This window comes from Streptomyces varsoviensis (genome assembly GCF_000718635.1).
Classification (GTDB): Bacteria; Actinomycetota; Actinomycetes; order Streptomycetales; family Streptomycetaceae; genus Streptomyces; species Streptomyces varsoviensis.
In genome coordinates this window covers 1-57,671 of the sequence record NZ_JOBF01000004.1, presented here as the reverse complement: position 1 = coordinate 57,671, position 57,671 = coordinate 1, and the positions used below count along the sequence as shown (strand labels likewise).

At 69.3% G+C, this 57,671-nt stretch carries 46 protein-coding genes, 1 tRNA gene and 2 pseudogenes (1 of these 49 running past the window's edge); 27 read left to right on the top strand and 22 right to left on the bottom strand.

All coding sequences use genetic code 11. The features are described 5' to 3' along the window. Positions 1–931, bottom strand: the 5' portion of a protein-coding gene (locus IF55_RS09040; RefSeq protein ID WP_078643958.1) for a serine hydrolase domain-containing protein. It extends 539 nt beyond the left edge of the window; the window shows 931 of its 1,470 coding nt (coding positions 1–931); its start codon is at positions 929–931; its stop codon lies off the left edge, out of view. A gap of 278 nt (positions 932–1,209) precedes the next feature. Here IF55_RS09040 and IF55_RS09035 point away from each other — a divergent pair, with 278 nt between their 5' ends. Continuing rightward, the gene (locus tag IF55_RS09035) at positions 1,210–1,893 is read left to right on the top strand and encodes a dienelactone hydrolase family protein (protein WP_048831785.1); all 684 of its coding nucleotides are present in this window, start codon (positions 1,210–1,212) and stop codon (positions 1,891–1,893) included. A gap of 97 nt (positions 1,894–1,990) precedes the next feature. Here the strand turns inward: IF55_RS09035 and IF55_RS09030 are convergent, their stop codons facing one another. Both IF55_RS09030 and IF55_RS09025 read right to left on the bottom strand, forming a co-directional pair. Beyond that, positions 1,991–3,046, bottom strand: coding sequence for an AraC family transcriptional regulator (locus IF55_RS09030; protein WP_030882247.1), 1,056 nt, complete (start codon positions 3,044–3,046; stop codon positions 1,991–1,993). A gap of 149 nt (positions 3,047–3,195) precedes the next feature. Next, positions 3,196–4,395: an FAD-dependent monooxygenase gene (locus IF55_RS09025; protein ID WP_030882244.1), complete on the bottom strand. Its 1,200-nt coding sequence runs from the start codon at positions 4,393–4,395 to the stop codon at positions 3,196–3,198. Positions 4,396–4,714: 319 nt separating this feature from the next. Between IF55_RS09025 and IF55_RS09020 the strand changes: the two genes are divergently transcribed. After that, a complete protein-coding gene (locus IF55_RS09020) occupies positions 4,715–5,092 on the top strand; it encodes a nuclear transport factor 2 family protein (RefSeq protein WP_245661120.1) in 378 nt (125 codons plus the stop codon). After that, positions 5,089–5,991 (top strand): proline iminopeptidase-family hydrolase, encoded by a 903-nt coding sequence (locus IF55_RS09015; RefSeq protein WP_048831784.1) that lies wholly within the window; start codon positions 5,089–5,091, stop codon positions 5,989–5,991. Before IF55_RS09020 ends, IF55_RS09015 begins: the two co-directional genes overlap by 4 nt. Before the next feature lie 36 nt (positions 5,992–6,027). On the opposite strand, the gene IF55_RS09010 is transcribed toward IF55_RS09015, so the two are convergent. Further along, positions 6,028–6,585, bottom strand: coding sequence for a sugar O-acetyltransferase (locus IF55_RS09010; protein ID WP_030882236.1), 558 nt, complete (start codon positions 6,583–6,585; stop codon positions 6,028–6,030). Between the two features lie 190 nt (positions 6,586–6,775). Further along, a complete protein-coding gene (gene dnaB, locus IF55_RS09005; protein ID WP_245661131.1) occupies positions 6,776–9,289 on the bottom strand; it encodes a replicative DNA helicase in 2,514 nt (837 codons plus the stop codon). A gap of 670 nt (positions 9,290–9,959) precedes the next feature. On the opposite strand from dnaB, the gene IF55_RS09000 reads away from it, so the two are divergent. Then, complete coding sequence (locus IF55_RS09000) at positions 9,960–11,297, top strand: MATE family efflux transporter (RefSeq protein WP_030882229.1); 1,338 nt, start codon at positions 9,960–9,962, stop codon at positions 11,295–11,297. 326 nt (positions 11,298–11,623) lie between these two features. On the opposite strand, the gene rplI is transcribed toward IF55_RS09000, so the two are convergent. The 4 genes from rplI to rpsF all read right to left on the bottom strand — a co-directional run bounded on the left by rplI (position 11,624) and on the right by rpsF (position 13,357). Then, entirely contained in the window at positions 11,624–12,070 is a 447-nt protein-coding gene (gene rplI, locus IF55_RS08995) for a 50S ribosomal protein L9 (protein ID WP_030882227.1), read from the bottom strand. Between the two features lie 18 nt (positions 12,071–12,088). Then, entirely contained in the window at positions 12,089–12,325 is a 237-nt protein-coding gene (gene rpsR / locus IF55_RS08990) for a 30S ribosomal protein S18 (RefSeq protein ID WP_004950692.1), read from the bottom strand. Positions 12,326–12,367: 42 nt separating this feature from the next. Further along, the gene (locus IF55_RS08985) at positions 12,368–12,958 is read right to left on the bottom strand and encodes a single-stranded DNA-binding protein (RefSeq protein ID WP_030882223.1); all 591 of its coding nucleotides are present in this window, start codon (positions 12,956–12,958) and stop codon (positions 12,368–12,370) included. 108 nt (positions 12,959–13,066) lie between these two features. Further along, positions 13,067–13,357 carry a 30S ribosomal protein S6 gene (gene rpsF, locus IF55_RS08980; protein ID WP_003978891.1) on the bottom strand — a complete coding sequence of 97 codons (291 nt, stop codon included), beginning with the start codon at positions 13,355–13,357 and terminating at the stop codon, positions 13,067–13,069. Positions 13,358–13,663: 306 nt separating this feature from the next. Here rpsF and IF55_RS08975 point away from each other — a divergent pair, with 306 nt between their 5' ends. The 3 genes from IF55_RS08975 (at position 13,664) to IF55_RS08965 (ending at position 16,635) form a co-directional block, all read left to right on the top strand. Then, a complete protein-coding gene (locus tag IF55_RS08975) occupies positions 13,664–13,993 on the top strand; it encodes a hypothetical protein (RefSeq protein WP_030882220.1) in 330 nt (109 codons plus the stop codon). Between the two features lie 383 nt (positions 13,994–14,376). Beyond that, the gene (locus IF55_RS08970) at positions 14,377–15,495 is read left to right on the top strand and encodes a lipid II:glycine glycyltransferase FemX (protein WP_030882218.1); all 1,119 of its coding nucleotides are present in this window, start codon (positions 14,377–14,379) and stop codon (positions 15,493–15,495) included. A 108-nt stretch (positions 15,496–15,603) separates the two neighbouring features. Then, a complete protein-coding gene (locus tag IF55_RS08965; protein WP_030882214.1) occupies positions 15,604–16,635 on the top strand; it encodes an alanine racemase in 1,032 nt (343 codons plus the stop codon). A gap of 163 nt (positions 16,636–16,798) precedes the next feature. Here the strand turns inward: IF55_RS08965 and IF55_RS08960 are convergent, their stop codons facing one another. Both IF55_RS08960 and IF55_RS08955 read right to left on the bottom strand, forming a co-directional pair. Then, complete coding sequence (locus tag IF55_RS08960; protein WP_030882212.1) at positions 16,799–18,313, bottom strand: glycosyltransferase family 87 protein; 1,515 nt, start codon at positions 18,311–18,313, stop codon at positions 16,799–16,801. A 111-nt stretch (positions 18,314–18,424) separates the two neighbouring features. Continuing rightward, positions 18,425–21,109 carry a transglycosylase domain-containing protein gene (locus IF55_RS08955; protein ID WP_030882209.1) on the bottom strand — a complete coding sequence of 895 codons (2,685 nt, stop codon included), beginning with the start codon at positions 21,107–21,109 and terminating at the stop codon, positions 18,425–18,427. 357 nt (positions 21,110–21,466) lie between these two features. Here IF55_RS08955 and IF55_RS08950 point away from each other — a divergent pair, with 357 nt between their 5' ends. From IF55_RS08950 to IF55_RS08940, 3 genes are all read left to right on the top strand, one after another. Then, on the top strand, positions 21,467–22,141 hold the full coding sequence (locus tag IF55_RS08950) for a PadR family transcriptional regulator (RefSeq protein WP_030882207.1): 675 nt from the start codon (positions 21,467–21,469) through the stop codon (positions 22,139–22,141). Positions 22,142–22,190: 49 nt separating this feature from the next. Beyond that, complete coding sequence (locus tag IF55_RS08945; protein ID WP_030882204.1) at positions 22,191–23,273, top strand: inositol-3-phosphate synthase; 1,083 nt, start codon at positions 22,191–22,193, stop codon at positions 23,271–23,273. 99 nt (positions 23,274–23,372) lie between these two features. After that, positions 23,373–24,641 carry an MFS transporter gene (locus IF55_RS08940; protein WP_030882200.1) on the top strand — a complete coding sequence of 423 codons (1,269 nt, stop codon included), beginning with the start codon at positions 23,373–23,375 and terminating at the stop codon, positions 24,639–24,641. A 99-nt stretch (positions 24,642–24,740) separates the two neighbouring features. Here IF55_RS08940 and IF55_RS08935 read toward each other — a convergent pair whose 3' ends face one another. Beyond that, on the bottom strand, positions 24,741–26,216 hold the full coding sequence (locus IF55_RS08935) for a CCA tRNA nucleotidyltransferase (protein ID WP_030882197.1): 1,476 nt from the start codon (positions 26,214–26,216) through the stop codon (positions 24,741–24,743). Between the two features lie 170 nt (positions 26,217–26,386). Between IF55_RS08935 and IF55_RS08930 the strand changes: the two genes are divergently transcribed. From IF55_RS08930 to trxA, 7 genes are all read left to right on the top strand, one after another. After that, positions 26,387–28,690, top strand: coding sequence for a DUF6049 family protein (locus IF55_RS08930; protein ID WP_030882195.1), 2,304 nt, complete (start codon positions 26,387–26,389; stop codon positions 28,688–28,690). A 42-nt stretch (positions 28,691–28,732) separates the two neighbouring features. After that, the gene (gene murJ / locus IF55_RS08925) at positions 28,733–31,105 is read left to right on the top strand and encodes a murein biosynthesis integral membrane protein MurJ (protein WP_030882193.1); all 2,373 of its coding nucleotides are present in this window, start codon (positions 28,733–28,735) and stop codon (positions 31,103–31,105) included. Between the two features lie 109 nt (positions 31,106–31,214). Next, positions 31,215–32,936, top strand: a complete 1,722-nt coding sequence (locus IF55_RS08920; RefSeq protein WP_030882190.1) for a protein kinase family protein — start codon at positions 31,215–31,217, stop codon at positions 32,934–32,936. Between the two features lie 36 nt (positions 32,937–32,972). Further along, entirely contained in the window at positions 32,973–33,662 is a 690-nt protein-coding gene (gene sigM, locus IF55_RS08915) for an RNA polymerase sigma factor SigM (RefSeq protein WP_030882188.1), read from the top strand. Continuing rightward, on the top strand, positions 33,659–34,609 hold the full coding sequence (locus tag IF55_RS08910) for an anti-sigma factor (RefSeq protein WP_030882185.1): 951 nt from the start codon (positions 33,659–33,661) through the stop codon (positions 34,607–34,609). The genes sigM and IF55_RS08910 overlap by 4 nt, the downstream gene beginning before the upstream one ends. 114 nt (positions 34,610–34,723) lie before the next feature. Next, complete coding sequence (trxB, locus tag IF55_RS08905; RefSeq protein ID WP_030882183.1) at positions 34,724–35,692, top strand: thioredoxin-disulfide reductase; 969 nt, start codon at positions 34,724–34,726, stop codon at positions 35,690–35,692. Between the two features lie 49 nt (positions 35,693–35,741). Continuing rightward, positions 35,742–36,071 (top strand): thioredoxin, encoded by a 330-nt coding sequence (gene trxA, locus IF55_RS08900; protein WP_030882180.1) that lies wholly within the window; start codon positions 35,742–35,744, stop codon positions 36,069–36,071. Positions 36,072–36,153: 82 nt separating this feature from the next. Here the strand turns inward: trxA and IF55_RS08895 are convergent, their stop codons facing one another. The 9 genes and pseudogenes from IF55_RS08895 to rpmH form a co-directional block, all read right to left on the bottom strand. Then, on the bottom strand, positions 36,154–36,771 hold the full coding sequence (locus tag IF55_RS08895; protein ID WP_030882178.1) for a GNAT family N-acetyltransferase: 618 nt from the start codon (positions 36,769–36,771) through the stop codon (positions 36,154–36,156). A 305-nt stretch (positions 36,772–37,076) separates the two neighbouring features. Beyond that, entirely contained in the window at positions 37,077–38,177 is a 1,101-nt protein-coding gene (locus tag IF55_RS08890; protein WP_078643952.1) for a ParB/RepB/Spo0J family partition protein, read from the bottom strand. Continuing rightward, positions 38,170–39,288 (bottom strand): ParA family protein, encoded by a 1,119-nt coding sequence (locus IF55_RS08885; RefSeq protein WP_078643949.1) that lies wholly within the window; start codon positions 39,286–39,288, stop codon positions 38,170–38,172. The genes IF55_RS08890 and IF55_RS08885 overlap by 8 nt, the downstream gene beginning before the upstream one ends. A gap of 253 nt (positions 39,289–39,541) precedes the next feature. Next, positions 39,542–40,258, bottom strand: coding sequence for a 16S rRNA (guanine(527)-N(7))-methyltransferase RsmG (rsmG, locus tag IF55_RS08880; RefSeq protein WP_030882172.1), 717 nt, complete (start codon positions 40,256–40,258; stop codon positions 39,542–39,544). Positions 40,259–40,379: 121 nt separating this feature from the next. Then, complete coding sequence (locus IF55_RS08875) at positions 40,380–40,901, bottom strand: Jag family protein (protein WP_030882171.1); 522 nt, start codon at positions 40,899–40,901, stop codon at positions 40,380–40,382. A 12-nt stretch (positions 40,902–40,913) separates the two neighbouring features. Continuing rightward, positions 40,914–42,071 (bottom strand): membrane protein insertase YidC, encoded by a 1,158-nt coding sequence (gene yidC / locus IF55_RS08870; RefSeq protein WP_030882170.1) that lies wholly within the window; start codon positions 42,069–42,071, stop codon positions 40,914–40,916. 3 nt (positions 42,072–42,074) lie between these two features. Then, complete coding sequence (yidD, locus tag IF55_RS08865) at positions 42,075–42,389, bottom strand: membrane protein insertion efficiency factor YidD (protein ID WP_030882169.1); 315 nt, start codon at positions 42,387–42,389, stop codon at positions 42,075–42,077. Positions 42,390–42,451: 62 nt separating this feature from the next. Beyond that, a pseudogene (gene rnpA / locus IF55_RS36920) lies at positions 42,452–42,820 on the bottom strand (ribonuclease P protein component); the annotation flags it as partial. A gap of 18 nt (positions 42,821–42,838) precedes the next feature. Then, positions 42,839–42,976: a 50S ribosomal protein L34 gene (rpmH, locus tag IF55_RS08860; RefSeq protein ID WP_003949374.1), complete on the bottom strand. Its 138-nt coding sequence runs from the start codon at positions 42,974–42,976 to the stop codon at positions 42,839–42,841. Between the two features lie 423 nt (positions 42,977–43,399). On the opposite strand from rpmH, the gene dnaA reads away from it, so the two are divergent. The 10 genes from dnaA (at position 43,400) to IF55_RS39990 (ending at position 57,310) form a co-directional block, all read left to right on the top strand. Further along, entirely contained in the window at positions 43,400–45,379 is a 1,980-nt protein-coding gene (gene dnaA / locus IF55_RS08855; protein ID WP_030882167.1) for a chromosomal replication initiator protein DnaA, read from the top strand. A 1,100-nt stretch (positions 45,380–46,479) separates the two neighbouring features. Next, positions 46,480–47,610: a DNA polymerase III subunit beta gene (gene dnaN, locus IF55_RS08850; RefSeq protein ID WP_030882166.1), complete on the top strand. Its 1,131-nt coding sequence runs from the start codon at positions 46,480–46,482 to the stop codon at positions 47,608–47,610. A 190-nt stretch (positions 47,611–47,800) separates the two neighbouring features. Beyond that, positions 47,801–48,679 carry a phosphogluconate dehydrogenase (NAD(+)-dependent, decarboxylating) gene (gnd, locus tag IF55_RS08845; protein WP_030882162.1) on the top strand — a complete coding sequence of 293 codons (879 nt, stop codon included), beginning with the start codon at positions 47,801–47,803 and terminating at the stop codon, positions 48,677–48,679. Positions 48,680–48,726: 47 nt separating this feature from the next. Next, positions 48,727–49,887 carry a DNA replication/repair protein RecF gene (gene recF / locus IF55_RS08840; protein ID WP_030882159.1) on the top strand — a complete coding sequence of 387 codons (1,161 nt, stop codon included), beginning with the start codon at positions 48,727–48,729 and terminating at the stop codon, positions 49,885–49,887. Next, complete coding sequence (locus IF55_RS08835; RefSeq protein ID WP_245661118.1) at positions 49,884–50,495, top strand: DciA family protein; 612 nt, start codon at positions 49,884–49,886, stop codon at positions 50,493–50,495. The genes recF and IF55_RS08835 overlap by 4 nt, the downstream gene beginning before the upstream one ends. Before the next feature lie 287 nt (positions 50,496–50,782). Continuing rightward, the gene (gene gyrB, locus IF55_RS08830) at positions 50,783–52,828 is read left to right on the top strand and encodes a DNA topoisomerase (ATP-hydrolyzing) subunit B (protein WP_030882151.1); all 2,046 of its coding nucleotides are present in this window, start codon (positions 50,783–50,785) and stop codon (positions 52,826–52,828) included. 72 nt (positions 52,829–52,900) lie between these two features. Next, complete coding sequence (gyrA, locus tag IF55_RS08825) at positions 52,901–55,522, top strand: DNA gyrase subunit A (RefSeq protein ID WP_030882147.1); 2,622 nt, start codon at positions 52,901–52,903, stop codon at positions 55,520–55,522. Between the two features lie 123 nt (positions 55,523–55,645). Beyond that, on the top strand, positions 55,646–56,248 hold the full coding sequence (locus IF55_RS08820; protein WP_030882144.1) for a DUF3566 domain-containing protein: 603 nt from the start codon (positions 55,646–55,648) through the stop codon (positions 56,246–56,248). 127 nt (positions 56,249–56,375) lie between these two features. Continuing rightward, a tRNA-Ile gene (locus IF55_RS08815) sits at positions 56,376–56,449 on the top strand. A gap of 726 nt (positions 56,450–57,175) precedes the next feature. Next, positions 57,176–57,310 (top strand): DLW-39 family protein, encoded by a 135-nt coding sequence (locus IF55_RS39990; RefSeq protein WP_003958712.1) that lies wholly within the window; start codon positions 57,176–57,178, stop codon positions 57,308–57,310. A gap of 153 nt (positions 57,311–57,463) precedes the next feature. Here the strand turns inward: IF55_RS39990 and IF55_RS39985 are convergent. Beyond that, positions 57,464–57,671 (bottom strand): annotated as a pseudogene (locus tag IF55_RS39985) (serine/threonine protein kinase); the annotation flags it as partial.

Here is a 57,671-nt window from a genome sequence, read left to right as displayed (position 1 = left end):
GCGTGAGCTGCACGCCGAGCCCGTAACCGCCCTGCCAGTTCTCGTCGCGCGGGCCGGACGCGGGCTCGCGCATGCGGGCCAGCGTGTCCGCGCTCAGCACCCGCTCGTCACCGCGCAGCAGGAACGCGGCGAACCGGCCGAGGTCCCCCGCAGTGGACCACAACTGCCCCGCCGGCCCCATGAGCCCCGTGTCGACGGCGGGTTCCGGCTGCAACACGTCGGCCCACGGGTGGACCGCCCAGCCCTGTGCGTGCGGCGCCTCGGGCAGCGGGCTCGTACGGGCCATGCCCAGCGGTTCCAGCACCTCGCGCCGCAGCACCTCATGCCATGGCGTACCGCCCCGCAACCGCTCGACGAGCGCGCCCAGCAGCGCGAAACCGGGGTTGGAGTAGTGGTGGCGCCGGCCCGCCGGGTGGGGCTGCGCCCCCTCCCCGAACACATCCGTCAGCTCGGGCCGCAGCGCGCCGTCCGTACGCTCCCACCACGGCCCGCGCGCCTCGGCGCTCAGCCCCGCCGTGTGCGCGAGGAGTTGCGTTACGGTCGCGTCCCCCGCCTCCGGCGGAGCACCGGCCAGGTCCAGGTGCGCGCGCAGCGGATCACCGAGGTCCAACAGCCCCTCGTCGCACAGCCGCATCACCAGGACGGCGATGAACGTCTTGGTGATCGAACCGATCCGGTACTGCGTATCGGCGTCAGGAGCCCACCCGTCGACTGCCCCCCACCCCCCTGACCACACGGTCTTCCCCTCCCGGACCACCGCCCCCACCAGCGAGGGGGAGCGGCCCTCGGCCTGGGCGACGGCGACGCGGTGCAGGAGGGCCCGGCGCGTGGTCGGCAGCAACTGGTCGAAATATGCGACTACGTCATCTTCTGCGTCTACTACGTCTAGTACGTCTTCTGCGTCTTCTGCGGCTTCGAAGGGTGTGGTCATGCCCGCACCCTAGGTCTTGGTGATACCTGGATCTTCTGGTCCCCAGGTCTTCTGGTTTCCGTTCCGCCGACGGCGAAGACTCGACCGATCGGGCCCGACGGTCAATACAGTCCGACTGTATGACGAGGCACCAGGCAGTCACTCCGCCCGCGCCGCCCGCGCCGACCGCCCCGACCGCCCCGACCGCCCCGACCGCCCCGACCGCCCCGACCACATCAACCACATCAACCACGACGATCACCACACGCACCGTCGAATACCCGGCCGACGGCCTGACGATGGTCGGCCACCTCGCGCTCCCCGCCGGTTCGGGCCGCCGCCCCGCGGTCCTGATCGGCCCCGAGGGCCCCGGCCTGAACGACTTCCAGCGCCGCCGCGCCGACGCCCTCGCCGAACTCGGCTACGTGGCGCTGGCCTTCGACATCAACGGCGGACGCTGGTTCACCGACCCCGACGAGATGCTGGCGCGCATCACCCCGCTGCTCGCCGACCTCGACCGGATGCGCGGCATCGGGCACGCGGCCCTCGATGTGCTGCTCGCCGAACCGCGGACCCACCCCGACCGCATCGCCGGCATCGGCTACGGCACCGGGGGCGCGATCCTGCTGGAACTCGGCCGCGACGGCGTCGACCTGCGCGCCATCGGCACGGTCAACGCGCTGACCACGGGCCGGCCCGGCGAGGCGGCGAACATCCGCTGCCCCGTGTGGGCCGGCGTCGGCTCGGAGGACCCGATCATGCCGCCCCGGCAGCGGGACGCCTTCGCCGCCGAGATGCAGGCCGCAGGCGTCGACTGGCGCATCGTCGTCTACGGCGGCGCCCTGCACGCCTTCCACCACCCGCCGGTCCACGAGACCCAGACCCTCCTCCCCGGCGTCGGCCACCACCCGCTGCACGCGCGACGCGCCTGGGACGACATCGTCGGCCTGCTCGCCGAGTGCGTGCCCGTAACGGAGGAGTGACCGGCCGGGGGTCCGTAGGAGAGTCGGCCGGGATTCCAACCGAGCAGCCAACCGGGGAACCGCCCCGGAAGCGAGCGGCCAATGAGGGCGCCGCTCCCTACCGACGGCCCGCCGTCTCCGATGGCAGTTCCGCGAACCTGTCGCGGTACGCGGCGGCGAAGCGTCCGAGGTGGGAGACGCCCCACCGGTAGGCGACCGCGCCGACGGGGTCTTCGGTGGCGAGGATGTCCTCGCGAATGCGGTCGAGCCGCAGGTTACGGACGTAGGCCATGGGCGAGAGGCCGAGCCGGCGGCGGAACGCGGAGCTGAGGGTCCGCGGGCTGCACCCGGCGGCCTCCGCGATGACGACGGGGCTGACGGGCTCGGCGAGGTTGGCCTCGATGAAGGCGAGGGCCGCCCGCAAGGAGCGCGGGTGGCGGCCGGACGGCGGCGGGCCGTCGTCCAGCAATTCGCCGGTGTGGGAGTGCGGCTGGGCCAGGAGCAGGGCGGCGACGAGGCAGCGGAGCTGGCCGCGCCGCAGCTCCGCACGTTGGAACAGGGGGTCGGTCGAGTCCAGTTGCTCAAGGAGGGAACGGACCAGCAGCCGCACCGCCCGCCCCTTGGACTGATCCAGGTCGAGGGCGAAGTCGAAGCGCACGGGGCCCGCCGGCGGGCGCCCGGTCAGGGCCGCGAATTCCTCGTCCACCAGGGCGGCGTCGATCCGCAGCCCCAGAAACCGCGTCCGCCCACTCCGTGTGGGCCGCAGTTCCTGGGTGTCCCCGGGGTTGGCGATCCCCGCTGTCGCGTCGTCGAGGGTCGCCCGTAATCCGCCGCAGGTCGCCGATATAGCGCCGGAGAGGCCGATGTTGACGAAGTACGAACCGCGGCCGGGGCCGCAGCCGGGGCCGGAGCCGCAGTCGGGGCCGTGGTCACTTCCGCAGTCGTGGCCGCTTCCGCGGCGCTCGGTCGAGGCGACGCGTACGGGGAGGGGCGAGGCGAAGTAGCCCACGGCGAAGCCGGGCGCGGCGACCCCGCGCAGTTCGTGGTCGTCGGCGCGCAGTTCGCCCAGCGGCGACGTGGCGACCGAGCCCCCGAACAGCCGGGACGCGGCGTTGAGCAGGTCGGCGGGGTTCCGGGAACTGGTGATGAGGTGGTTGCGCAGCGGCGTCGGCACGATGGTGGGCCCCTCCCTGATGAGGACCGTCCATTGTCCAACCCATATCGGACCGACTCACATCGGCCCCACCCCACCCCCAACCCACACCGGCTCACCCCACCCTCACCAGCCCACCCAAGTCACACACCGGCTCGGCCATGAGCCACTCACACCGGCTCGGCCATGAGCCGGTGGCAGGATTCGCTCAGCGGGTACGCCTCATCGTGGCGCCCGTCACGGTGCAGGCCGGCGATCGCGGCAGAGGTCTCGACCAGTGCGCCGCACCGCTGCGCGCGCCGCTCGACGAACGCGCGGAGCGCCGCGCCGACCGACGCGTGCCGCCCCGGCTCCAGTTCCCGTGCCAGTACGAGCCCGTCCTCGACAGCCAGGGCGGCGCCGCTCGACATCTGCGGCGCGGGGGCGTGCGCGGCGTCGCCGATGAGCACGGCTCCGCCCCGGTTCCAGGCGCCTTCCAGGAACGCCGTCAGCACCGGACGGCGCACGACCGATTCCGAGGTGGAGATCAGGGAGCGGATCTCCGCCCCCCGGCCCGGGAAGTCCGCGAGCAGTCGCCGCAGGCGCGGGGCGAGTTCGGCGTCGGGGAGGACATCGCGCTCCGCCGTGTTCTCCGTGAAGAACACGTAAGCCCGCCGATCCGAGAGGGGGATGATTCCGGCGGTGCCGGTCTTTCCGGCGAACTGATTGATGCCGGTGGCCCAGTGCGGGCGGGGCACCAGGGCCCGCCAGACCATCTGCCCGTGGAAGTCGAGCGAGGTCTCCAGGCCCAGCAGGTCCCGTACGGACGAGCGGATGCCGTCCGCGCCCACCAGCAGCGCTACGTCCCGCACCGCCCCGTCCGACAGCCGCACACGAACCGACTGTTCTTCCCGTTCAGCCTCTTCCGCCTCCTGTTCCATCTGTTGCTTCTGCTCCACCTGTTCTGCCTGTTCCGCCTGTTCCACCGCGGAGACGGTGACGCCGTGGCGGATCGTGACGCCGCGCCGCTCGGCCGCCGCGTACAGGAGGCGGTGCAGTACGGGCCGCGCGATCCCGGCCATCGCCGGCCGCCCCGTACCGAGCAGGCGCGGCATCCGTACCTCGTCCGCCCGCTCGCCGTCCACGCCCACGTGCGTGATCGTGGTGATGCCGTAGCCCTCGGCCAGGCACGCGTCCGCGAGGCCCAGTTCGTCCAGCGCGCGCAGGGCCGGGCCGGTCAGACACAGCCCCCATCCGGACGTCACCCCCGGCGGCCCGATCTCGACGATCTCCACTCGCCACCCGTCGTCCGCCAGAGCGGTGGCCGTCGCCAGGCCCGCCACACCCGCCCCCACGATCACAGCCGTCCGCGCGCCTCGATAGCCGTCCATGTACGCCTCCAGAGCACCGATTTCCCCGTACGCCCCGAACGCTAGGCCGCGCCGGCACTCGACCTCATCCGAATCGGGCAGCGACCATCCACTACCGGCAGACGCCCGCGCCCAAGGGGGAGGGAGGAAGCCCACAAATAAATCCCACACGAGCAAATAATTGCCCCCCGAGTCAGCACCACACCCCACCTGACCTGCGTTTTCGCAAATTTCCCCCATCCCAACTGCCTGAAGCGGGAAAGCAAGTCAAGACTTATCTTCACGCCCCTTGTTCCCTATGTTGGGACCACCGAAGCAGCCACCTTCTGGGAAAAGTGACGTGAGTAAGAACATCGGCAGTAAGAACATCGGCGAGCTGGCGGTTCAGTGCCTGAGGCATCTGGAAGCTTGCGACTTCGAATCAATGCGGGCCATGTGCACGGAATCGGCGACCGTATGGCACAACGACGGCAAGGGGAATCAGACGATCGACGAGAAGATCGCACAGCTCAAGCCCCTCGCCGATACGGTCGGATCGCTGCGTTTCGACATCACTCGCCAATTCCAGGGCGAGCACGAGGTACTTCAGCAGCAGGTGCTGCGCCTGACCATGCCGGACGGCTCACGGAGCGAGGTCCATGCCGCGATGTACTTCCGGTTCGACGGAGATCTCATCGACCGCATGGAGGAGTACGCCTACGAAATGGGGCCGGCATGACGGAAGGCAACATGACGGAAGGCAGGATTTCCGTACCCGGGGGCGAGGTCTGGTACCGCAGAACCGGCGGTGGCGGCACGCCGTTGCTGCTCGTACACGGCGGGCCGGGCTACCCGAGTGATCTGCTCTTCGACGCGTTCGCGCCGCTCGCCCAGGAGCGCGAGGTCATCTGGTACGACCAGCTCGGGGTGGGACGTTCCGACCCGATAGACGACGTCTCCCTGCTGACGGTCGACCGCTTCCTCGACGAGCTCGGCACGGTCTGCGCGGCGCTCCGCCTGGACCGCCCGCATGTCTACGGCCACTCCTGGGGCGCGATGCTCGGCCTTCAGTACGCCGCGGAGCGGAACCCGGACTGGACCAGCCTGATCTGCGCCAACGGCCTGGCCAGCGTCCCCAGGTTCGAGCGGGAGGTCCGGGACCTCATGGCGGGGCTGCCGGGCGACGTACTCGACCGCACCTACGGCCGGGAGCTGCGAGGGGAGACGGACGACCCCGACTACTGGGCGGCTCAAGAGGAATACATGCGGGCGTGCGTCCTCCGCACCTCTTCGGTGGCCCTGGACCCGGAACTCATGAGCCTGACGACATTCCGCACCATGATCGGGCACGCCGACTACCACGTGAGCGGCACCCTCAAGGACTGGGACATCTTCGACATCCTCGACCGTATTCGCGTACCCACACTCGTTCTCGGCGGCGAGTTCGACGAATGCGTCCCCACCCACCTCGCCGACATCGCCGAGAGAATCCCGGACTCCGAACACATAACCCAGCCCGGCGCGGCCCACATGGGCTATCTGGAAAAGGAACCCCTCCGCACCGCATACATATCCCTCATCCAGAACTACATATCCCGCACGGAATCCCGCCCGAAAGCCCCCCAAACCACCACCTGACCAACGGCTACGGACCCCCCGGCGCGTACTCCAAATTCAGCCATTCCACCGCTTGCGTGGGAAGCCGGCCGGCCCGGTCACCAAGGTGTCGGGGGGCACGTCTTTCGTGACGACGGTTCCGGCGCCGACCACGGCACCGCGTCCGATGGTGACGCCGGGAAGCACGGTGACCGCCGCACCGATCCATGCGTGGGCCTCGACCGTGATGGGCGCCATCGTGATGAATTCGCTCCGCCGGCCGGCTTCCAGCGGGTGATCGGTGGCGATGAGGTTGGTCTTCGGCCCGATCATGACGCCGTCGCCGAGACGGATGGCCCCCTGGCCCGCGTGGTCCATAAAGGTGCAGCCCTGATTGACGAAGACATCCTCGCCGAAGTCGATGCCGAGCCCATGGTGGGTGTAGAAGGGCGGATAAACGGTGACGGAGCCGGGCACCGGCTTGCCGATGATCTCCGACAGCAGCGCACCGCGCGCGGCCTTGTCGTCATACGGCAGCGCGTTGAGCCGTGACGTGAGCGCGTTCACGTACTCAATGCGCTCGGCCACCCGCGCGAACTCCGCCGTACGGACATAGAGACGGTCTTGATCAGGCATGAGTATTCCTCGAAAGGGGGCGCTCGGACCGGGGGCATCAAGTGGCATGCATCGCGAACAACACGCGACCACCCACGAGTCGACCGCAGTCATCAAAGCCACCCGCCCGACCTGGAATCAAACAACGATCAAGAAGGTCAGACTCAACGCCCGGTTGTCCCCCCAACCCGAACAGCACGCCCGCCCCCGCTCACGTCTGTGCCATGTCCACAAACCGCGAGTAGTGGCCCTGGAAGGCGACCGTGATGGTGGCCGTGGGGCCGTTTCGGTGCTTGGCGACGATGAGGTCGGCTTCGCCGGCGCGGGGGGACTCCTTCTCGTACGCGTCCTCGCGGTGCAGCAGGATGACCATGTCGGCGTCCTGCTCGATGGAGCCGGATTCGCGGAGGTCGGAGACCATCGGCTTCTTGTCGGTGCGCTGCTCGGGGCCGCGGTTGAGCTGGGAGAGGGCGATGACGGGGAGCTCCAGCTCCTTGGCGAGGAGCTTGAGGTTTCGGGACATGTCCGAGACCTCCTGCTGGCGGCTCTCGGCGCGCTTCGAGCCGCCGGACTGCATGAGCTGGAGGTAGTCGATGACGACGAGCTTGAGTTCGTTGCGCTGCTTGAGGCGGCGGCACTTGGCGCGGATCTCCATCATCGACAGGTTCGGGGAGTCGTCGATGTAGAGGGGGGCGGCGGAGACGTCCGGCATGCGGCGGGCGAGGCGCGTCCAGTCCTCGTCCGTCATGGAGCCGGAGCGCATGTGGTGCAGGGCCACGCGCGCCTCGGCGGAGAGGAGGCGCATCGCGATCTCGTTGCGCCCCATTTCCAGGGAGAAGATCACGCTGGGCAGGTTGGACTTGATGGAACAGGCCCGCGCGAAGTCCAGGGCAAGCGTCGAGTTGTGCGTAGGCACCATCGACCGGGTCGCCAGGTACATGTGGTCCGTGTTGTCCACCTGAACACAGCGCACGGGAACGCTCGGGACCTCGCGAACCTCGGCGATGTACCGCTGCGTCACCCGGGGGGTCGCGGGCCGCCGTCGCTCCGCGTGCGCCCGCCGCTTCCGCTCCAGCCCGAAGACCTCGTCGGTGGGCGTGAAGGTGATGATGTGGGCGACGGAGGTTTCCGCGGAACGGCCCTTGACGGTCTTGGCCTGCCGCCCGTACCGGTACCCGAGGCCGGCCAACAGTTCGCAGAACCCGTCCGCCAGGGCCTTGTTGACGACCGCGAACTGCACGGATCCGGTCGGGTTGACCGTGCCGTCCGTATCCAGCAGCCCGGCGAGCAGCGCCTTCCGCTGGCCGATGGAGCCACGCAGATACTCCTCGGGGATGTGCTTGTCGCCCAGCACTCCAAGGGCCCGCAACGTGGTGAGCAGGCTGCCGTGCGCCCCTCGGCACCGGAGGCACCGGGGCGTGGCGCCGGAGGAGGAACACTCCACGCCGCAATCCGCGCACGTCGTGGGGGCGACTGGAGCGGAGACGAATCGGGCCTTGCCACCGCATGACTGGCCACAACTCCGTACGTGGGGGAGCTTGGGCAGGAACATCCGGCCACAGACCACGCAGGATCGCTGCTGGGGTTCCGGCTCCTCCTCGACGACGAAGCCAAGCGCGTAGGTGATCCCGGCGCCGCCCACCTGTCGTATCGTGAGCCCGTCTTCCATGACGCGATGCACGATCTCCGGGTCCGCGGTGGTGATCCGCGCGGCGTCGCTGTGACCGTCGCCGAGCCAGGCGCCGAATGTGTAGGGCGGCACCGGAAGCTCCCGGGGGGGCAGTTCCAGTGCGGCTGTGTTCCGCACGGAGTGGTTCAGTCGCCGTTCGGTGCCGCAATGGACCGTTTCGGCGATCTCCTTGGTCGTCCTGACGGCGGCGAAGACCGTCTGCCGCTCCGCGCCGTGCTCCTGAGCGGATCTACGGGAAGCACGCGTATCGGTGAGCCACTGGTGATCGGCGTCGGCGACCACCGTGGTGCCGTCGTCGAAGACGATCTCGTAGCAGGGGCGGCCGACCATGATGTCGGTCGCGGCGACCACCCGCGTCGGCCTGCCGTCGGAGCCGAGCAGAAGGTCCCCCACCGCGACGTCGCCCATGCTCGTCCACCCGGTCGGGGTGGGCAGGGAGGTGTCCAGCGCGAGCGCCTTGCCCATGGCGGGGCGGGCCGCGATGACGATCATCTGGCCGGGGTGCAGGCCGTTCGTGAGGGCGTCCAGGTCCGTGAAGCCGGTGGGGACGCCCGTCATCTCGCCGCTGCGGGAGCCGATGGCCTCGATCTCGTCGAGCGCGCCCTCCATGATGTCGCCGAGCGGGAGGTAGTCCTCGCTGGTGCGCTGCTCGGTGACGGCGTAGATCTCGGCCTGGGCGCTGTTGACGATGTCGTCGACGTCGCCGTCGGCCGCGTATCCCATCTGCGTGATACGGGTGCCGGCCTCGACCAGGCGGCGGAGGACCGCCCGCTCGTGGACGATCTCCGCGTAGTACGCGGCGTTGGCGGCCGTCGGGACGGACTGCACGAGGGTGTGCAGATACGCGGCGCCGCCGACCTTGGTGATCTCGCCGCGCTTGGTGAGCTCCGCGCCGATCGTGATGGGGTCGGCCGGCTCGCCCTTCGCGTAGAGGTCGAGGATCGCCTGGTAGACGGTCTCGTGCGCGGGGCGGTAGAAGTCGTGGCCCTTGAGGACCTCGACGACCTCGGCGATCGCGTCCTTGGAGAGCAGCATGCCGCCGAGGACGGACTGCTCGGCGTCGAGGTCCTGCGGCGGTACGCGCTCGAAGCCGCCGCCCGACCAGGAGGAGCCCTCGTCGCCGCGGTCGTGCTGTTCGCCGCGGCCCTTGCCCTCGCCGCGCCGGGGCCGGGAGACCGGGAGCCGGTCACTGGGACCGGCGTCCGTCCAGGGGTCGTCCATGGGCGGCTCAGGCATAGGCATGCTCACCCCGCCACCTCCTCCCGTCCGCGACGCGGACCTCGCCATGCCCTTCCTTCTTACGGCACGGCTCTGACAAATAGGACACCCGACTCCGGTTACGGCGCGTCGAGTTCACGAGTCGCGAGCGCCGGAACATGCGGCGGGCGCCGGACCACGGTAGGCCCGTGACGACCGTGCGCCAATCTTGTTATCCACAGACCATGTGGATGACGGCCGTCATCCTGTGGAGAAGTCCCCGATACCTGTGCACGAGATGGGGGAAATCTCTGTGGACAAACACACAATCGCTTCAATCTAACCCCTCTGACCTGCGAGTTCTCCACCCACTCCCTGTTGAGAAGAAAAACTTCCCCACCCGGCCCAAGATCACGACAAACGGCGCACCGGACCGCGCCCGACGTCGCTCGCCGTAAGGACTCCAATCACCTTGCAGCACTTACCTGTGGAAGATTAGATTGGGCCCATGCCCCAGGCCCCCACGCGCGAGCAGCGCAGCGTCCGCCGCCACGACCGCGAGATCATCGCGCTCGCCGTGCCCGCCTTCGGCGCACTCGTCGCGGAGCCCCTCTTCGTCATGGTCGACAGCGCCGTCATCGGCCACCTCGGCACCCCCCAACTCGCCGGCCTCGGCGTCGCCGCCGCCCTCCTCACCACCGCCGTCTCGATCTTCGTCTTCCTCGCCTACGCCACCACCGCGGCCGTCGCCCGCCGCGTCGGCGCGGGCGATCTGCCGGCCGCCATCCGCCAGGGCATGGACGGCATCTGGCTCGCCCTCCTCCTCGGCGCCGCCGTCATCGCCATCGTGCTGCCCACCGCCCCCGCCCTCGTCGACCTCTTCGGCGCCTCGCCCACCGCTGCCCCCTACGCCGTCACCTACTTGCGCATCAGCGCCCTCGGCATCCCCGCCATGCTCATCGTCCTCGCCGCCACCGGCGTACTCCGCGGCCTCCAGGACACCCGCACCCCGCTCTATGTGGCCGTCGGCGGCTTCGCGGCCAACGCCGCCCTCAACGCCACCCTCGTCTACGGCGCCGGGCTCGGCATCGCCGGCTCCGCCTGGGGCACCGTCATCGCCCAGTGCGCCATGGCCGCCGTCTACCTCGCCGTCGTCATCCGCGGCGCCCGCCGGCACGGCGCCTCCCTGCGCCCCGACGCCGCCGGCATACGGGCGTGCGCCCAGGCTGGCGCGCCCCTCCTGGTCCGTACGCTCTCCCTGCGCGCCGTCCTGATGATCGCGACCGGCGTCGCCGCCCGGCTCGGCGACGCCGACATCGCCGCCCACCAGATCGTGCTCACCCTGTGGAGCCTGCTCGCCTTCGCGCTGGACGCCATCGCCATCGCCGGCCAGGCCATCATCGGCCGCTACCTCGGCGCCGACGACCCCGACGGCGCCCGCGCCGCCTGCCGCCGCATGGTGCAGTGGGGCGTCGCCGCCGGAGTGGTGCTCGGCGTGCTCGTGGTGGCCGCGCGCCCCCTGTTCATCCCGCTGTTCACCACCGACCCCGCCGTCCACGGCGCACTGCTCCCCGCGCTCCTCGTGGTCGCGCTGACCCAGCCCGTGGCAGGCGTCGTCTTCGTCCTCGACGGCGTCCTCATGGGCGCCGGCGACGGCCCGTACCTCGCCTGGGCGATGCTGGTCGTCCTCGCCGTCTTCGCGCCCGCCGCCCTGCTCGTCCCCACCCTCGGCGGCGGCCTGACCGCCCTGTGGTGGGCCATGGCCCTGATGATGGCCGTCCGCATGGCCACCCTGTGGCTGCGCACCCGCTCCGGCCGCTGGCTCGTCACCGGCGCCGCCCGCTGACGGCCCGGACTCCAGGGCCGGTACGCGCGCCAATACGGGTACGGACGTCCGTACGGGCACGCGCACGGTACGGGCAGGGGCGCGGGCCACGCTCCGTACGCCCCACCACGCCATGCCGCCACCCCCGCTCACGCCCGTACGGACGGACGCAGGCCCCACCGCGCCCGTACCACCCCGCCCGCCCCCCGCCCCAAGGAACGCCAAAGGGCCGCACCCCGCGGGGTGTGGCCCTTCAGTAGCGCTTCAGCGGAGCCGAACGCCATGAAGCAGACGCGAGCGCCATGAGTCAGGCGCGAACGCCATCAATCAAGCGCGAACGCCGTGCATCAGGCGGCGACGACCTCGACGGCCACCTTGGCGGCGACCTCGGCGTGCAGTCGCACGGACACCTGGTGCGAGCCCAGGGTCTTGATCGGCGAGCCCAGCTCGATGCGGCGCTTGTCGACGTCCGGACCGCCGGCGGACTTGATCGCCGTGGCGATGTCGGCCGGGGTGACGGAGCCGAACAGGCGGCCGGCGTCACCCGAACGGGTGGCCAGACGCACGTTCACGCCTTCAAGCTGCGCCTTGACCTCGTTGGCCTGCTCGATCGTCGCGATCTCACGGATCTTGCGACCGCGGCGGATCTGCGCGACGTCCTGCTCGCCACCCTTGGTCCAGCGGATCGCGAAACCGCGCGGGACCAGGTAGTTGCGGGCGTAGCCGTCCTTGACGTCGACGACGTCGCCGGCGGCGCCGAGGCCGGAGACCTCGTGGGTGAGGATGATCTTCATTGGTCGGTCACCCTTCCCTTATCGCGCGGACGAGGTGTAGGGCAGCAGCGCCATCTCACGGCTGTTCTTCACGGCCGTGGCGACGTCACGCTGGTGCTGAGTGCAGTTGCCGGTCACGCGACGGGCACGGATCTTGCCGCGGTCGGAAATGAACTTCCGCAGCATGTTCGTGTCCTTGTAGTCCACGTAAGCGGTCTTGTCCTTGCAGAACGCGCAGACCTTCTTCTTAGGCTTGCGCGGAGGCGGCTTCGCCATTGTCTCTCTCCTGTGTGATCAAGAAGTTTTCTGCCGCCGCCCTCAGAAGGGCGGCTCATCCGAGTAGCCGCCGCCGGAGCCGCCGGTGTTGCCGGAGCCGCCGCCCCAGCCGCCACCGCCGCCCTGCTGGCCGCCGGCCGGAGCACTGGTGGCCCAGGGGTCGTCGGCGGGAGCCCCGCCGCCCTGCTGCTGGCCGCCGCCGGGGCCGCCGCCCCAGCCGCCGCCCTGCTGGCCGCCACCGCCGCCGTAACCGCCCTGGCCGCCACGGCCGGTGGTCTTGGTGACCTTGGCCGTCGCGTTCTTCAGGCTCGGGCCGACCTCTTCGACGTCGAGCTCGTAGACCGTGCGCTTGACGCCCTCACGGTCCTCGTAGGACCGCTGCTTCAGCCGCCCCTGCACGACGACACGCATGCCGCGCTGGAGCGACTCGGCGACGTTCTCCGCCGCCTGCCGCCACACCGAGCACGTGAGGAAGAGGCTCTCGCCGTCCTTCCACTCGTTGGTCTGGCGGTCGAAGGTGCGGGGAGTGGACGCGACACGGAACTTCGCGACCGCCGCACCGGACGGGGTGAAGCGCAGCTCGGGGTCGTCGACGAGATTGCCGACGACCGTGATGACGGTCTCGCCTGCCATGGGTGAACCTCTCGGCGGGTGTGCTGCTGGCTGCTTGCTGCTCGTGGTGATGCAGCCCGATTACCGCTGAACTCAGGTGTCCCGGGGGTTCCGGGGCCCCTGGGGAATTCAGTGGGTCTCGGGACGGAGGACCTTGGTCCGGAGAACCGACTCGTTCAGGTTCATCTGGCGGTCGAGTTCCTTGACGACCGCAGGCTCGGCCTGGAGGTCGATGACCGAGTAGATGCCCTCGGGCTTCTTGTTGATCTCGTACGAGAGACGACGACGGCCCCAGGTGTCGACCTTCTCGACCTTTCCGTTGCCCTCGCGGACGACGGAGAGGAAGTTCTCGATCAGGGGAGAGACAGCGCGCTCCTCCAGATCGGGGTCGAGGATGACCATCACCTCGTAGTGACGCATGTGGAACCCACCTCCTTTGGACTCAGCGGCCACGGTCGTTCCGTGGCAGGAGGGTCGTGATGCGTGAGCAACGGTATCGGCACCCACTGACAACGCCGAAAAACGCTGGGAGGGGGCGGGCCGTGCGGCCGGCCTGCCGAGGGGAACCCGGAAGGCCATGACATGACCGGTCCGACACCGGTGCAGACCGACCAGCGTACCCGTACCCCGCCTTCCGGTTGAAATCCGGCCGCGGAGGCACGCACTCTGGACACATCGGGTGTGACCGGCGCTACAGTGCGCCGCTTTGCCTACAGGAGGTTCCTCATGGCACAGGCAGCACGGCAGAACCACGGCCCCCTCGCCCTCATCAGCACCGCCATCAACAGCGACGGCAAGGCGCATCCCGTCGAGAACGGCCTCGCCGCCGTGACCCTGGTGCTCGGCGCGATCGCCGCCATCACCTCGGCCTTCCACAGCCTCCACCTGGTCAGCTCCTGGACGGGCCTGGTCGGCATCCTCACCGGCGCATGGGGCCAGTTCATCTCGGCCACCACGGGAGAACGGTTCCTGCTGATCATCGGGCTCGGCGCGGCGGCTGTGGGATTCTTCATCGGCATGGCGCACGGCGGGCTCTTCGGCGGCGTGGTCGGCTGACCCCGGCCCGGCACACCCCCGCGGCCGCGCCCGTACGGGCTCCCGGGCCGCGCCCGTACGAGCGGCCGGTACGGGCCGCAGGCCAGGTCCCGTACGCGCGGCCGGTACGAGCGGCATGCACGGGTTCCCAGGTCAGGCCGTACGGGCAACCGCTACGGAGCAGCCGGTACGAGCCTCCAGGTCAGGCCCGCACGGGCAGCCCGGTACGGGCCCGGCGGCCCCGGCCCGTACCGGTAACGGCCGACGGCCCCGGCAGCCCGTACCACCGTGAGCCGGGCCACCACCCGCATACGCCCAAACGGGGCGCTCCCCGGTCGCAGTAGGCTTCGGCGCGAGAGCCGGAGCCCCGCCCCTGGGGACAAACCTGCCGAGGAGCGCCCCGCATGAGCCTGACCCTGAGGACCATCAGCCGAGAACAGCATCTGGCGTACATCCAGAGTCTGCCCTCGGCCAGCCACATGCAGGTTCCGGCATGGGCGGACGTCAAGGCGGAGTGGCGCTCGGAGAGCCTGGGCTGGTTCGACAAGACGGGCGAGCTGGTCGGCGTCGGCCTCGTCCTCTACCGCCAGTTGCCCAAGATCAAGCGCTATCTGGCCTACCTCCCCGAGGGCCCGGTCATCAACTGGTACTCGCCGCACCTGGAGGACTGGCTGCGCCCGATGCTGGCGCATCTCAAGGGGAAGGGCGCCTTCTCGGTGAAGATGGGCCCGCCCGTCATCATCCGGCGCTGGAACGCCACCGCCATCAAGGCCGGCATCGCCGACCCCGATGTCAAGCGGCTGCGCGACATCGAGGCCAGCTTCATCGAGCCGCGCGCCTTCGAGGTCGCCGACAAGCTGCGCCGCATGGGCTGGCAGCAGGGCGAGGACGGCGGCGCGGGCTTCGGCGACGTCCAGCCGCGCTACGTCTACCAGGTGCCGTTGGAGGGCCGCTCCCTCGAAGACGTGCACAAGGGCTTCAACCAGCTCTGGCGCCGCAACATCAAGAAGGCCGAGAAGGCCGGCGTCGAGGTCGTCCAGGGCGGCTACGACGACCTGGCCACCTGGCAGCACCTCTACGAGATCACCGCCGAGCGCGACCACTTCCGGCCGCGCCCCATCGGCTACTTCCAGCGCATGTGGTCCGCCCTGAACACCGAGGACCCCAACCGGATGCGGCTGTACTTCGCCGTGCACGAGGGGGAGGCCGTCGCCGCCGCGACGATGCTGATCGTCGGCGGCCACGTCTGGTACTCCTACGGCGCGTCCGCCAACCACAAGCGCGAGGTCCGGCCGTCGAACGCGATGCAGTGGCGGATGCTGCGCGACGCGTACGCGCTGGGCGCCAGCGTGTACGACCTGCGCGGCATCAGCGACTCGCTGGACGAGACGGACCATCTCTTCGGCCTGATCCAGTTCAAGGTCGGCACGGGCGGGCAGGCTGCCGAATACCTCGGCGAGTGGGACTTCCCGCTCAACAAGCTGCTGCACAAGGCGCTGGACATGTACATGTCGCGGCGCTGACCGTTCTCACCCGTACACCCTGTACACCCGTACGCCCCCGTGCGGACCGCATACGTCCGTACGACCTCACACTCCACCGCAGGCACAGGAAAGGTTCCGGGACCGGCCATGGCGCTCACGCTCTACGTCGACACCGCGCGTTGGCGGGCACACCAGCAGACCGTTCTCCAGCAGTTCCCGGGCATCGTCCCGGTCTGCAAGGGCAACGGCTACGGCTTCGGCCACGAGCGGCTGGCCGACGAGGCCGCGGCGTTCGGCTCCGACATCCTGGCCGTCGGCACGACCTACGAGGCCGCCCGGATCAAGGACTTCTTCAGCGGCGACCTGCTGGTGCTCACCCCCTTCCGGCTCGGCGAGGAGCCCGTGCCGCTGCCGGACCGCGCCATCCGCTCCGTCTCCTCGGTCGAGGGCGTACGCGGCCTGGTCGGCGCCCGCGTCGTCATCGAGGTCATGAGCAGCATGAAGCGCCACGGCATCGGCGAGGAGGACCTGCCCAAGCTGCACGCCGCCATCGAGGACGTACGGCTGGAGGGGTTCGCGATCCACCTGCCGCTGGACCGTACGGACGGCTCCGACGCCGTCGAAGAGGTCATCGGCTGGATGAACCGGCTGCACAACGCCCGGCTGCCGCTGCACACGATGTTCGTCAGCCACCTCAAGGCCGACGAGCTCGCCCGGCTCCAGCAGCAGTTCCCGCAGACCCGCTTCCGGGCCCGGATCGGCACCCGGCTGTGGCTCGGCGACCACGAGGCCACCCAGTACCGCGGCGCGGTCCTCGATGTCACGCACGTCGCCAAGGGCGAACGTTTCGGCTACCGCCAGCAGAAGGCCGCCGCCGACGGCTACCTGGTCGTCGTGGCAGGCGGCACGTCGCACGGCGTCGGCCTGGAGGCCCCTAAGGCGATGCACGGCATGATGCCGCGCGCCAAGGGGGTCGCGCGGGCCGGCCTCGCGACCATGAACCGCAACCTCTCGCCCTTCGTCTGGGCGGGCAAGCAGCGCTGGTTCGCGGAGCCGCCGCACATGCAGGTGTCCATCCTCTTCGTCCCCGGCGACGTCGCGGCCCCCCAGGTCGGCGACGAGCTCGTGGCCCATCTGCGGCACACCACGACCCAGTTCGACCGCCTCGTCGACCGCTGACCTGCCGATCGCCGACCGCACTGCCGAAGGGCCCGAAGCCGCAGCCTCTGCTTCCGAGAGGCGGCTCCGGGCCCTCGCTCTTTGTGTCTCGCTCTGTGTCTCACCCTGCGCGCCACCGCCGCCCCCGCCCCTCGCCCCCCGGTCAACCTTCGACGGGCGACCGTCACTCGATCGGTGAGACCTGCCCGGAATCGGCCCGTCCGGCGCCCCAGCGCACGTAGGGGCCCTCGAAACGCGCGACATCGTGCGTACGGGCCGCGCCGCCGAGGACGAACACGTCGGGGGCCCGGTCCAGAACGCCACCCGACGGGTCGTCCGACCCGTCCTGCCGCACCACGTCCCGTTCCGGCAGCAGCACATCGCGGACCACCACCGCGCACAGGTACGCCGTCCCCAGCAGGTGCAGCACCACGGCCAGTTGGTACCCCTCCATCGGCAGCCCCTGGTGCTTGTCGCCGCCGCTCGTGTACGCGAGGTACATCCAGATCGCCAGGTAGTAGATGACCTCGCAGCCCTGCCAGATCAGGAAGTCCCGCCACTTCGGGCGGGCCAGGGCGGCGAGCGGAATCAGCCACAGCACGTACTGCGGCGAGTAGACCTTGTTGGTGAGCACGAACAGCGCCACCACCAGGAACGCGAGCTGGGCCAGCCGCGGCCGGCGCGGCGCGTACAGGCCGAGCGCCGCTATCGCGAGGCAGCCGATGATCATCAGCAGCGCCGTGTACGTGTTGGCGTTCTCCAGCGTGTCGCCGGTGCGCTGGGAGATGAGCAGCCAGATCGACCCGAAGTCGATGGGCCGGTCCTGGCTGAAGGTGTAGAACCGCGCCCAGCCCTCGCGGATGTGGAAGCCCGACGCGTCGTGCGTGAGCATCACCGGCAGGTTCACGACCAGCCAGGCGACCGCCGCGCCGGCCGCCGTCCGGCCGAAGGCCCGCCAGCGGCCCGCCCGCCAGCACAGGATGAACAGCGGGCCGAGCAGCAGCAGCGGGTAGAGCTTCGCGGCGGTCGCCAGGCCGATGAGAACGCCGGCGGCGAGCGTACGGCCGCGGGACCACTGGAGCATCGCGGCCGCGAGCAGGGCCACGGCGAACAGGTCCCAGTTGATGGTGGCGGTCAGCGCGAGGGCCGGCGAGAGGGCCACCAGGAGGGCGTCCCAGGGGCGTCGGCGGTGCGTACGGGCCACGCAGGTGACGACGACGGCCGCGCAGACCATCAGCAGGCCCGCGTTGACGAGCCAGTAGAGCTGTTCCCGCTGCTGGATCGTGCCGCCGCCCGGCGTCAGCCAGGAGGCGATCTCCATGAACAGCCCCGTCAGGACCGGGTACTCCAGATACCGCATGCCGCCGGAGACCGAGTCGGGGATGCGGTCGAAGTAGGGGACGACGCCCATGTCGAAGCCGCGCCCGCTGAAGAGGTGCGGGATGTCGGAGTAGCAGGCGTGCGTGTACTGCGCGGTGGCGCCGAAGAACCAGCCGGAGTCGTAGCAGGGCAGCTTCTGCACCATGCCGAGCGCGAACATCCCGATCGCCAGCGCGATGATGATCCGCGCCGCGGTCCACCAGCCCCCGCCGAACACCGCGCGCCGGCCGGCCGGACCACCGATGACCTCGCTGCCCGCGGCGGCCACCTCGTCCTCGGCGGTGGGGCGTACGGGCTGGTCCTCTCGCGCGCTCGTCATGCGGGCCATCCTGCCGTACGGGCCTGTGGACAGCGGTGAGGGCCGCCACGCGCGGTGCGTGACGGCCCTCATCGGTCATGGCCGGCGGAGCGGCGGCCCGGGGTCCCGCGGCTAGTCGAAGATGCTGCCCGGTTTGGACGGCGACATCGTCGCGGTGGGATGGCCGCCGGGTCCGGACGTGTCTCCGGGCCCGTTCCCGTCGCCGTTTCCGTCCCCGTTGCCCTTGCACGGCAAGTCCAGCGGGCCGCAGGTATGGGTCGGCGTCGGGGAGTGGGTGGGCGTGTGGGTCGGCGTCGTCGGCGTGCTCGGCGTCGGCGAGTGGGTGGGCGTATGGGTCGGCGTCGGCTTCGTCGTCGGGGTGGACGACGGGGTCGGGCTGGCGCCATCACCGAAGATCTTCTTGCCGATCGGCTGCGGCTTGTCGAAGTCCTCGACGGGCTTGCCCTTCAGCGCCTTGTTCATGTAGTCGGCCCAGATCTCCGCCGGGTACGACGCGCCGTGGATGGTCTTCTGGCCGCCCACGCCGCGCATGGACAGGAACTCCTGGTTCTTCGCGTTGGGGTCGACGCGGAACATGCCGATGGCCGTGGAGAGCTGCGGGGTGTAGCCCGCGAACCAGGCCGAGCGGTTCTCGTCGGTCGTACCGGTCTTGCCCGCCGCCGGCCGGCCGTCGAGCTTCGCCGAGGTGCCGGTGCCGTGCTCGACGACGTTGCGCAGCACATCGGTGACGTTGTTCGCGATGTTCGCGTCGAACGCCTGCGTCGTCTCCTCCTCGTGCTTGTACACGGCCGTGCCGTCCTTCTCGACCTTCTCGACCGAGTACGGCTCGGCCTGCTTGCCCTTGGCCGCGAAGGTGCCGTACGCGCCGGCGAGCCGGATCGCGCTCGGCGCCGACGTGCCGAGGGAGAAGGTGGGGGAGAGCGAGGCGAGCTGGCCCTTGGAGAGCCCCGCCTTGATCGCCTCCTGGCGGACGACGTCGGTGCCGACGTCCATGCCGAGCTGGATGTAGGGCGTGTTCACCGAGAACTGCATCGCGGTCCGGAGGCTGATGGGCCCCCTGTTCTCACCGCCGTCGTTCTTCTGGCGCCACTCCGACCCGTCCTTGTCGTGCCAGATCTGCCCGTTGAAGTCGCGCAGCGTCACCTCGTTGTCGCCGTCGTAGACGCTCTCCGGCGAGACGGGGGTGCGCTCGTCGTCGCCCTGGTCGGCGGATCGGCCCGGATTGCGCTTGCCGTGCTCCATGGCCGCCGCCAGCACGAACGGCTTGAACGTCGAACCGACCTGGACGCCGGTGTCGTCGGCGTTGTTGGTGTAGTGCTTCAGCGCGTCCTCACCGCCGTAGATCGCGATGATCTTGCCCGTGCCCGGCTCCACGGACGCCCCGCCGAACTGCACGTGCTCGTCGACCTTGCGTTCCTTGGGCTTGATGTTCGCCTTGCGTACGTCCTCGACGGACTTCGCCAGCGTATCCACCTTGTCCCGCTGGAAGGTGGTGTGGATCTGGTAACCGCCCTTGTCCAACTGGGCCTTGGTGATCTTGCCCTTGCTGTGCGCGACGATGTAGGCGTCGGCGAGGTCCGTGAGATAGCCGATCTGCCCGGCCCGGTTCGTCGCCGGCTTGGGCCGCTGCGGCTTCGGGAAGCCCTTCGCCAGCCACTTCTGGCGCTCCTCGGGCTTCATCCGCTTGGTCTCGACCTCGCGCCTGAGCGCGAACTGCCAGCGTTCGACGGCCCGCTTGGTGTTCTTCTCGGGCGTCGCCGCCGGCCCCTGGCCGCCCCACGGGTCGTACAGGTTCGGGCCGTTCAGCGTCGCCGCGAGGTACGCGCTCTCGGTCGGCGTCAGGTCCGAGCAGTCCTTGTTGTAGTACGCGCGCGCCGCGGCCTGGATGCCGTACGCGCCGCGCCCGTAATAGGCGGTGTTCAGATACCCGGCGAGGATGTCGTCCTTGCTCGTCCGCAGCCCCACCTTGATGGAGATCAGCAGCTCGGTGGCCTTGCGCTGGAGCGTCTGCTCCTGGTTCAGGTAGGTGTTCTTCACGAACTGCTGGGTGATGGTCGATCCGCTCTGCGTCTCGCCGCCCTGGGCCATCTTCAGGACCGCGCGCGCGATGCCCATCGGGTCGACGCCCGAGTCGCTCTCGAACGAGGCGTTCTCCGCGGCGATCACGGCGTTCTGCATGGACTGGGGGATCTGCGAGAGCGGCACGATCTGCCGGTTCAGCTCACCGCCGCCCGCGACCACCATCGTCTTGCCGTCGGCCCAGTAGTAGACGTTCTTCTGGACCTTCGACGCGGCCTGCGCCGTCGGGATGTCCACCATCAGCAGCGCTATGCCCACCGCGCCCACCATGAGGCCCATGAACCCCAGGCAGGAGGCGGTGACCAGCTTCCAGGACGGCACCCAGCGCCGGAACCCGTACTTGCCCGCCCGCGGGTAGTCGATGAAGCGCTTCTTCACGGGCCCGCTGTCGCCACCGCGGCCGCGGCCCCGCCCGCCGCCGGCCGCGCCGCCGCCCCGACGGCCGCCGCCACGGCCCGAACCGCCGCCCACGGACTCCGAACCCGAGCGTCTGCGGCCGCCGCGCTGGGCCGCGCGCCGGGCGGCGGCCCGGCCGCCGTATGCGGGAGCGTCGCCGCTCGATGCGCCGGCCGACGCGTTGCTCGCTGTGGCGTCGGAGCCGGTGGAACTGTTGCGTGGTGGTGCGGCGCGGCGGCCGGACGACTGTCCGCCCCCACGCCGGGCCGCGGCTCGGCCGCCGCCTTGCGGCTGCGGCGGCTTGCGACGGTGCTCGCTCATGGAACGACTACTCCTCGGGCAGGCGTGATCGCCTGAAAGCGGCAGGTGGCTTCCGGTCCCCCAGATATGCGGGCCGGCCCCCTTGAGCGGCCGGGCGCACTGCATCCAGCACGATGACGCCCCACGGCGTCACTTGGTTCCCGGTGATTTGCATGGCGCACAGACTACGCACGGCCAAAACCCTCCCACTGCGGATCTTCAATCCAATTCCGGCGGCGGGTCCCCGGCGAATCCGGGATGTGACCGCGTTCACCGTGCTCCCCCTTGTCGCACGAGCACGGCCGTTCTATCGTCTGGATGTATCGAGTCGATACATCAGCTCGGCATAAAGGACTCAGCGGACCAGGGAGGCGACGGATGAGCAGACGCTCCGGCATCCTTGAGTTCGCCGTCCTCGGCCTGCTCCGCGAGTCCCCTATGCACGGCTATGAACTGCGGAAGCGCCTCAACACCTCGCTCGGGGTGTTCCGCGCGTTCAGCTACGGCAGCCTCTACCCGTGCCTCAAGACCCTGGTCGCCAACGGATGGTTGATCGAGGAGCCCGGCAGCGCCCTGGAGGACGCCCTCGCGGCATCCCTCGCCGGGCGACGGGCCAAGATCGTCTATCGGCTGACGGCCCAAGGCAAAGAGCACTTCGAGGAGTTGCTCGGACAGTCCGGCCCGGACGCGTGGGAGGACGAGCACTTCGCCGCCCGCTTCGCCTTCTTCGGGCAGACCTCCCGGGACGTCAGGATGCGGGTGCTGGAAGGCCGCCGCAGCCGCCTGGAGGAACGCCTGGAGAAGATGCGCGCCTCTTTGGCCCGCGGCCGCGAGCGGTTGGACGGCTACACCCTCGAACTCCAGCGCCACGGCGTGGAGTCGGTGGAGCGCGAGGTCCGCTGGCTGAACGAATTGATCGAGAGCGAGCGGGCCGGGCGCGACCAGCGCTCCGGCTCCGGCCGCTCCGAGCAGGGCACATCAGGAGATCCGGGCGGCCTGCCCCGGCATCGGGGTGGTTCCCGGCCGGACCCGTCCGACGACACCGCCAAGTAGGCCCAGCACACCGCTGGGCTTCGTCGAGTACTAACAGGGAGCAACCGGAATGGGTTCGGTTCGCGTAGCCATCGTCGGCGTGGGAAACTGCGCCGCCTCGCTGGTCCAGGGCGTCGAGTACTACAAGGCCGCCGACCCGAAGAGCCGCGTGCCGGGTCTGATGCACGTGCAGTTCGGCGACTACCACGTCTCGGACATCGAGTTCGTCGCCGCCTTCGACGTCGACGCCAAGAAGGTCGGCCTCGACCTCGCGGACGCCATCGGCGCCAGCGAGAACAACACCATCAAGATCTGCGACGTGCCGCCCGCCGGCGTCACCGTCCAGCGCGGCCACACCCTCGACGGGCTGGGCAAGTACTACCGCCAGACCATCGAGGAGTCCGAGGCGGCCCCGGTCGACGTCGTCCAGGTCCTCAAGGACCAGCAGGTCGACGTCCTCGTCTGCTACCTGCCCGTCGGCTCCGAGGACGCCGCGAAGTACTACGCCCAGTGCGCCATCGACGCCAAGGTCGCCTTCGTCAACGCCCTCCCGGTCTTCATCGCCGGCACCAAGGAGTGGGCGGACAAGTTCACCGAGGCGGGCGTCGCCATCGTCGGCGACGACATCAAGTCGCAGGTCGGCGCCACGATCACGCACCGCGTGATGGCCAAGCTCTTCGAGGACCGGGGCGTCATCCTGGACCGCACGATGCAGTTGAACGTCGGCGGCAACATGGACTTCAAGAACATGCTGGAGCGTGAGCGCCTGGAGTCCAAGAAGATCTCCAAGACGCAGGCCGTCACCTCGCAGATCCGCGACCGCGAGCTGGGCGAGGACAACGTCCACATCGGCCCCTCGGACTACGTGGCCTGGCTGGACGACCGCAAGTGGGCGTACGTCCGCCTGGAGGGCCGCGCGTTCGGCGACGTCCCGCTGAACCTGGAGTACAAGCTGGAGGTCTGGGACTCCCCGAACTCGGCCGGTGTCATCATCGACGCCCTGCGCGCCGCGAAGATCGCCAAGGACCGCGGCATCGGCGGCCCCATCCTCTCCGCGTCCTCGTACTTCATGAAGTCGCCGCCGGTTCAGTACTTCGACGACGAGGCCCACGCCAACGTCGAGAAGTTCATCAACGGCGAGGTCGACCGCTGAACCGGTCCCTGATCGCCGATCGCCGGTCGGCCGTCGCCTGATCCGCTGGTCCCCGGGCAATGCGCCCGGGGACCAGCGCATTGTGTGAGGCTGTGCACCATGCCCGTTGTGCGTGACCTGCGCGTACTGCTTCAACTACGCGACTTCCGCCGCCTGCTGGCGATACGCCTGCTCTCCCAGTCCGCCGACGGCGTCTACCAAGTAGCGCTCGCCACCTACGTCGTCTTCTCCCCGGAGAAACAGACCTCGCCCGCGGCCATCGCCTCCGCCATGGCCGTTCTGCTGCTGCCGTACTCGCTGCTGGGGCCCTTCGCCGGCGTCCTCCTGGACCGCTGGCGCCGCCGCCAGGTACTGCTCTACGGCAACCTCCTGCGCACCGTCCTCGCGGTCGGCACGGCCGTGCTCATCGTCGCCTCGGTGCCCGACTGGCTCTTCTACGCCTCCGCGCTGTCGGTCACCGCCGTCAACCGCTTCGTCCTCGCCGGGCTCTCGGCCGCCCTGCCGCGCGTCGTCGACAGCCGGGAGCGGCTGGTGATGGCCAACTCCCTCTCCCCGACCGCCGGCACGCTCGCGGCGACGGCGGGCGGCGGCCTCTCCTTCATCGTCCGGCTCGCGGTTCCCGAGGGCGCCTCGTCCGACGCCGTGGTCGTCCTTCTCGGTGCCGCGATCTACCTCTGCGCGGGGCTCACCGCGCTCCGCATGCCGGCCGACCTCCTCGGCCCCGAACCCGCCGAACTCCAGACCCGCATCCGCACCGCCCTGTCGGAGACCTTGGCGGGCCTCGCGGCGGGGCTGCGCCACCTCGTGGAGCGCCGTGTCGCCGCCCGCGCGCTGGTGTCCATGACCCTCATGCGGTTCTGCTACGGAGCCCTGACCGTCATGGTCCTGATGCTGTGCCGGTATGCGTGGGCGAAGAGCGAGGCGGACGGGCTGGCCCTGCTCGGCCTCGCCGTGGGCGTCTCCGGCGCCGGTTTCTTCGCGGCGGCGGTATTCACTCCGTGGGCGGCGAGCCGCCTCGGCCGGTTGGGCTGGATGGCCGTATGCGCCGCCTCCGCGGCCGTACTCGAACCGGCGCTCGGCCTCACCTTCGAGCCCGTGCCGATACTGATCGCCGCCTTCGTCCTCGGCCTCGTCACCCAGGGGGCGAAGATCGCCACCGACACCGTGGTCCAGTCCTCGGTGGACGACGCCTACCGCGGGCGGATCTTCTCCCTCTACGACGTCCTCTTCAACATCGCCTTCGTGGGAGCCGCTGCCGTAGCCGCCCTGATGCTGCCGCCGGACGGCCGGTCGGCCACTCTGGTCGTCACCGTCGCCGCGATCTACGCGGCGACCGCCCTCGCCGTGGCGGCGTCCCGGCGACAGTGAGGCCCGGTGGTTTCCTCCCGTTTCATGTTTCACGTGAAACGAGACCACCGGGCCTCGGGGTCCGAGCCTTGTTTCACGTGAAACAAGGCGTTGCGGCGTTCAGCTCTGCGTCGCCCACCATTCCCTCAGCGCCGCGACCGCCGCATCGTGCTCCATCGGCCCGTTCTCCAGGCGCAGCTCCAGCAGGTGCTTATACGCCCGGCCGATCTGCGGGCCAGGGCCCACTCCGAGGATCTCCATGATCTCGTTGCCGTCCAGGTCCGGCCGGATCGCGTCCAGCTCCTCCTGCTCCTGGAGCTTCGCGATGCGCTCCTCCAGCCCGTCGTACGCGCGCCACAGGGCATTGGCCTTCCGCTTGTTGCGCGTCGTGCAGTCGGACCGCGTCAGCTTGTGCAGCCGGCTCAGCATCGGCCCCGCGTCCCGTACGTACCTGCGCACCGCCGAGTCGGTCCACTCGCCCGTGCCATAGCCGTGGAAGCGCAGGTGCAGCTCCACCAGCTTCGTCACGTCCCGAATCAGGTCGTTGGAGTACTTGAGCTTCGTCATCCGCGACTTGGTCATCTTCGCCCCGACCACCTCGTGGTGGTGAAAAGAGACCCGGCCGTCCTTCTCGAAGCGCCGCGTCTTCGGCTTGCCGATATCGTGCAGCAGCGCGGCGAGCCGCAGCACGAGGTCCGGCCCGTCCTCCTCCAGGTCGATGGCCTGCTCCAGCACCGTCAGAGAATGCTCGTAGACGTCCTTGTGCCGGTGGTGCTCATCGCTCTCCAGCCGCAGCGCCGGCAGCTCGGGGATGACGCGGTCGGCGAGACCCGTGTCCACGAGCAGCTTGAGCCCCTTGCGCGGCTTGGGGGAGAGCAGCAGCTTGTTCAGCTCGTCCCGGACCCGCTCCGCGGAGACGATGTCGATCCGGTCGGCCATCGCCGTCATCGCCTCGACGACCTCGGGCGCCACCTCGAAGTCGAGCTGCGCGGCGAACCTCGCCGCACGCATCATGCGCAGCGGATCGTCGGAGAAGGACTCCTGCGGCGTGCCCGGCGTCCGGAGCACGCGCGCGGCGAGGTCCTCCAGGCCGTTGTGCGGGTCGATGAACTCCTTCTGCGGGAGGGCGACCGCCATCGCGTTCACGGTGAAGTCCCGGCGGACGAGGTCCTCGTCGATGGATTCGCCGTAGGAGACCTCGGGCTTGCGGGACGTACGGTCGTAGGCTTCCGACCGGTACGTCGTGATCTCGATCTGGAAGACCTGATTGTCGCTTCCGCCCCGCTTGTTGCAGCCGACCGTGCCGAAGGCGATCCCGACCTCCCACACGGAGTCCGCCCAGGGCCGGACGATTTTCAGCACCTCGTCGGGCCGCGCGTCCGTCGTGAAGTCCAGATCGTTGCCGAGCCGGCCGAGCAGCGCGTCCCGCACCGATCCGCCGACCAGGGCAAGGGTGAACCCGGCCTCCTGGAAACGTCGGGCAAGATCATCGGCTACGGGCGACACCCGCAAGAGCTCACTCACGGCACGGCGCTGCACCTGGCTGAGCTCATTGGTCGACTGCGGGTAGTGGCTGTCATTGTTGGCGTTCGGCACAACAGAAGAGGGTACGTGGCCGCACGGCCCGGAGCTTCCTCATAAATAGGGCACCAGCCAGCGTAACGATCTTGCGGAGCGGTCCGCAGCACTTCGGCCCCGCAGGGCTCGTTACCATTCGTGGACGCACATCCGACGACCACTGACGACGACTAGGGACGGGCGAGCGCGTGGCCGATGCGGCAGAGTTCCAAGGAACTACTTCCATCCCTGCCCATCAACGGCTCCGACGAACCGCGGCACTGCTCACCGGAATTCTCCTGTTCGTAGCCCTGCTGCAACTCCCCTCCGCCCCCGCCGCCCACGCCGCCGCCATCGGCTCCCGCACCGTCTCCGTCTCGATCGACTCCCTGACCCCCACCACGCCGACGAAGAGCGACACCCTCACCGTCTCCGGCACCGTCACCAACGACGGAAAATCCACGGTCTCCGGCGGCCGCGTCGCCCTCCGCGTCGGGCCCCAGATCAGCGGCCGCAGCGCCATCGACGATGTCGCCAAGCGCACCGGCTTCTCCTTCGGCGCCGACGGCGCCGAGGTCGACGGCAAATACACCAAGAAGATCGAGAAGCTGCCCGCCGGCATCAGCCGCGACTTCAGCATCAAAATCCCGGTGAAGGACCTGAACCTCGGCTCGGACGGCATCTACCAGCTCGGGGTGGCCCTCACCGGTCACAGCTCCACCCAGGCCGAGCAGGTGCTCGGCATACAGCGGACGCTCCTGCCCTGGCAGCCGTCGGCCGTCGACGGCAAGAAGACCAAGCTCACCGTCATGTGGCCGCTCATCTCCACGACCCACCTCACCGCCCGCACGGCATCCGACCCCCAGCAGACGCCGGTCTTCCGCAACGACGATCTCGCGGCCGAGATCGCCCCGGGCGGGCGGCTGCAGCAGCTCGTAGCCCTCGGCAAGAACCTCCCCGTCACCTGGGTCATCGACCCGGACCTGCTCGCCTCCGTCGAGGCCATGACGAAGAACTACTCCGTCGAGCAGCCCGACGGGACGACCGCACCGGGCAAGAGCCAGGCGGTCGCCAAGCAGTGGCTCCACGACCTCCAGGACGCGATCCCCGGGGACCAGGTGATGGCGCTGCCCTTCGCCGACCCCGACCTCGCCTCGCTCGCCCACCGCGGCAAGGACGTCACCGGTTCGCTCAGCCACCTCCAGGCGGCCACCGAACTCGCCGCGACCACCGTCGACACGATCATCGGCGTGAAGCCGCGCACCGACTTCGCCTGGCCCGTGGACGGCGCGATCGACTCCTCCATCGTGGACGTCGCCACCTCCGCCGGCGCCCGCAACGTCATCACCCGCAGCGACAGCCTCCGCGACAGCGACCTCCCCTACGCCCCGACCGCCGCCCGGAAGATCGGCAGCGGCAACACGGCGATCGTCTCCGACGCCCGGCTCTCGACCGCCTTCCAAGGCGACATGGCGAAGGCCGGAAACTCCACGCTCGCCGTGCAGCAGTTCCTCGCCCAGACCCTCATGGTCACCATGCAGGAGCCGCAGAACCAGCGCAGCGTCGTCGTCGCACCCCAGCGCACCCCCACCGCCAGCCAAGCCCAGGCGATGGCCGCGGCCCTCGGCGCACTGTCCGACAACCGCTGGACGCAGCCGGTGGACCTGGGCGACGCCGCGAAGGCCAAGCCCGACCCGGACGCCAACCAGCGCATCCCAGGAGGCGGCTCGTACAGCGGCTCGCTGCGCAAGCAGGAACTGCCGAACAGCGCCTTCCAGGACATAAAGAAGACCCAGAGCACCCTGGACGGCTTCAAGGTCATCCTGACCGCCAAGGACCGCGTGGTCACCCCGTTCGGCAACGCGATCATGCGGGAGATGTCCACCTCGTGGCGGGGCGATCACCGGGCCGCGGAGAACTTCCGGGACTCGTCGGAGCAGTACCTGAACAATCTGAGGGGGCAGGTCCACCTCATCCAGAAATCGGACGCCACCCTCTCCGGACGCAGCGCCACGGTCCCGGTCACCGTGAAGAACGGCCTGCTCCAGGGCATCGACGGGCTGCGGCTCGTCCTCACCTCCCAGCAGCCGAACCGCCTCGACGTAGGCGACCCGAAGCCCATCGCGGTCGAGGGCGGGCACAGCCAGTCCGTAAAATTCGAGACCCGCGCCAACGCGAACGGTCCCGTTAAGGTGACAGCACAGCTCCTCACCGAAGACGGAGAGCCGTACGGCGGCCCGATGTACTTCACCGTGCAGGTCACCTCCATCACCCCGATGGTGCTGCTGGTCATCGCCGTGGGCGTGCTCCTCCTCGTACTGGCAGGCCTCCGCATCTACCTCAAGCGCAAGAAGCGGGGCGCCGCCCGCGACACGGCGGACGGGGACCAGCACGACGGCGGCGAGGACAACGGCGCGGACAGCGACGATCCCGAGCAGCCGGGTGACCCGGCGCCGGACACCGGATCACAAAGCACTGACCCATCCGGATCAGGTGAGAAAGTGGACCGTTGACGAGCAGTAGGGCCGGTCGGCCGACGATGAGGTGGGGTAGCGATGAACGCGCCGTACGACGGTGACCGCGGCCGAGGGCACGGCGGCGATCCGGAACAGCAGTACCCGCCGACGCCCTCGCCTGCCCCGGACCCCTACCTCCAGGACGCCTACACCGCGAACCCGTACCCCGCGCAGGACCCCGCCGCGCAGGACCCGGTGACCGAGGCGCTCTACGACCGCGCCGCGCACCCCCCGCCGCCGCCCGGCCCCTACCAGCACCAGCAGCCGCTCTACCAGCAGCCGGCCGACCCCCAGTACGCCCCCGACCCGAACCTGTGGGCGCCCGCCCCGCCGCCCCAGCCCGAGACCCCCTCCCGTCACCTCCCCTACGGCGACGACGCCACCACGCAGTTCGTCGGCGTCAACGACCCCGCCGGCCCGCCCGGGAACGAGCAGCACCAGCCGGACGCCTTCGCCCACCTCTTCCGCGACCAGCAGCCGTACGAACCCCGCGAACCGCAGTACCGGCAGCCTCACCAGCCCGCGTACCAGTACCCCCAGGAACAGCCCCAGGACCCGCGGCACCAGAACCCGGCGCACTACGACCCGCGGCACCAGCCCCCTCCCGGGACCCCGCCGCCGGGTCCGGCGCCGGACCCGGCCATGGACGCCGCGCCGACACCGGTGCCGCAGCAGGTCCCCCAGATCCCGGAGACCGCGGAGACCCAGCAGATCCAGCAGGTGCCGCGGACCCAGCAGGCCCCGCAGACCCCCGCCAAGGCTTCCTCCGGCGGCGGCAAGGTCGGCAGCATCATGAAGTCCAGCGCCGTCATGGCCGCCGGCACCCTCGTCTCCCGGCTGACCGGCTTCGTCCGCCAATTGGTGATCACCGCGGCGCTCGGCGCAGCCCTCCTCGGCGACACCTACGCCATCGCCATGACCCTGCCGACGATGATCTACATCCTCACCATCGGCGGCGGCCTCAACTCCGTCTTCGTCCCGCAGCTCGTACGCGCCATGAAGGAGGACGACGACGGCGGCGAGGCCTACGCCAACCGCCTCCTGACCCTCGTCATGGTCATCCTCGGCGCCCTCGTCGTCATCTGCGTCTTCGCGGCGCCGCTCCTGATCCGCGTCATGTCAGTGAAGATCGCCGACGACCCGGCGGCCAACGGCGTCGCGGTCACCTTCGCCCGCTACTGCCTGCCCACCATCTTCTTCATGGGCGTCCACGTCGTCATGGGCCAGATCCTCAACGCCCGCGGCCGATTCGGCGCCATGATGTGGACCCCCGTCCTCAACAACATCGTCGTGATCTTCACCTTCGGGATGTTCATCTGGGTGTACGGCACCCACAGCACCTCCCACCTGACCGAATCGACGATCACGCCGGAGGGCCTGCGCCTCCTCGGCATCGGCACGCTCCTCGGACTCACCGTCCAGTCCCTGGCGATGCTCCCCTACCTGCGCGACGCCGGATTCAAGTTCCGCCCGCGCTTCGACTGGCGCGGCCACGGCCTCGGCAAGGCCGCCAAGCTCGCCAAGTGGACGTTCCTCTTCGTCCTCGCCAACCAGGCCGGACTCCTCGTCGTCACCCAGCTCGCCACCTGGGCCGGCGACGACGCCGCGAAGGCGGGCTTCCCCGGCACCGGCATCCTCGGCTACAACAACGCCCTGCTCATCTGGCAGATGCCGCAGGCCATCATCACCGTCTCCGTCATGGCGGCCCTGCTGCCCCGCATCTCGCGCTCCGCACACGACGGAGACCCCGGCGCCGTCCGCGACGACATCTCCCAGGGCCTGCGCACCTCCGCCGTCGCCATCGTGCCGATCGCCTTCGGCTTCCTCGCCCTCGGCGTCCCGATGTGCACCCTGATGTTCTCCTCGTCCGGCACGGACGGCGCACGGTCCATGGGCTTCATCCTCATGGCCTTCGGCCTGGGCCTCATCCCGTTCTCCGTGCAGTACGTCGTCCTCCGCGGCTTCTACGCCTACGAAGACACCCGCACCCCCTTCTACAACACGGTGATCGTCGCCTCGTCCAACGCCCTCGCCTCGGCCCTCTGCTTCCTCGTCCTCCCCTCCCGCTGGGCCGTCGTCGGCATGGCCGCCTCCTACGGCCTGGCCTACGCCATCGGCGTCGGGGTGGCCTGGAACCGTCTGCGCAACCGGTTGGGCGGAGACCTGGACGGCGCCCACGTCATCCGTACGTACGCACGCCTGGCCGGCGCCAGCATTCCCGCCGCCCTCCTCGCCGGCGGCGTCGGATACGGAATCACCCAGACCGTGGGAAGCGGCGCCCTCGGATCCCTCGTAGCCTTGCTGGGCGGCGGAATCGTCCTCATCGCCGTCTTCTACGTCGCCGCGAAGCGAATGCGCATCGAAGAACTGACCGCGATGGTCGGCATGGTCCGCGGCCGGTTGGGCCGATGACCCGAACACAACCCTCACCCACTACCGCGTGTCGTGCTTAGCACCGGACTGTGGGCACAATTGTCCTGGCTGTGGAGAGCGTGCAACGGATGGGGAGGCAGGAACGACGGTGGCTGAACGGAGCACGGCTGCCGTCGACGTGACCGCCAACAGCGGCGAAAAGTCGCTGACCGCCAAGGCGGAGAAGGTCACGGCCGACGGGGCGAAGGCCGAGAACAAGGCCGACGCGCACAAAGACACAGAGCGCGCAGAGAACAAGAACGCCGCGCCCGAAGCACAATCCCCCGAGCTGCACAGCGGCCATAAACTCGCCAGACGCTACCGCCTCGAAGAGTGCGTCACCCGTCTGGACGGATTCAGTAGCTGGCGTGCGGTCGACGAGAAACTGCGCCGAGCCGTCGGCGTCCACCTGCTGCCCGCGGACCACCCGAGAGCACGCCCGGTCCTCGCCGCCGCCCGCTCGGCCGCACTCCTCGGCGACCCGCGCTTCGTCCAGGTCCTCGACGCCGTCGAGGAGAACGACCTCGTCTACGTCGTCCACGAATGGCTGCCGGACGCCACCGAGCTCACCGCCATCCTGGCCGCCCGGCCGCTGGAACCGCACGACGCCTACCAGCTCGTCAGCCAGGTCTCCCAGGCCATGACCGCCGCTCACCGCGAGGGCCTGGCGCACCTGCGCCTGAACCCCGGCTCCGTACTGCGCACGGAGACCGGCCAGTACCGCATCCGCGGCCTCGCGGTCATGGCCGCCCTGCGCGGCATCACCTCCGAGAACCCCCAGCGCACGGACACCGAAGCGATCGGCGCGCTCCTCTACGCCGCTCTCACCCAGCGCTGGCCCTACGAGAACGACGCCCACGGCCTCTCCGGGCTCCCCAAGGGCGTCGGCCTCATCGCCCCCGACCAGGTCCGCGCGGGCATCCACCGCGGCCTGTCCGATCTCACGATGCGCGCCCTCGTCAACGACGGCGCCACCGCCTCGCGCCAGGAACAGCCCTGCACCACCCCGGAGGAGCTCGCCAAGGCGGTCGCCGCGATGCCCCGCATCCGGCCGCCGGAGCCCAGCTTCGCCACCCCTCCGTCGTACCAGCGGACCACCTACCAGCAGGGCGCGTACGGCCAGCCGCCCCGAGCCGGCCGGCCCGCCGCACCCCCCACCCCGCCACCGCCACCACCTCTCCAAAGCCGCACCGGCAAGGCCCTCAAGTGGAGCGTCTCCGCGCTGCTCATCGCGGCACTGGGCCTGGGGAGCTGGCAGCTCGCCGACACGCTCCTCAAGGATGAGCACGACAAGGACAACCCACCCAGCTCTCAGTCGGGACACAGCAACACCGACAAGAAGCCCGTGATCAAACCGCTGCCCATCAGCGGCGCCACGGAGTTCTCCCCGTTGGACGGTCCCACGGGCAAGAACCCGCAGAACGCCGTTGACGGAGACCCGGGCACAGCCTGGATCACGGGGCAGTTCTTCGGGTGGGCGGAGTTCGGCAATCGGTCGAATCGCAAGGATGGCAGCGGCATCGTCGTGGACCTCGGGAGCGTAAAGAACGTCTCCGACGTGCACGTCGACATGTACCGTCCGGGCCAGACCACAGAGATCCTGGCGGCCGACCCGTCCGCGTCCGGCAACCCCAGCACGCTCTCCGACTTCCCGCAGCGCGTCAGCAAGTCGGAGAAGGCGGGCTCCTCGATGGACACGAAGCTCAAGAAACCGGTCCGCACCCGGTATCTGCTGATTCACGTCACGGCGCTGCCGCCCGACGGGACGGGTTCGGGAACCCAGACCGGTTACCGGGGCGGGATCGCGGAGATCAAGGTCAAGGGGAGCTGACCGAAGCGGTCGGCACCAAGGGGAGGGGGCTCGACGTTGGACGACGTCAGACACGACGCCACAAGCGACGCCGAGCTTCTGGCCCTGCACATCAAGGGCGACCCCGACGCCTTCGGCGAGATCGTCAGACGCCATCGCGACAGACTCTGGGCGGTAGCCCTGCGCACCCTGGGAGACCGGGAAGAGGCCGCGGACGCCGTCCAGGACGCTCTGGTCTCCGCCTACCGGGCCGCGCACAGCTTCCGCGGCCAGTCAGCCGTCACGACGTGGCTGCACCGCATCACCGTCAACGCGTGCCTCGACCGGGCCCGCAAAGCCGCCTCCCGCCGCACCTCGCCAGTGGCCGACACCGAGCGGCTTGAGCAACTGCTGGAGCCCGAGGAGTCGGCCTCCGTGCCCGCGGAGCGCAGCGACCTCCACCGCGAACTGCTCGGGGCGCTCGCGACCCTGCCGCCCGATCAGCGCGCCGCCCTCGTCCTCGTCGACATGCAGGGATACCCCGTGGCTGAGGCCGCCAAGATGCTGGACGTGCCAGTCGGCACGGTGAAAAGCCGGTGCGCGCGGGGACGCGCACGTCTGCTCCCCATGGTCACCCATCTGCACCCGAGTAGCAGGGATAGCGCGCCCCCGGGCGGGGGAAGGAACCGGACGCCGGGGACAGCCGTCCCACCACCGGCAGGGCCGAACGATGCTGATCCCGTGAAGGGCGGAGGTGGGCGAGCGTGACATCCACGACCGACACGGACGAGCACCCGGAGGTCGCTGAGATCTCCGCGCTCAGCGAGGGCATCCTGCCGCCGGACCGCACGGCCGACGTGCGGCAGCACCTCGCGGACTGCGAGCTGTGCGAGGACGTCCGCGCCTCCCTGGATGAGATCCGCAACGTGCTCGGCACCCTGCCCGGCCCCGTGCGCATGCCCGACGACGTCGCCGGCCGCATCGACGCGGCGCTCGCCGCCGAAGCGCTCCTCGACGCCACGGCACCCGCCGATGGTGCTTCCGTTTCACGTGAAACCGCCTCCCACCGTGAAACCGCCTATTCGGCCGCTTCGGCTGCCGATCATGTTTCACGTGAAACCGCGCACGTTCCCTCGCTGGCTGCCGACCGCCCCATCGGTCACTCACGGGCGGCGACCGGACCCGGCCGACCGGGCCAGAAGACCGGGGCCGACCGGCGCACGCAGAGGCGCCGCTGGCCGAAGGCCCTGCTCGGCACGGCGTGCGCCGCGGCCGTCCTCACCGTGGGGGGACTTCTCGTCCAGTCCGGGCTCGGTGACGACACGAACGACTCGTCCTCGAATTCGGTGAAGGAAGGCCAAGGGGACAGCTCCGGCCTCTCCTCGGCCACCCTTGAATCCCATGTGCAGGATCTGCTGGCGGCCCGGAAACCGGCTGAGTCCCGCAGCATGAGCGCTCAGAACTCCCCCCAGACGACCCTGCAGGACAACGGCACCACCGCGCCCTCCTGCGTACGGGAAGGGACCGGTCGCTCCGACCCGCCGCTCGCGGCACATCAGGAGACCTACGAGGGTCAGGACGTCTATCTCCTCATCCTTCCGCACGAGGGGGATAACCAGCGTGTGGACGCCTACATCGTCGCGTCCTCCTGTACCGGCGCTCCCTCTCCCACACCGGGGGAAGTCCTGCTGAACCGCACATACGCTCGCGGCTGAGCGCACCATGTTGCGCTGCGGTCTCCGGGGAATGCTCGCGCCGTAGTATCCGTTGGGTGGGGTGAGACCCAACAGGGCCCCAGACAACAGTCGGCAGAGACAAGGAAGACACCCGTGAGCGACGTCCGCAACGTGATCATCATCGGCTCCGGGCCTGCGGGCTACACGGCCGCGCTCTACACCGCCCGCGCCTCCCTGAAGCCGTTGGTCTTCGAGGGCGCCGTCACCGCCGGCGGTGCGCTGATGAACACCACCGACGTGGAGAACTTCCCCGGCTTCCGCGACGGGATCATGGGCCCGGACCTCATGGACAACATGCGCGCCCAGGCCGAGCGCTTCGGTGCCGAGCTGGTCCCGGACGACGTGATCGCCGTCGACCTCAGCGGAGAGATCAAGACCGTCACCGACTCCGCGGGCACCGTTCACCGTGCCAAGGCCGTCATCGTCACCACCGGCTCCCAGCACCGCAAGCTGGGCCTGCCCCGTGAGGACGAGCTGTCCGGCCGCGGTGTCTCCTGGTGCGCCACCTGCGACGGGTTCTTCTTCAAGGACCAGGACATCGCCGTGATCGGCGGCGGTGACACCGCGATGGAGGAGGCGACCTTCCTCTCCCGTTTCGCGAAGTCCGTCACCATCGTGCACCGCCGTGACACGCTGCGCGCCAGCAAGGCCATGCAGGAGCGCGCCTTCGCCGACCCGAAGATCAAGTTCGTCTGGGACAGCGAGGTCGCCGAGATCCACGGTGAGAACAAGCTCTCTCACCTGACCCTGCGCAACCTGAAGTCCGGCGAGACCTCCGAGCTGCCCGTGACCGGTCTGTTCATCGCCATCGGCCACGACCCGCGCACCGAGCTCTTCAAGGGTCAGCTCAAGCTGGATGACGAGGGGTACCTCATGGTGGAGGCGCCCTCCACCCACACGAACCTCTCCGGCGTCTTCGCCGCGGGCGACGTCGTGGACCACACGTACCGCCAGGCCATCACGGCCGCCGGCACCGGCTGCTCCGCGGCGCTGGATGCCGAGCGCCACCTCGCCGCGCTGAGCGACAGCGAGAAGGTGCCGGAGCCCGAGAAGACCGCCTGACCTCATCCAGCCCACCCACCCCACCGCCCCACCACCTAAGGAGTTCGCCATGGCCGGCGCCCTCAAGTCCGTAACCGACGCCACCTTCGAAGAGGACGTCCTGAAGAACGACAAGCCCGTGCTCGTCGACTTCTGGGCTGCCTGGTGCGGCCCGTGCCGCCAGATCGCCCCCTCCCTTGAGGCGATCGCTGCCGAGCACGGCGACAAGATCGAGATCGTCAAGCTGAACATCGACGAGAACCCCGGCACGGCCGCCAAGTACGGCGTCATGTCGATCCCGACCCTGAACGTCTACCAGGGTGGCGAGGTCGCCAAGACGATCGTCGGCGCCAAGCCGAAGGCCGCGATCGAGCGCGACCTGTCGGAGTTCATCGCCTGACACTCTCGCTGTTTCACGTGAAACAGCAGCCGCGTGGGCCCGCCCCGATTTCAGGGCGGGCCCACGCGCGTGTGAACGCGGCCTAAAGCGGCCGCAGCGCTGGTTCCTTCTGGACCGCGCCGAGCAACCGGTCCAAGGCCATCTCGACGTCTTCCTTCCAGGAGATCGTCGTCCGCAGCTCCAGCCTCAGCCGCGGATAGCGGGGGTGCGGGCGCACGGTCTTGAAGCCCACCGCGAGCAGATGGTCGGCAGGCAGCACGCAGCCCGGCTCCTTCCAGTTCGCGTCGCCGAACGCCTCGATCGCCTTCACCCCGCGCCGGATCAGATCCTTGGCGACGGTCTGCACCATCACGCGGCCCAGCCCCTGACCCTGGTACCCCGGCGTCAGCCACGCCGTCATCAACTGCACCGCGTCCGCGGAGACGGGGCTGGTGGGGAAGGCGGTGGAGCGCGGTACGTACGCCGGCGGGGCGTAGAGCACAAAGCCCACCGGCACATCATCGACGTAGACGACTCGTCCGCAGGAGCCCCACTCCAGCAGGACCGCGGAGATCCACGCTTCCTTCTCCAGCTCCGGGCGGCCGGCCTTTACCGCGGCTTCGCCGCTGACGGGGTCCAGCTCCCAGAAGACACAGGCGCGGCAGCGCTTGGGCAGGTCCGGGAGGTTGTCGAGTGTGAGCGGTACAAGCCGACGCCCCATGAAGCCAGTTCCTCACTTCCGTCGCGTGCCACACCGCGAGCGGCGTTCAGGGCGCTCCGCTCCCTGATGAGGCTGCCGACGAACCCGCCGACCGCCCCCAGGCTCAGTCCTGTCGCCACCAGCCCGGTCCGGCTCACCGATCGCATGGCCCCGCCCCTCCGTGAACTGCGTCCAACGTGGATGTGCCATACCCTTTCGCATCGTATCCGCGCCGCGTTGGGACGGGTAGCGCGACAAGGCAAAGGGCGGCCCGTGTCCCGGTGGCCGGTGACACGGACCGCCCTCGGCGGCGAACAAGCCCTCGGCTAGGGCTCTTCGGTCTTCTCCTCGGAGAGTTTCTGCTCCAGCACCCGGCCCTCTCCTGGGGCCAGTTCGCTCAGAATCCGCTCCAGGTCGTCTATCGAGGCGAACTCAACGACGATCTTTCCCTTCTTCTGCCCCAGGTCCACCTTCACCCGCGTCTCGAAGCGGTCCGACAGCCGCGTGGCCAGGTCGGTCAGGGCAGGAGAGACCCGGGCGCCGGCCCGGGGGCCCTTGGCCTTGGGCGAGCTCGACGGCCGCGAGCTCATGTCCTTGACGATCTCCTCGATCGACCGCACCGACAGCCCCTCGGCCACGATGCGCTTCGCGAGGCGCTGCTGCTCCTCCGGGTCCTCCACGGGCAGCAGCGCCCGAGCGTGGCCCGAGGAGAGCACTCCCGCGGCGACCCTGGTCTGCACGGACGGCGGCAGCTTCAGCAGCCGCAGCGTGTTGGACACCTGGGGGCGGGACCGCCCGATGCGGTCGGCCAGCTCGTCGTGCGTGCAGTTGAAGTCCTTCAGCAACTGGTCGTACGCGGCGGCCTCTTCGAGCGGATTGAGCTGTGCGCGGTGCAGGTTCTCCAGCAACGCGTCGAGCAGCAGCTTCTCGTCCTCGGTGGCCCGGATGATGGCAGGGATCTTCTCCATCCCGGCCTCGCTGCACGCCTTGTACCGGCGCTCGCCCATGATCAGCTCATACTTGCCCGGCGACACCTGCCGGACCACGACCGGCTGAAGCAGCCCCACCTCACGCACGGAGGTGACCAGCTCGGCCAGGGCCTCCTCGTTGAAATCGCTCCGCGGCTGCCGCGGATTCGGGGAGATGGCGTCCAGGGGCAGCTCGGCGAAGGTCGCTCCCGCGACCTCCCCGGGTTCCGGTACGGCGGTTGTCTTCTCCACGGGCGGTGGCTCTTCCGTTCCACGTGAAACGCTGCGCTTGGCGAGCTTCGCCACCTTGGCCGCGGCCACACCCCGCTCCTGCGTCAGGATCGGCACAGCCGACGGAGACGTCGCTCCGGTCCCCACCGCCGGGCCGTCCGACGCCGTAGGCGCCGGCGGGATCAGTGCGCCGAGCCCGCGACCCAGCCCCCTACGTCGATCACTCACTGAACCCCTCCGACACACTGTGCTGATCTTGCTGATGGTGACGGCCCTTGGCATGGGCCTTACTGCTGTCGTAATAAACGCCGACGCCCCGCAATGCGATCTCACGAGCCGCCTCCAGATAGGAGAGCGATCCGCTGGACCCCGGGTCGTACGTCAGTACCGTCTGCCCATAGCTGGGCGCCTCGGAGATACGTACCGAGCGCGGAATGCTGGTCCGCAGCACCTCATTGCCGAAGTGCGTACGGACCTCCTCCGCCACCTGCGAGGCCAGTCGGGTCCGGCCGTCGTACATGGTGAGCAGAATCGTCGAAACGTGGAGCTTGGGGTTGAGGTGGCCGCGCACCAGGTCGACATTGCGCAGGAGCTGCCCCAGCCCCTCCAGCGCGTAGTACTCGCACTGGATCGGGATGAGCACCTCGGCGCCCGCGACCAGGGCGTTGACGGTCAGCAGCCCGAGAGAGGGCGGACAGTCGATGAGGATGTAGTCCAGTGGCTGCTCGTACGCCTGGATCGCGCGGTCGAGGCGGCTCTCCCGAGCCACCAGCGAAACCAGTTCGATCTCCGCGCCGGCCAGATCGATGGTGGCCGGAGCGCAGAAGAGCCCCTCTACATCCACGACCGGCTGAACCACATCGGACAGCGGTCTGCTGTCGACGAGCACGTCGTAGATGGACGGGACCTCGGCGTGGTGGTCGATCCCGAGGGCGGTAGAGGCATTGCCCTGCGGGTCGAGGTCGACGACCAGCACGCGAGCGCCATGCAGTGCGAGGGACGCCGCCAGGTTCACGGTCGTGGTGGTCTTGCCCACCCCGCCCTTCTGGTTGGCGACGACCATCACGCGCGTCTGGTCCGGCCGGGGCAGGGCTTCCCCCGCGCGGCCAAGAGCCTCCACCGCTAGCTGGGCGGCACGACCGATCGGGGTGTCGTCCATGGGAGGCGGCGTTTCACGTGAAACACCGTCTCCATTCGGAGGCCCCGGCACAGCCCCCAGTTCGGACTCGGCAGAACGGGGGCCGGGGACCGGATCGGCCATCGGCCCCGCGATGTTGGCGTCGGACCGCAAGGATTCACTCTCCTCGACATCAGGCTCGCAATGAGCAGAGCCTGCCATGCTTTCCGGGTCATGAACCAGCGGGGCCCGCTCTCCTGTGGATGAATGGCTGTCTGTGGACAACTCCATGCCACTAACGGGCCTACGACTACGCGGCGCGGCAGCCGCGCGACCGCGGCTGATGATTCCATGCAGCAAGGAACGTCGTTTCACGTGAAACACGATGCATGGCAGATCGCGCTACGCGTCCACGACACTCCGCAATGCGTAGTTTTGGCAGCTTGTATGGAGCATTGCCCCTGGGAAACCCGATTCAGCGTCGGCGACGCGACCGACTGACCCGCGCCGCCTTCGCCCGCTTCGCGGCGAACCTCACGCCACCGGGGCTCTCCCCGACCTCGGCCCGGACCACCGTCGAAAGCGGCTCCACCACGCCCTCGCCCACCTGCAGCACCGACGTCTTCACCACGCCGAGCTTGCTCAGCGCCGCGCGGGCGTTCTTCAGCTCTTCCTCGGCCGTATCGCCCTTGAGGGCCAGCATCTCCCCGTATGGGCGCAGCAGCGGTACCCCCCAGCCGGCCAGCCGGTCCAGCGGGGCCACCGCGCGGGCCGTCACCACATGCACCGGCTGAAGGGTGCCCAGAACCTCCTCGGCGCGTCCTCGCACCACCGTGACGTGGTCCAGCCCCAGCAGCTCGACGACCTCCTGGAGGAACGTCGTACGGCGCAGCAGCGGCTCCAGCAGCGTGATGTGGAGGTCGTCCCGGACCAGGGCCAGCGGGATGCCCGGCAGTCCCGCACCGGACCCCACGTCGCACACGGTCACGTCGTCGGCGACGGCCTCCGAGAGCACCGCGCAGTTCAGGAGATGCCGCTCCCACAGCCGGGGGACCTCGCGCGGGCCGATCAGGCCCCGCCGCACGCCCGCGTCCGCGAGCAGTTCCGCGTACCGGACAGCCTCCGGAAAGCGTTCACCGAATACCTCGCGCGCCGCCTCCGGCGCCGGGGGAAGCTCTCCTGCCTCCGTCACGGGGGGACCGTCCTTCCGTACCACGTTGTCGATACCACGATGTCGAACGTTGAGTCAGGCTGACAAGATTCGGCCCCGCCTGCGAGCAGACGGGGCCGTGCACAACTTGAGGTCCGGGTCGTCAGGCCGGGAGGACGACCACGCGGCGCTCGGGCTCCTCGCCCTCGGACTCGCTGCGCAGCCCAGCGGCCGCCACCGCGTCGTGGACGACCTTCCGCTCGAAGGGCGTCATCGGCTTCAGCTTCACCGGCTCGCCGCTGCCCTTCGCCTCCTCGGCCGCCTTGGCGCCCAGCGCCGCCAGCTCCTCGCGCTTGCGCGCACGGAATCCACCGATGTCCAGCATCAGCCGGCTGCGGTCCCCGGTCTCCCGGTGCACCGCCAGCCGGGTCAGCTCCTGGAGCGCCTCCAGCACCTCGCCGTCACGGCCCACCAGCTTCTGCAGATCCCGGCTGGTCGAGTCGCTGATGATCGATACGGCGGCCCGGTCGGCCTCCACGTCCATATCGATGTCGCCGTCGAGGTCGGCGATGTCCAGCAGCCCCTCAAGGTAGTCGGCCGCGATCTCGCCTTCCTGCTCAAGGCGGGACAGGGTGTCGGTTCCCTCGGCGGCGGCCCCACCCGACTGACGCTGTGTGTCCGTCACTGTGGACTCCTTCTACTTCTTGGACGGGTGCTTGGGCCGCTGCGGGCCCTTGCGCTGCCCGGACTTGGCATTACGGGAAGAAGAGCCGCCGGCCGACTTCGGCTTGGCGTCCTCCGGCTGCTTCTTGTCCAGCGACGGCTTGGCATCGTCCTTGGCCGGGGGCTTGCCGGCCCTGCTGCGCTCGCCCGCCTGCGGGGTGCTCGTGGAGCCCGTGGCCTTGGTCCCGCCCTGGACGGCGGCGCCCGCCTGGCGCTTCGCCTTCGGCTGCCGCTTGGGCTGCTGCCGGTTGGCGCGAGCGGCCTCGACCGCCTTCTTCGCCTCGACCTCTTCCGGGTCCTCCTTCAGCTTGCCCTTCGCCCGCAGCCGCTCCTGGCGCTGCTTGAAGGCGAGGCTGCCGGGGGTCGGGTTGCGGCGGATGACGAACATCTGCTGACCCATGGTCCACACGTTGGTGGTCAGCCAGTAGACGAGAACACCGACGGGGAAGTTGATGCCGAACACGGCGAACATGATCGGGAAGACGTACATCAGCATCTTCTGCTGCTGCATGAACGGCGTCTTCACCGTCAGGTCGACGTTCTTCGTCATGAGCTGGCGCTGCGTGTAGAACTGCGACGCCGACATCAGCACGATCATGATGACCGTCACGACGCGCACATCGGTCAGCGTGGCGCCGAGCGCCTCGACCTTCGACGCGCTGTCCATGAACTTCACGGACAGCGGGGCGCCGAAGATGTGCGCCTCACGGGCGCTCTCCAGCAGCGGCTTGTCGATGACGCCGACGACCCTGCCCTGCGCGATGTGGTTCAGGACCTGGTACAGCGAGATGAAGAACGGGGACTGCGCCAGGATCGGGAGACAGCTCGAAAGCGGGTTGGTGCCCGATTCCTTGTAGAGCTTCATCATCTCTTCGGACTGGCGCTGCTTGTCGCTCTTGTAGCGCTCCTGGATCGCCTTCATCTTCGGCTGGAGCACCTGCATGTTCCGCGTCGCCTTGATCTGCTTCACGAAGAGCGGGATCAGGCAGATGCGGATCAGGACCACCAGCGAGACGATGGACAGACCCCAGGCCCAGCCACTGTTCTTGTCGAAGATCAAGCTGTAGAACGAGTGGAACTGGACGATGATCCAGGAAACTGCTTTATAAAGAGGACCGAGGATCGTGTCCACGAATCAGGCTCCTTGGGCGTTGGGCTGAGTCTCGGGCTGTGCGGCGGGCTCGGCAGAACTCCCGCCCAGGCGGCTCCTCAGCCGCTGATGCCAGACCGGATGCTTCCGGGGAGGTACGTGGTCGACGCCGCCGAGCGACCACGGGTTGCAGCGCAGGATGCGCCACGCCGTCAGCACCGTTCCTTTGACCGCGCCGTGCACGTTGATAGCCGTGTAGCCATAGTGCGAGCAAGACGGGTAGTACTTGCAGACCGGCCCCAGCAGCGGGCTGATGGTCCACTGGTACAGCTTGATCAACCAGAGCAGCGGATACTTCACTGTGCGCTCCCTCCCGGGTCTCGGCCGGGGTTCCGGGGGTCGCCTCCCGGGGGATTGCAGCGTCGTGGCGCGCCGTTCGTCAGCCGCTGGATCGCGGCATCAAGATCGCGGGCGAGCTGACCGTAGTCGGCCTCGCCCGCACCGGACAGCGCCCGTACGACAACCAGGCTACCGGCGGGAAAAAACTCCAACCGGTCGCGCATGAGGTGACGCAGCCTTCGCTTCACCAGGTTGCGTACGACAGCACCGCCCACGGCCTTGCTGACGACGAAACCCGCACGCACCGGGGGAGCGGTCTCCCCAGGTGGGTGCGGGTCCGTTGGACCACCGCGGAAGTGGACGACGAGGAGCGGGCGCCCGGCCCTGCGTCCCCGGCGTACCGCGGTCGCGAAGTCCTCGCGCCGCCTCAGCCGAGACTCGGTAGGCAGCACGTCATGACCTATGCGAGATCAGGCGGAAAGACGGGCGCGACCCTTGCCACGGCGGGACGCGAGGATCGCGCGGCCGGCACGGGTGCGCATACGCAGCCGGAAGCCGTGGGTCTTCGCGCGGCGGCGGTTGTTCGGCTGGAAGGTGCGCTTGCTCACTCGGGGGCTCCAGAAATGAATCGTGTGATGGCGGGACATCGCCTGGCTGTCACCGTGCGCCCACGAGAAGCTCGCAATACGCCCGAGTGCACCGCTTCAGAACCACGGACCAGAGGCCGTGATCTTTGCCCATCGGAGGCAGGCGGCAGCAGCCATCGACAACTCGACTTGTTCACGGTACGCATGGCTACGCCATCCGGTCAAACCGGTGGCACACCATGAACAACCGTAACCCTACGCGAACCCGCTGGTACGCCTGGCCGTGCCCCGTGACACATTTGTGCACACCCCTGTGGACAACGACTTGAACCCCGCACCTCGGCCTGACTACCTTGGCTGAACTCCGCATCCTTCCCGCCCGTCCCGAGAACCACACATTCGTGGGACACCCGGGTGCCCCCAGTGACTGAGAGAGCGTGCCCTGTGGCCGACCTGCCCGCCGATCTTGCCGCAGTGTGGCCACGCGTACTCGAACAACTCCTCGGCGAAGGGAGGGGCCAGGGCGTCGAGGCCAAGGACGAGCGCTGGATCACCCGCTGCCAGCCGCTCGCGCTGGTCGCGGACACCGCGCTGCTCGCCGTACCCAACGAATTCGCCAAGGGCGTACTGGAGGGTCGCCTGGCGCCGATCGTCAGCGAGACCCTCAGCCGCGAGTGCGGCCGCCCCATCCGGATCGCGATCACCGTCGACTCCACCGCCGGCGAGCCGCCCGCCCCGCAGCCCCCGGCCCCCCCGCACCAGCAGCAGCACCAGCCGCACCAGGAGCGACCTCAGCAGCAGCACTACGAGGAACCGCCCCGCGACGCGTACGACGGCTACGACGCCCGGGAGAGCCGCGACAACTACGGACGCCCGGCCTCCGCCGACGACCAGCTCCCGACGGCGCGCCCCGCGTACCCCGAGTACCAGCAGCGCCCCGACCCCGGCGCCTGGCCGCGCCCCCACGACAACTACGGCTGGCAGCAGCCGCGCCTGGGCGGCTTCCCGGAGAACGATCCGTACGCGCAGCCCAACCAGCACCAGGCCAGCCAGCACAATCAGCACGGCCAGCAGCATCCGCCGCAGCAGTACGAGCAGCCGTATGACAAGTCGTACGAGAAGCCGTACGAGCAGACGCAGTACGAACCGTCGCAGTACGACCACCAGCAGCCGCCCTCGGACTACCGCTCCGGCGTGCCCGAGCGCCTGCCGTACGACCAGCAGCAGCGTCGCGAACTCCACGACGTCCCGCCCGGCCATCTGCGGACCGGAGGCCAGGGCGGCGGGCAGGGTGGCCACCAGGGTGGCAATGGGAGCGCTCTGCCCGCGCCGACCGGCGCGCCCGGCCCGCTCGCGGCGCAGCCGGCCCCGGCGCCCGCCCCCGGCGAGCCCCACGCCCGCCTCAACCCGAAGTACCTCTTCGACACCTTCGTCATCGGCGCGTCCAACCGCTTCGCCCACGCGGCGGCCGTGGCGGTCGCCGAGGCCCCGGCCAAGGCGTACAACCCCCTCTTCATCTACGGGGAATCGGGGCTCGGCAAGACCCACCTGCTGCACGCCATCGGGCACTACGCGCGGAGCCTCTACCCCGGCACCCGGGTGCGCTATGTGAGCTCGGAGGAGTTCACCAACGAATTCATCAACTCGATCCGCGACGGGAAGGGCGACACGTTCCGCAAGCGCTACCGGGACGTGGACATCCTGCTGGTCGACGACATCCAGTTCCTGGCGAGCAAGGAGTCGACGCAGGAGGAGTTCTTCCACACGTTCAACACGCTGCACAACGCCAACAAGCAGATCGTGCTGTCCTCGGACCGGCCGCCCAAGCAGCTCGTGACCCTGGAGGACCGGCTCCGCAACCGCTTCGAGTGGGGGCTGACCACCGATGTGCAGCCGCCGGAGCTGGAGACGCGGATCGCGATCCTCCGTAAGAAGGCCGTCCAGGAGCAGCTCAACGCGCCCCCCGAGGTGCTGGAATTCATCGCCTCCCGCATCTCGCGCAACATCCGCGAGCTGGAGGGCGCGCTGATCCGGGTGACGGCGTTCGCGAGCCTGAACCGGCAGCCCGTCGATCTCGGGCTCACCGAGATCGTGCTCAAGGACCTGATCCCCGGCGGCGAGGACGCCGCTCCGGAGATCACCGCGCCGGCCATCATGGCCGCGACCGCGGACTACTTCGGCCACACCGTCGAGGACCTGTGCGGGGCCTCGCGCAGCCGGGTCCTGGTCACCGCGCGCCAGATCGCGATGTATCTGTGCCGGGAGCTGACGGACCTGTCGCTGCCGAAGATCGGCGCGCAGTTCGGCAACCGGGACCACACGACCGTGATGCACGCGGACCGCAAGATCCGGGCGCTGATGGCCGAGCGCCGCTCCATCTACAACCAGGTGACCGAGCTGACGAACCGCATCAAGAACAGCTGATCCGCCGGGTGCCGAGGCGCTCCAGGAGCACTCCTGGAGCGCCTTTCGCCTTTCCAGAGGCTGTGGACCCGTCCAGGGGCAGCCCTGCCCACAAAGCGGCCCCACCCAGGGGGCAGCCCCGCACAAGAGGCCAGGCCGCGTCAGGCCGCGCCCAGGAGGGCCGCCGAAAGACGCCAGCAGGCACCGGAAGGCAGTGGGGGGCAGTGGGGGGCAGTGGGAGGGCCGGCCGAGCGCCGCCGGAAGGGCAGTGGAAGGACGGTCGCGGCCCGGCCGAGCGCCGTCGGAAGGGCGGTGGAAGGCGGTCGAGGGGCGGCCGAGCGGCGTCGGCGGGGCTGCACAAGCTGTGTACGGCCGCCGGGGCTGTTCGATTTTGGATCGGCCGGGGCCGCTTCTCCACAGATGAGGGGAGAATCTTCCGTCCACACCCTGGGGACTGCCACGTTGTCCAGACCGCGTCCACAGGGCATGCCGCTGATGCAGTATCAGGGGAGGTCAGCGGCTTGGGGATTTGTGACTAACACTCATCCACAGGATGTGGATGAACTCTCGACCCACAAGGCGGCCGATCCGTCGTCCACCGGCCGCCCACAGGGAGGCCCGCCTTGTGCACAGCCTTTCCACACGTCTGTCCACTGTTCGGCAACGCAACACCCGAGGTCACCGTGGCGAGTGAAAGGCGTCACACCAAGGAGGTTGGTTGGGCTGTGGGGAACCTGGGTATTTCTGGGGACGGCGCTGGGGAGAAGTACCCCCTGCCTGTGTATCGGGTGTGCAGAACTTTCGGCGGTCCACAGAGACACCGGTTTATCCACGGGTGCCGCCCACAGGACCAGTGGACAAAAAACGCGCTCTGACCTGCGCAAAACGGGTTGTCCACGGTTTCCACAAGGCCTACTACTACGACCACTTAGATGTAGCTGGGAACTCGTTTGGAAGTGGGCCCTGTGCACAACTCGGCTCCGCGCCGCCCGACACCTCTCGCCCCGACTTGACCCCGAGCCGCACCGACTGTCGGTGCCGTACGTCAGACTGGTCTCCGGCAAATCAGCCGACGACGAAGGCCAGCAGGGCGAGCCAGCAACAGCAGGAGGCGGTTTCCGGTGAAGATCCGGGTGGAGCGCGATGTACTCGCGGAGGCAGTGGCCTGGGCGGCCAAGAGCCTCCCGGCCCGTCCGCCGGTGCCCGTCCTCGCGGGCCTGCTGCTGAAGGCGGAGGAGGGCGCACTGAGCCTGTCGGGCTTCGACTACGAGGTCTCGGCCCGCGTCTCCGTCGAGGCGGACGTGGAAGAGGGCGGCACGGTCCTGGTCTCCGGCAGGCTGCTGGCCGACATCTGCCGGGCGCTGCCCAACCGCCCCGTGGAGATTTCCACCGACGGTGTACGGGTCACCGTCGTCTGCGGTTCCTCCCGGTTCACCCTCCACACACTCCCTGTGGAGGAGTACCCGGCGCTGCCGCAGATGCCGACCGCCACCGGCACCGTCCCCGGTGAGGTCTTCGCCGCGGCCGCTGCCCAGGTGGCCATCGCCGCCGGCCGCGACGACACGCTGCCCGTACTGACCGGTGTGCGGATCGAGATCGAGGGCGACACCGTCACCCTGGCCTCCACCGACCGCTACCGCTTCGCCGTCCGCGAGTTCATGTGGAAGCCGGAGACCCCGGACATCTCCGCGGTCGCCCTGGTGCCCGCCAAGACGCTCCTGGACACCGCCAAGTCGCTCAGCGGCGGCGAGACGGTGTCGCTGGCGCTGTCCGGCTCGGGCGCGGGCGAGGGGCTGATCGGTTTCGAGGGCGCCGGCCGCCGTACGACGACCCGGCTGCTCGAAGGCGACCTGCCGAAGTACCGCACGCTCTTCCCGACGGAGTTCAACTCCATCGCCGTGATCGAGACCGCGCCGTTCGTCGAAGCCGTCAAGCGTGTGGCGCTGGTGGCCGAGCGGAACACCCCGGTGCGGCTCAGCTTCGAGCAGGGCGTGCTGATCCTGGAGGCGGGCTCCAGCGACGACGCACAGGCTGTGGAGCGCGTCGACGCGCAGCTCGACGGGGACGACATCTCGATCGCCTTCAACCCGGGCTTCCTGCTGGAGGGGCTGTCGGCGATCGACTCGCCCGTAGCCCAGCTCTCCTTCACGACCTCCACGAAGCCCGCGCTGCTCAGCGGCCGGCCTGCGGTGGACGCCGAGGCGGATGAGGCGTACAAGTACCTGATCATGCCGGTGCGGCTGTCGGGCTGAGGTCCGGCCGACGCCCGGGACATCGGAGGGGCGGGCCGGACTCCGGGGGTGCCCCCCCGCTCCGGCCCCTCCGGTCCGCCCCGCCGCCGGTCGGCCGATGAGCGGCTGAGCCCACAGGTGTGCACGCACCCTCGGGCGTAGGCTCGGTCTCAGGTACGAATCGCAACGACTACGGCATAGAGGATCACTGATGGAGCTCGGTCTCGTCGGTCTCGGCAAGATGGGCGGCAACATGCGCGAGCGCATCCGCCGCGCAGGCCACACCGTCATCGGATACGACCGCAATCCGGACCTCGCGGATGTCCAGAGCCTCAATGAGCTCGTGGACTCGCTCAAGGGTCCGCGCGTGGTGTGGGTCATGGTCCCCGCGGGCGCGGCGACCCAGTCCACCGTCGACGAGCTGTCCGAGCTGCTCTCGCCCGGCGATGTGCTCGTCGACGGCGGCAACTCCCGCTGGACGGACGACGAGAAGCACGCCGAGGAGCTGGCGGCCAAGGGCATCGGCTTCGTCGACTGCGGCGTCTCGGGCGGCGTCTGGGGCCTGGAGAACGGCTACGCCCTGATGTACGGCGGGGCCACCGAGGATGTCGCGAAGGTGCAGCCGATCTTCGACGCGCTCAAGCCGGAGGGCGAGTACGGCTCGGTCCACGCGGGCAAGGTCGGCGCCGGGCACTTCGCCAAGATGGTCCACAACGGCATCGAGTACGCGATGATGCAGGCGTACGCCGAGGGCTGGGAGCTGCTGGAGAAGGTCGACTCCGTCACGGACGTGCGCGAGGTCTTCCGGAGCTGGCAGGAGGGCACGGTCATCCGCTCCTGGCTGCTCGACCTGGCGGTCAACGCGCTCGACGACGACGAGCACCTGGAGAAGCTGCGCGGTTTCGCCGCGGACTCGGGCGAGGGCCGCTGGACGGTGGAGGCCGCGATCGACAATGCGGTGCCGCTGCCGGCGATCACGGCGTCGCTGTTCGCGCGGTTCGCGTCCCGGCAGGACGACTCCCCGCAGATGAAGATGATCGCCGCGCTGCGCAACCAGTTCGGCGGTCACGCCGTCGAGAACAAGAAGTAAGCAGCTCAGGTACGTAGTAGGCAGCCGGGGGAGGTCGGCGCGCACCCATGCACGTTTCGCATTTGTCGCTGGCCGACTTCCGCTCGTACGCCCGGGTCGAGGTTCCGCTCGATCCGGGCGTGACGGTTTTCGTGGGACCCAATGGCCAGGGGAAGACCAATCTCGTCGAGGCGGTCGGCTATCTGGCGACCCTCGGCAGCCACCGGGTCTCCTCCGACGCGCCGCTGGTGCGGGCGGGGGCGGAGCGGGCGATCGTACGGGCCCAGGTGGTGCAGGGTGAGCGGCAGCAGCTCGTCGAGCTGGAGCTGAACCCGGGGCGCGCGAATCGGGCCCGTATCAACCGGTCGTCGCAGGTCAGGCCGCGGGATGTGCTGGGCATCGTGCGTACGGTGCTGTTCGCGCCGGAGGATCTGGCGCTGGTCAAGGGCGATCCGGGCGAGCGGCGCCGGTTCCTGGACGAGCTGATCACGGCCCGGTCGCCGCGGATGGCGGGGGTGCGCTCGGACTACGACCGGGTGCTCAAGCAGCGCAATACGTTGCTCAAGACCGCGGCGATGGCGCGGCGCCACGGCGGTCGGCAGCTCGATCTGTCGACGCTGGACGTGTGGGACCAGCATCTGGCGCGGGCGGCGGCGGAGCTGCTGGCGGCGCGGCTGGACCTGGTGGCGACGTTGCAGCCGTTGGCCGACAAGGCGTACGAGCGGCTGGCGCCGGGGGGTGGCCCGGTGACACTGGGGTACCGCGGTTCGGCGGGCGAGGCGCTTGAGGAGGCGGCCGCGGGGGCCCCTGGCGCGGCGGGGACGCCGAGCCGGGAGGAGTTGTTCCCGCTGGTGCTCGCGGCGCTGGAGGGGGCGCGCAAGCAGGAGATCGAGCGCGGGGTGACGCTGGTGGGTCCGCACCGCGACGATCTGCTGCTGAATCTGGGCCGGCTGCCGGCGAAGGGGTACGCGAGCCACGGCGAGTCCTGGTCGTACGCGCTGGCGCTGCGGCTGGCCTCGTACGAGCTGCTGCGGGCCGAGGGCGGGGAGCCGGTGCTGGTGCTGGACGATGTCTTCGCGGAGCTCGATGTGCGGCGGCGGGAGCGGCTGGCGGAGCTGGTCGCGCCGGGCGAGCAGGTGCTGGTGACGGCGGCGGTGGGCGACGATGTGCCGGGCGTGCTGACGGGGGCGCGGTTCGCGGTGTCGGAGGGCGTGGTCGAGCGCGTATGAGTGAGCAGCCGTGGGACTCCGCGTCGCAGCCCCGTACGCCCCCGGGCGCGCCGGGCGCGCCTTCTTCTTCGGGGCAGCCGCCGGCCGCCGAGCGGTCTTCGGGGGCGCCGGAGCCGTCCGGGGTGGATCTGGCGCGGGTGGCGTTGCGGGCGGCGAAGGAGCAGGCGCGGGCGCGCGGCGACGCGGTGCAGCAGAAGCGGCAGGCCCGGCGTGGGGGCGTGCGCTCCGGTGCGCGGGCGGACGGCCGTGACCCCCTGCCGCTGGGCGCGGCGATCAACCGGTTGATCACGGAGCGTGGCTGGGAGACGCCGGCCGCGGTGGGCGGTGTGATGGGCCGCTGGTCGCAGATGGTGGGGCCGGAGGTGGCGCAGCACTGCGAGCCGCAGCGGTACGACGAGGACGCCCGGGTGCTGTCGGTGCTCTGCGACTCGACCGCGTGGGCGACTCAACTCCGTTTGCTGGCACCGCAGTTGGTGGCCCGGCTGAACGCGGATCTGGGGCCGGGGACGGTCCGTCTGATCAAGGTGTCGGGGCCCGGCGGGCCGGGCCGGCGGTACGGGCCGCTGCGCGCGCCGGGGAGCCGCGGCCGCGGGGATACGTACGGGTGAGGCGGGGGCGGGGGCTGAGACCCCGCTCACGGTAGCGGGCCGTTGACACCCCAAAGCGCTGAGTGCCGCTGTGAGCCTCTTGAAGGCCGGGGCCACATATAGGGAGTCGGCGGTTGGCGGTTCAGGGCGGCACATGAGGACTCAGGTACCGCCAAACCCCCATTCATGTCAGCGCTACCGGTAGACTGGTAGCAATCCCGCCGACTCGCGGAACATGTCGAACGACGCAGCCGCTCCTGCCTGCCCCGGAATGGGGAATCCCCGCCGCAAGCAGGGAACGACGGCTTGTGCTGTGCCAGAAAGGGCGCTTCGTGGCCGATTCCGGCAACCCCAACGAGAACATCACCGCTCCCCAGACAGAAGGGGCTCCTTCGGGCGCCGTCGACGGCGAGCCGTCGTACGACGCCAGTGCGATCACGGTCCTTGAGGGTCTGGACGCGGTCCGTAAGCGTCCCGGTATGTACATCGGCTCGACCGGTGAGCGGGGCCTGCACCACCTCGTGCAGGAGGTCGTCGACAACTCCGTCGACGAGGCCATGGCCGGCCACGCGGACAAGATCGACGTCACGATCCTGCCGGACGGCGGAGTGCGCGTCGTCGACAACGGCCGAGGCATCCCGGTGGGCATCGTCCCCTCCGAGGGCAAGCCGGCGGTCGAGGTCGTGCTGACGGTGCTGCACGCGGGCGGCAAGTTCGGCGGCGGCGGCTACGCCGTCTCCGGCGGTCTGCACGGCGTCGGCGTGTCGGTCGTCAACGCGCTGTCGACCAAGGTGTCGGTCGAGGTCAAGACGGACGGCTACCGCTGGACGCAGGACTACAAGCTCGGTACGCCCACGGCCCCGCTGCAGCGCAACGAGGAGACCCAGGAGACGGGCACGTCCGTCACCTTCTGGGCCGACGGCGACATCTTCGAGACCACGGAGTACTCCTTCGAGACGCTGGCGCGGCGTTTCCAGGAGATGGCGTTCCTGAACAAGGGACTGAACATCTCGCTGACGGACGAGCGCGCCGACCACGTCGACGAGGAGGGCAAGCCGCTCGCGGTCCGGTACCACTACGAGGGCGGCATCGTCGACTTCGTGAAGTACCTGAATTCCCGCAAGGGTGAGCTGATTCACCCGACGGTGATCGACATCGAGGCCGAGGACAAGGAGCGCATGCTCTCCCTCGAAGTCGCGATGCAGTGGAACAGCCAGTTCAGCGAGGGTGTCTACAGCTTCGCGAATACGATCCACACGCATGAGGGCGGTACCCACGAAGAGGGTTTCCGGGCGGCGATGACCGGCCTGGTCAACCGTTACGCGCGGGAGAAGAAGCTGCTCCGGGAGAAGGACGACAACCTCACCGGCGAGGACATCCGCGAGGGCCTGACGGCGATCATCTCGATCAAACTCGGGGAGCCGCAGTTCGAGGGCCAGACGAAGACGAAGCTGGGCAACACGGAGGCGAAGACCTTTGTGCAGCGGGTGGTCCACGAGCACCTGACGGATTGGTTCGACCGTAATCCCAATGAGGCCGCGGACATCATCCGCAAGGCGATCACGGCGGCCACGGCGCGGGTCGCGGCGCGAAAGGCGCGGGATCTCACGCGGCGCAAGGGGCTGCTGGAGAGCGCCTCGCTGCCGGGCAAGCTGAGCGACTGCCAGTCGAATGACCCGACGAAGTGCGAGATCTTCATCGTCGAGGGCGACTCGGCCGGCGGCTCGGCGAAGTCGGGCCGTAATCCGCAGTACCAGGCGATTCTCCCGATCCGCGGCAAGATCCTGAATGTGGAGAAGGCCAGGGTCGACAAGATCCTCCAGAACACCGAGGTCCAGGCGCTGATCTCGGCGTTCGGCACCGGTGTGCACGAGGACTTCGACATCGAGAAGCTCCGCTATCACAAGATCATTCTGATGGCGGACGCCGACGTCGACGGCCAGCACATCAACACCCTGCTGCTCACCTTCCTCTTCCGCTTTATGCGGCCGCTGGTCGAGGCGGGTCACGTCTATCTCTCGCGCCCCCCGCTCTACAAGATCAAGTGGGGTCGGGACGACTTCGAGTACGCGTATTCCGACCGTGAGCGGGACGCGCTGATCCAGCTCGGCCGGGAGAACGGAAAGCGGATCAAGGACGATTCGGTCCAGCGCTTCAAGGGCCTCGGCGAGATGAACGCCGAGGAGCTGCGCATCACCACCATGGACGTCGACCACCGCGTGCTGGGCCAGGTCTCCCTGGACGACGCGGCGCAGGCGGACGACCTGTTCTCGGTGCTCATGGGCGAGGACGTCGAGGCTCGGCGCTCGTTCATCCAGCGCAATGCCAAGGACGTCCGTTTCCTCGACATCTGAGCCCTGCCGGCGCGTCCCTGGTGATGGGCCACGGGATTTTCCAGCCGCAGCTCGAAAGGACTTTGAACAGCAATGGCCGACGACACACCTGACATTCCCGTGGGTTCCGTGACCCCGGAGGGCGAGCCCGCCGCCGTGGAGGGCGTGGGAATGCGCGTCGAGCCCGTCGGGCTCGAAACGGAGATGCAGCGCTCGTATCTCGACTACGCGATGAGCGTGATCGTCTCGCGTGCGCTGCCCGATGTGCGCGATGGTCTCAAGCCCGTGCACCGGCGCGTGCTCTACGCGATGTACGACGGCGGTTACCGGCCCGAGAAGGGCTTCTACAAGTGCGCGCGCGTCGTCGGCGACGTGATGGGTACGTACCACCCGCACGGCGACTCCTCGATCTATGACGCGCTGGTGCGCCTGGCGCAGCACTGGTCGATGCGGATGCCGCTGGTGGATTCCAACGGCAACTTCGGTTCCCCGGGCAATGACCCGGCCGCGGCCATGCGGTACACCGAGTGCAAGATGATGCCGCTGGCCATGGAGATGCTCCGGGACATCGACGAGGAGACCGTCGAATTCCAGGACAACTACGACGGCCGCAATCAGGAGCCGACGGTTCTGCCGGCCCGGTTCCCGAATCTGCTGATCAATGGTTCGGCGGGCATCGCGGTCGGTATGGCGACCAATATCCCGCCGCACAATCTCCGCGAGGTCGCGGACGGCGCTCAGTGGTATCTGGCGAACCCCGAGGCCACCCCGGAGGAGCTGCTCGACGCGCTCATCGACCGCATCAAGGGCCCGGACTTCCCGACCGGCGCGCTGGTGGTGGGCCGCAAGGGCATCGAGGAGGCGTACCGCACGGGCCGCGGCTCGATCACGATGCGCGCGGTCGTGGCCGTCGAGGAGATCCAGAACCGGCAGTGCCTGGTGGTCACCGAGCTGCCGTACCAGGTGAACCCGGACAACCTCGCGCAGAAGATCGCCGACCTGGTCAAGGACGGCAAGATCGGCGGCATCGCGGACGTACGGGACGAGACGTCCTCGCGCACCGGCCAGCGGCTGGTGGTCGTCCTCAAGCGGGACGCCGTCGCCAAGGTCGTGCTCAACAACCTCTACAAGCACACCGATCTGCAGACGAACTTCGGCGCGAACATGCTGGCGCTGGTCGACGGGGTGCCGCGCACGCTGTCGATCGACGCGTTCATCCGCAACTGGGTGACGCACCAGATCGAGGTCATCGTCCGGCGTACGCGCTTCAGGCTGCGCAAGGCCGAGGAGCGCGCGCACATCCTGCGCGGCCTGCTGAAGGCCCTGGACGCCATCGACGAGGTCATCGCGCTGATCCGGCGCAGCGAGACCGTCGAGGTCGCGCGCGAGGGCCTGATGGGCCTGCTGACGATCGACGAGATCCAGGCCAACGCGATCCTGGAGATGCAGCTCAGGCGCCTCGCCGCGCTGGAGCACCGCAAGATCACCGCCGAGCACGACGAACTCCAGGCCAAGATCGACGAGTACAACGCGATCCTCGCCTCGCCGGAGCGGCAGCGGCAGATCATCAGCGAGGAGCTGCAGGCGATCGTCGACAAGTTCGGCGACGACCGGCGCTCGAAGCTGGTGCCCTTCGACGGCGACATGTCCATCGAGGACCTGATCGCCGAGGAGGACATCGTCGTCACGATCACCAAGGGCGGCTACGTCAAGCGCACCAAGAGCGAGGACTACCGCTCGCAGAAGCGCGGCGGCAAGGGCGTGCGCGGCACGAAGCTCAAGCAGGACGACATCGTCGACCACTTCTTCGTCTCCACCACCCACCACTGGCTGCTGTTCTTCACCAACAAGGGCCGGGTGTACCGGGCGAAGGCGTACGAACTGCCGGACGCCGGCCGGGAGGCGCGCGGCCAGCACGTGGCCAACCTGCTCGCGTTCCAGCCGGACGAGCAGATCGCGCAGATCCTGGCGATCCGGGACTACGAGGCCGTTCCGTACCTGGTCCTGGCGACGAAGTCGGGCCTGGTGAAGAAGACTCCGCTCAAGGACTACGATTCCCCGCGTTCGGGTGGTGTCATCGCGATCAACCTCCGGGAGGCGGAGGACGGGACCGAGGACGAGCTGATCGGGGCGGAGTTGGTCTCCTCCGAAGATGATCTACTTCTGATCAGCAAGAAGGCGCAGTCGATCCGGTTCACCGCCACGGATGAGGCTCTGCGTCCCATGGGGCGTGCCACGTCGGGCGTCAAGGGAATGAGCTTCCGGGAGGGAGACGAGCTCCTCTCGATGAATGTCGTGCGTGCCGGTACGTTCGTCTTCACCGCTACGGATGGTGGATACGCGAAGCGCACGGATGTCGACGAGTACCGCGTCCAGGGTCGAGGTGGGCTGGGCATCAAGGCCGCCAAGATCGTGGAGGATCGTGGTTCGCTGGTCGGCGCACTGGTGGTGGAGGAGAGCGATGAGATCCTCGCCATCACGCTGAGCGGCGGCGTGATCCGTACGCGGGTCAGCGAGGTCAGGGAGACGGGCCGTGACACCATGGGCGTCCAACTGATCAACCTGGGTAAGCGCGATGCCGTTGTGGGCATCGCCAGGAACGCCGAGGCCGGTCGCGAGGCTGAAGAGGTCGTGGAGTTGGCCGACGCAGCCGCGGATGACGGGCCCGAGGCGGCCGAGGGCGAGGCGCCCCCGGCCGAGGAGACCGAGGAGTAAGTCTTGAGTGGAGCCACGGGCGCCGCGGCGAGCGGTGCGGGTGCCGGGGGGCGAAAGCCTGGCGGGCCCGCCACCGATACGGCCGGCGCCCGGGGTGCTGCCGCAGACTCCCAGGGGGGAACCGTGACGGACACCCGAGGGTCGCAGCCGTACGACGCGTACGCGTCGGGGCCGCTGCCCGGCGAGCGTCGGGGGCAGAAGCAGCCCGCGCAGCCGTACCACCCGCCGCAGGCGTACGCGCCGCCGGCGGAGCGTACGGGCGGTGGTGCCGCGGGCGGTACGGGCGGTGGCACCGCGGGCGGATCGGAACAGCACGGCGTGCGGGTGCCGCGGACTGGTGTCCGTACGGAACCGCGTACGCGCAAGGCACGGCTGCGGGTGGCGAAGGCCGACCCGTGGTCGGTGATGAAGGTCAGCTTCCTGCTCTCGATCGCGCTCGGCGTGTGCACGATCGTGGCGGCGTCGGTGCTGTGGATGGTCATGGACGCCATGGGCGTCTTCTCCACCGTCGGCGGCACGATCAGCGAGGCCACGGACGCCAACAACGGCGGCGGATTCGACCTCCAGTCGTTCCTGTCGCTGCCGCGCGTGCTGCTCTTCACGTCGATCATCGCGGTGATCGACGTGGTCCTGGCGACGGCCCTGGCCACGCTGGGGGCCTTTATCTACAACCTGTCGGCCGGCTTCGTGGGCGGCGTGGAGCTCACGCTCGCCGAGGACGAGTAGGCCGCGGGGCGGCCGGACGAGCAGACCTCCGGCCGACCTCCGGCTGGGCGACGGCCGACCTCCGACTGGGCCTCGGCTATCGATTTTGGGACTTGGCCCCGGGTGCGCTAATCTTTCGGTGCAGCGCGGGGCTATAGCTCAGACGGTTAGAGCGCTTCCCTGATAAGGAAGAGGCCACAGGTTCAAGTCCTGTTAGCCCCACCGCGTGAAAGGGCCCCGGTCGAGATTCTTCGACCGGGGCCCTTTGGCTTGCGTTTTGGAGCTTGGTTGTGGGGACGGGCTCCCGTCGGACAGCGGATGCACGCGCGCCACGCCGCCACCCAGGGCCCCGCTCGGTACGAGCCCCCAGGCCGTGCCTCCGCGCCGCACAGACGTGGGGAGAGGGCGGGCCCATGTAGCGGGCCTCGCGCGCGGTCGTCGTGACGCACTCGGCTGCTGCGTCCCATGTGGCCGGGGCACCGGGCGGTACGAGGAGCGCGTAGGCCCTGTGCACGACGAATAGAGGGCCGTTCACGCCCAAGCGGTGGAGCGCGCCGCGCTCTGACGCCGTGGCAGCACGAACGGTGCGTACGCGACCTCGACGACCGGCTCTACGGGTGGGAGAGCACGGTCAGAGCTCTCCGGCGTTGTATGGCCGGAGCGGGCTCGTGGCCTTGAGCGTCAGCAAATTCGGGGTACGGGGGCCGAGGTGGCATGTGCATTTTCATTTGCACTCGTTCGGCCTCGCGCGTGATAAGGGGAGGGCGCGGGTGCGTTGCCGGTCGTACGGGCCGCGTCGGCCCGCCCGTACGGGATTTTCCGGCCTGGGTGATTCATTTTGTGCGGAGGCGGAGTTGACGGCGGACGCAGGTCACCGATCGATATCGGGTGGTGTGTATCATCGGCCACCAGAAGGTCCCCTACGTCAATGAAAGACGAGGTCGCGCGGTGAAGAAGCTTCTCCTGGTCGCCCTGGCCGCCATCGGCGGTCTCCTCGTGTACCGCCAGATCCAGGCGGATCGCGCCGAGCAGGATCTGTGGACGGAGGCGACCGACTCCGTGCCCGCAGGTTCGGGTGTGTGAGACGACTACCCCGGACGGGGCTCTGATCGCTGAGGCGATCGGGGCCCCGTTTTCATTGGCGGAGAATGTCGCTTCGTGTTCGGTGCGTAACTGCCCGCAAGTAACTGCCCGCAAGATATTTGCTTGTGTGAATTTCGCCGTTGCTGGTGTTAATCAACTCACGCTGAGCGCCCAGATGCCCACCACCAGGCAGAGCAGCGCGACGATCACGATCGGCACCGCGACCTTCGCCGGCGGGCCCTGCTGACGCTTACGTGCGGCCGCGTGCCGGTAGGGCGCGGCGGGCCGCGGCGAGGAGTACGGGGGCGTGGGGGGATAGGCGGGCGGCAGGGGGGCTTGGGGCGTGTGAGGGGTGTGGGGG

What these genes read in the sequence shown, in the direction of transcription:
- IF55_RS08945 (WP_030882204.1), top strand. Translation starts at nt 22,191, where the DNA reads ATGGGTTCGGTTCGCGTAGCCATCGTCGGCGTGGGAAACTGCGCCGCC.
- IF55_RS08835 (WP_245661118.1), top strand. Translation starts at nt 49,884, where the DNA reads ATGAGTGAGCAGCCGTGGGACTCCGCGTCGCAGCCCCGTACGCCCCCG.
- IF55_RS09000 (WP_030882229.1), top strand. Translation starts at nt 9,960, where the DNA reads ATGCCCCAGGCCCCCACGCGCGAGCAGCGCAGCGTCCGCCGCCACGAC.
- IF55_RS08965 (WP_030882214.1), top strand. Translation starts at nt 15,604, where the DNA reads ATGGCGCTCACGCTCTACGTCGACACCGCGCGTTGGCGGGCACACCAG.
- IF55_RS08940 (WP_030882200.1), top strand. Translation starts at nt 23,373, where the DNA reads ATGCCCGTTGTGCGTGACCTGCGCGTACTGCTTCAACTACGCGACTTC.
- rpsF (WP_003978891.1), bottom strand. Translation starts at nt 13,357, where the DNA reads ATGCGTCACTACGAGGTGATGGTCATCCTCGACCCCGATCTGGAGGAG.
- IF55_RS08970 (WP_030882218.1), top strand. Translation starts at nt 14,377, where the DNA reads ATGAGCCTGACCCTGAGGACCATCAGCCGAGAACAGCATCTGGCGTAC.
- rpsR (WP_004950692.1), bottom strand. Translation starts at nt 12,325, where the DNA reads ATGGCGAAGCCGCCTCCGCGCAAGCCTAAGAAGAAGGTCTGCGCGTTC.
- IF55_RS09025 (WP_030882244.1), bottom strand. Translation starts at nt 4,395, where the DNA reads ATGGACGGCTATCGAGGCGCGCGGACGGCTGTGATCGTGGGGGCGGGT.
- recF (WP_030882159.1), top strand. Translation starts at nt 48,727, where the DNA reads ATGCACGTTTCGCATTTGTCGCTGGCCGACTTCCGCTCGTACGCCCGG.
- gyrA (WP_030882147.1), top strand. Translation starts at nt 52,901, where the DNA reads ATGGCCGACGACACACCTGACATTCCCGTGGGTTCCGTGACCCCGGAG.
- IF55_RS08955 (WP_030882209.1), bottom strand. Translation starts at nt 21,109, where the DNA reads ATGAGCGAGCACCGTCGCAAGCCGCCGCAGCCGCAAGGCGGCGGCCGA.
- IF55_RS09015 (WP_048831784.1), top strand. Translation starts at nt 5,089, where the DNA reads ATGACGGAAGGCAACATGACGGAAGGCAGGATTTCCGTACCCGGGGGC.
- IF55_RS08885 (WP_078643949.1), bottom strand. Translation starts at nt 39,288, where the DNA reads ATGGCAGGCTCTGCTCATTGCGAGCCTGATGTCGAGGAGAGTGAATCC.
- IF55_RS08895 (WP_030882178.1), bottom strand. Translation starts at nt 36,771, where the DNA reads ATGGGGCGTCGGCTTGTACCGCTCACACTCGACAACCTCCCGGACCTG.
- IF55_RS09010 (WP_030882236.1), bottom strand. Translation starts at nt 6,585, where the DNA reads ATGCCTGATCAAGACCGTCTCTATGTCCGTACGGCGGAGTTCGCGCGG.
- rplI (WP_030882227.1), bottom strand. Translation starts at nt 12,070, where the DNA reads ATGAAGATCATCCTCACCCACGAGGTCTCCGGCCTCGGCGCCGCCGGC.
- murJ (WP_030882193.1), top strand. Translation starts at nt 28,733, where the DNA reads ATGAACGCGCCGTACGACGGTGACCGCGGCCGAGGGCACGGCGGCGAT.
- IF55_RS08950 (WP_030882207.1), top strand. Translation starts at nt 21,467, where the DNA reads ATGAGCAGACGCTCCGGCATCCTTGAGTTCGCCGTCCTCGGCCTGCTC.
- IF55_RS08985 (WP_030882223.1), bottom strand. Translation starts at nt 12,958, where the DNA reads ATGGCAGGCGAGACCGTCATCACGGTCGTCGGCAATCTCGTCGACGAC.
- IF55_RS09035 (WP_048831785.1), top strand. Translation starts at nt 1,210, where the DNA reads ATGGTCGGCCACCTCGCGCTCCCCGCCGGTTCGGGCCGCCGCCCCGCG.
- IF55_RS08975 (WP_030882220.1), top strand. Translation starts at nt 13,664, where the DNA reads ATGGCACAGGCAGCACGGCAGAACCACGGCCCCCTCGCCCTCATCAGC.
- trxA (WP_030882180.1), top strand. Translation starts at nt 35,742, where the DNA reads ATGGCCGGCGCCCTCAAGTCCGTAACCGACGCCACCTTCGAAGAGGAC.
- dnaB (WP_245661131.1), bottom strand. Translation starts at nt 9,289, where the DNA reads ATGCTGCTCTCCAAGGACGCGATCGCCGAGGTCGTCGAGGTCCTCAAG.
- IF55_RS08960 (WP_030882212.1), bottom strand. Translation starts at nt 18,313, where the DNA reads ATGACGAGCGCGCGAGAGGACCAGCCCGTACGCCCCACCGCCGAGGAC.
- gnd (WP_030882162.1), top strand. Translation starts at nt 47,801, where the DNA reads ATGGAGCTCGGTCTCGTCGGTCTCGGCAAGATGGGCGGCAACATGCGC.